Origin of the sequence: Roseococcus sp. SDR (assembly GCF_019083995.1) — a bacterium.
GTDB lineage: Bacteria > Pseudomonadota > Alphaproteobacteria > Acetobacterales > Acetobacteraceae > Roseococcus.
In genome coordinates this window covers 1-52,800 of the sequence record NZ_JAHRCU010000027.1, presented here as the reverse complement: position 1 = coordinate 52,800, position 52,800 = coordinate 1, and the positions used below count along the sequence as shown (strand labels likewise).

Here is a 52,800-nt window from a genome sequence, read left to right as displayed (position 1 = left end):
CACGGGCGGGGTTGCCTGTGGATTTCCGGAATTCCCTACATGTAGTACGATTATGCGATGAGTCAACAGAAAGTACGGCCGTGTACTCAGAGAAATTCTTGACGCCCGCAACCCTCCGCGCCGCCCGCGCCATCCTCGGCTGGAGCCAGCAGGAATTGGCCTATGCATCAGGCGTCGGGCGCGTCACCATTGCCGATTACGAGCGAGGCAAATCCCAGCTCCAGAGAGGCAACATCCACCTGCTGGTGCACCACCTGGACATGGCGGGCGTGACGATCCTCACCGAGGGCCAGGGCGGCGTGCTCCTGCGGTCGGACGCGCCTCAACGACGACCTTTCGATGATGATGGCGTCGGCGGGGGCGAGAGGTCGTAGCCAGGGGCGACATCCGTCACCTGAGCCGCCATCGCGGCCGCGACGATCGCGACATGGTCGCCCAGGTCGACGGGTGATGACCCTGTGGGGGATGTCGATGTCACCGCAGCAGCAGCGCGTCGCGTCTCGAAAGGTTGGCGACCCGCGCCACGCAGGGGCTCGGTCGCTGCTACACCCACGAGAGTGATGGCCCCGCTGCCGCGCGACTGACTCCTGGTGCCGTAGCCCGACCGGGTGCGGGCTGCCGCATGGCCAAGCGCCCGGGAGACGTCATCAGCGTTGTAGGTACCCCGGACGCCGAAACGGGCCGATCCTGCCGCACCGGATGTCGCCCGGCTGGTCCCGCCAGCCTCACCTGCCGCCTCCCCAGCCTTGCCGGATCCAGAGCGGCCTCCTGCCCGGGCCGAGGCGGCTGCTCCGGCCTTGGCATCGGCGGCCCAGGCGTGGCGGAAGCTGTAGGGTGTGATGACGTAGGTCAGCCCTGGAAAGACCCGGCGGCTGGTAGCCCGGAGAGCGTCTGACAGACGGCGGGCGTCCCCCACCCTCACGACGAGGATGTCTGTTCCCTCACGGGCCAGTGCCCGCTGCAGACGGGCCACCGCCTCCGCCGATCCTGGCCCGGGCCGCACTGCGAGGCGGCGCCGAGGTTGTCCGCGGGGGGCCTCTCCAGTTACCCTGCGCTGCTTGCCGCCCTCGACCTCAGCCAGCACCGTGCCGTCGGGCGCCAACTGGACACGGACACCCTGCACCAGCTCGCCCGGGCGCACGCCGAGCAGCCACAGGCAGGCCACGGCCAGGCCATAGGGGCCACGCTCCGGAGTGTGGGCCAGCATGCGGCTCCGCCAGTCAGCAGGCAGGGACGCCAACCCGCGCCGCTTGCCCGTCCGGCGTGGGCCTCCCTCCGGCGAAATCCAGCCGACGCCCCCATGGCTGACCGGGCGACAACGCTCCAGCGCGGCGACCACCCAGGCCAGGCCGTCCACCCAGGGCTGGGCCACCGGCTCCGACCACGGATCACCCACCTGCCGCTGGACGTCGCGCCCCAGCGCCACGGCGGTCCGAGCCAGCGCGGCCCGGGCGACATCATGCGCGGGGCGGGAGCGGGCGCCTGCCAGCACGGACTGCCATCCTACCTTCTCGGCCCGGAGCCTGACCTGCTGGTACCGAGCCTCCGTCACCCGGCCGATGGGCCGCGCCTCGATGGGCGACGCCAGTTCCTCGAAGCGAGCCAACAGGCTCCGCCAGGCCGAGGGGTACCCCCCTCCCGCCCAAGGTGTCCCACCACCCCCCTCGATCCCTACCGCCGATTTATCCGCGTCGCCCATGGCCACCTCCGTCGCCCCAACCCGGCGGCCCAAAGCAGGCCGCCTATTGTTCGGACTACGAAAAAGATACGCCACAGGCTTGCAAGAGACAGGAATCACAGAGGGTTGCGGGCTCTGGAGCGATCCCTCACGACCCGTGAAAGGGCGCCCCGACCGTGCAGCCGGATGGCGTTACGCATGGGAGGGTAACGCGTAGCGGGCATCGGGAATCGCTCCACCAGGGTCGTGAATCGCCATCGGCACCGCCGTGAATCGCAATCTCGGAAGCGGTGAATCGCCCAACCCGAGCCAGGTAACGCCCCTCGGCAGCAACCTGCACCGTGTGCGCACCGTAAAGCACCAGGAATTCGCCGTGCCCACACGGGCCGCCGTGCTTGGCTGCGAGGGCGCCGGTGAGGTCTTGGAGGGCGGCGGACGCTCGAACCTGCTGTTCCATGGCCACAGTCTCATCGCCTCGAAGGTCTCCGGGCATCGGACGTCTATGCCCGGGACGGGCTCACGAGATATTTTCGTTGCGTCACATAAATGCGAGGCTACGCCCATCAGGCGAAGGTCTGGGTCGCGAAGACCAAGTGCACGAGCTATATTGTGACGTCACAAAAATGGCAGATCCATGTCTCGACTCCCCTCGACCAAGCCGTCCAAGCATAAGGCCGCGGCTCCCTCCCAGCGCAGCTTGCCGAGACAGCCTGCAGGCGGTTCGATCTCATCCGCGTCAGGCGCGACCGGTCATCTCCCGGCGATCATAGATGAGACGCCGCCCCCCGTCCGGCGTCCCAGGGGGCGACCGCCCAATAACCCAGCCGCGGGTCCGATGTCAGCGGCCAAACGGGCTGCCGCGCTCCGCCAGCGAGAGAAGAACGAGATCAAAAGCCTCATCCTCTGCCTGGAGGAAGCTCTTATGGGTCTTGAGCTGGCAGGCCGCCACGGGCTGATTACGTTTATCTTCCGTGCCGTGCATAGAGACGCCTATGCCGCGTTGCGACGCCATTGGCCCGAAAAGGCAGCCGAGATCAAAGCGCAGACTGCACGATGCCTGCGGCTCGATCATGAGCTGTCTTCGCGAGCGCTTTCTCGCCTACTACAAGAAGGCCGGACCAAGCGGAGCATCCTGTACGACGGCAAGGAGTGGGCGCTGACAGCTGCGGGGGTCGTCACCTGCGATGGCGTTCCAACCGAGTACCGCGTGGCGCGGTTCCCCAGTGCGTCCGTCGTTCTCCACGCAAAGGGATGCTATTACTTGGCCTACCGCACGCATGATCGTGAAGACCACCTCAGGATGGCACTCTTTGACGTGGCCCTGCTGATGACAGAGCGTGGCGAGGGGCCCGGCCGCGTGAAGCTCGACGAACGCAGCACGCACCTGACTCCCATACCGGATGCAAAGTCCTTCAAGCCGCGCTCAACAAAACCGAGTGACCAGAAATGAAGCAGCCAACTGAAGGCCTTGTGCCATGGTCGCCGTCATCCAAACGCCGGAGCGCCGCCCGCACACACACCTTCGGCCGCATCTGTCGTGCTGGGCTGGCATGACCAGGAGATAGCGCTATCGTTCATGTAAACCTTGATCTAGCTTGGCACGCATGAAGCCGGAGGCAACCGCGTGACAGAAACGGAGGCTGACACTTGCCGCCGTTATGTCGTGCCCGCCTTGCAACTCGCGGGTTGGGATACCGATCCCCATTCCATCGCCGAACAGCGCGGCATCACCCATGGCCGCATCGTCCCGGTCGGTCGCGGCTTCCTCCGCAAGCCGCCCAAGCGCGTGGATTTCCTGCTGCGCTATCGCCGCGACTTCCCCCTCGCCGTGGTGGAGGCCAAGGCGCGATACAAGAGCGCCGCTGACGCGGTGCAGCAGGCGCGGCAATATGCCGAGATGCTCGGCCTCAAGTTCGCCTACGCGACGAACGGCCCCGAGATCATCGAGATCGACTACTTCACCGGCGCCGAGACACCCCGCACCTCCTACCCGACCCCAGCGGAGCTCTGGTCCCGCTATCGGGCAGGCGCTGGGCTCGCCGATGATGCTGCGGCCGATCGCCTGCTGGCCCCCTTCAACCATGGCGTCAACAAGGACGAGCGCTACTATCAGCAAAGCGCCATCAACCGGATCGTGGAGGCCATCCTCCAGGGCCAGCGCCGGATGCTGGTCACCCTGGCCACCGGCACAGGCAAGACAACGGTCGCCTTCCAGGTCTGCTGGAAGCTCTGGAACAGCCGCTGGAACCGCGATGGCGCGCATCGCCGACCAAAAATCCTCTACCTGGCCGACCGCAACGTCCTGGTTGACCAGCCAAAGGACGGCATCTTCGCCGCCTTCGGTGATGCCCGCTGCAAGATCGAATCCGGCGAGGTCGTCATGGGCCGCGAAATCTACTTCGCGATCTATCAGGCGCTGGCCGAGGACAGCTCCCGCGAAGGGCTGTTCCGTGCCTACCCGCCCGACTTCTTCGACCTGATCATCGTGGACGAATGCCACCGCGGCAGCGCCCGCGATGACAGCTCCTGGCGGACCATCCTGGAGCACTTCTCGCCCGCCATCCAGCTCGGCATGACCGCCACCCCGCTGCGCGAGGACAATCGCGACAGCTACCGCTACTTCGGCAACCCGATCTACCAGTACAGCCTGCGCCAGGGCATCGATGATGGCTTCCTCGCGCCCTATCGCGTCCATCGGGTCGTCACCGAGTGGGACGCGGCCGGCTGGCGCCCCAGCCAGGGCGACCTCGATCGCTACGGGCGCGAAATCCCGGATGGTGAGTATCGCACCCAGGACTTCGAACGCGTCATCGCCCTGCGCGCCCGCACCCAGGCCATCGCGAAGCATCTGGATGGCTTCCTCCGCAAGACGGATCGCTACGCCAAGACCATCATCTTCTGTGTGGACCAGGAGCATGCGTCCGAGATGCGCCAGGCGCTGGCCGTCCTGAACCGGGACATGGTGGCCCAGCACCCGGACTACATCTGCCGCGTCACCGCCGATGAGGGCGATATCGGCCGTGGCCATCTCAGCCGCTTCCAGGACGTCGAGACGCGCACGCCCACCATCCTCACCACCTCCCAGCTGCTGACGACGGGCGTAGACGCGCCCACCTGCAAGAATGTGGTCCTGGCGCGGATCGTGGGCTCCATGAGCGAGTTCAAGCAGATCATCGGGCGTGGCACGCGCGTGCGGGACGACTACGGCAAGCTCTGGTTCAACATCATCGACTACACCGGCTCCGCCACGCGCCTCTTCGCCGACCCGGCCTTCGATGGCGAACCCGCCCGCCTCACCGAGGAGGAACTGAACGAGGCGGGAGATACCGTCACCGAGACCGAAATCCTCGTGGAAGGCGCGGAGGAGGAGCCCGAACCGGGCGAGGGCGAGATCCTCGAACCACCCGGCGAGGAGCGCCGGAAATTCTACTTCGATGGCGGGCAGGTCGCGGTCGCCGCGCACCTCGTCTATGAGCTCGACCCGTCCGGCGCCCAGCTTCGCGTGGTCCGCTACACCGAATACGCCGCCGAGAGCGTGCGCTCCCTCTACCCGACCTCCCGGGCGCTGCGCGCCGCCTGGATGGACGCCGCGCAGCGTTCCGCCATCGTCCAGCGCCTGGCCGAACGCGGCATCAGCTTCGAGCAGCTGGCCGAGGCAGCCCAGCAACCCGAGGCCGACCCCTTCGACCTGCTTTGCCACCTGGCCTTCAACGCCCCGCTCCGCACGCGGCGCGAACGGGCGCAGCAGCTCCGCACCCGCCAGCCCGACATCTTCACGAGGTTCGGCCCCGAGGGCCGCGCCATCCTGGAGGAGCTGCTGGAGAAATACGCCGCCCATGGCGAGGCGGAATTCGTCCTGCCGGATGTGCTGAAGGTCCCGCCCATCTCGAACCATGGGCAGGTGGCCGATATCATCCGCCTCTTCGGCGGGGCGGATCAGCTGCGCGCCGCCGTCGCGGAACTTCAGGAACAGCTCTATGTCGCGTAAGCCCCGCTCCACCGCCGCCAAGCCCGCTCTGACCACGGCGCAGGCCCTGGGCGCCCTGCTGAAATCCGCGCGCGACATCATGCGCAAGGACAAGGGGCTGAATGGCGACCTCGACCGCCTGCCGCTCCTCACCTGGATCATGTTCCTCAAATTCCTCGATGACCTCGAGCAGCAGCGCGAGCAGGAGGCCGCCTTGGCGGGCGCGCGCTTCCGCCCCGCCATCGAGGCCCCCTATCGCTGGCGCGACTGGGCGGCGAAGCCGCAGGGCATCACGGGCGACGAGCTGCTGGCCTTCATCAACAATGACAAGGTCACCCGCCCCGACGAGACGGAGGGCCCCGGCCTCTTCGCCTATCTCCGGGCTCTGAGCGGCGCCGAGGGCGATGACCGGCGGGACGTGATCGCCACCGTCTTCCGGGGCGTGGATAACCGCATGCGCAGCGGCTACCTGCTGCGCGACGTGATCGACAAGGTGAACGGCCTGCACTTCACCTCCTCGGAGGAGCTGCACACCCTCGGCGCCCTCTATGAATCCATGTTGCGCGAGATGCGCGATGCGGCGGGCGATTCCGGGGAGTTCTATACGCCCCGCGCCGTGGTGCGGCTGATGGTGGAAGTGACCGACCCTCGCCTCGGCGAGACGGTTCTGGACCCCGCCGCGGGCACGGGCGGCTTCCTCGTGGAGGCCTTCTCCCACCTCGCTGGCCAGGTGAAGACGGTGGCCGATCGCCGCGTGCTGCAATCTGCCTCCGTCCTGGGCTGCGAGCCGAAATCGCTGCCCTATCTGCTCTGCCAGATGAACCTGCTGCTGCATGGGCTGGACGCGCCGCGCATTGAGCCGGGCAATGCGCTCCGCCACCGCCTGACCGAGATCGGCGAGCGGGAGCGGGTGGACGTGATCCTCACCAACCCGCCCTTCGGCGGCGAGGAGGAGCGCGGCATCCAAGGCAACTTCCCGGAAGACCGGCAGACGGCGGAAACGGCGCTGCTCTTCCTCCAGCTCATCATGCGGCGGCTGAAGCGGGCGCAGACCCCGGCCGGGCGTCCGGCGCGGGCGGCGGTGGTGGTGCCCAATGGCACGCTCTTCGGCGATGGCGTCTGCGCGCGCATCAAGGCGGACATGCTGGAGCGGTTCAACCTGCACACCATCCTGCGCCTGCCCGAAGGCGTCTTCGCGCCCTACACCGATATCCCCACCAATGTGATCTTCTTCGACACGGCGGGGCCGACGCGGGATGTTTGGTTCTACGAGCAGCCCATGCCCGAGGGGCGGCGGAAATACTCCAAGACGCGGCCGATCCAGTTCGAGGAATTTTCGGACTGCATGGCCTGGTGGGGCCAGCGCGAGGAAGGCCCGCAGGCCTGGAAGGTCAGCGGGCCGGAGCTGATCCGGCGCGATGAGGCGGGCCGCGTGGTGGCGGTGAACCTGGACCTGAAGAACCCGGCCGCGAAGGAGGCGGTGGACCATCGCGCGCCCGCGGAGATCGTCGCCAGCGTCATCGAGAAGGAACGCCAGGTGCTGGCGCTGCTAGAGGAGATCAAGGCCCTGGTCGCTGAGCCGGTGGCGTGACGATGCGTTGGCCGATGGTGCCGTTGAGGGAGGTTTTGAGCCCTGCTGGAGAGCCACATCGCGTCGTGGCGGCACGGAGCTATCCGAACCTCGGGCTGTATAGCTTTGCCCGTGGCTGCTTCGAGAAGCCTCCGATTGACGGCAATCTGACGAGTTCCTCAACTCTATATCGTGTTCGAGCCGGGCAGTTCATCTACAGCCGTTTGTTTGCGTTCGAGGGCGCATATGCGGTGGTGCCAGACGAGTTCGATGGTGCCTTCGTGTCGAATGAGTTTCCTTGCTTCGACGTTCAGCGCGACCGGGTCCTGCCAAACTATCTCCGTTGGATGTTCGCACTGCCGAAAACGTGGACCGACCTGGCTGCGGGCAGCAAGGGCATGGGTGATCGTCGGAAGCGAGTGCACCCTGATAAGCTGCTCGCGTACACGCTCGCTTTGCCCCCGCTCGAAGTGCAACACAGGATCGTGGAGCGGCTGAATGCGGTTGAGGAGCGCGTCGCCGATATCATTTCGTTGCGAGATGAAATTCGCTCCGACCTTTGCGAACTGGTGACTTCGGCTAATAGCCAGTTCGGCGGTGAGTTGATCCGGCTGGGCGACGCGCTGGTGTTGGAAGAGGATCGCGTCCCGATTGCGTCTGGTCGGGGCTATCCGCAGGTCGGTATTCGGGGTTTTGGGGGCGGCTTGTTTACGAAGCCGCCGGTCGGAGCTGGAGATACGACCTACCGTCACTTCAATCGCCTTCATGACGGGCACTTTGTCATGAGCCAGGTGAAGGGCTGGGAGGGCGCTGTGGCTGTCTGCGACGCCGCCTTCGCAGGGATGTACGCCTCCCCCGAGTATCGCACTTTCCGATGTGTGCCCGGGCGGCTGCGCCCGGTCTACTTCTCGCATCTTTGCGCAACGCCGTGGTTTCATCAACAGCTCGCGCAACTCACGCGCGGCCAGGGCGCGCGCCGTGAACGGCTGCGCCCGGAGATGCTTCTCGACCTGCACGTGCCGCTACCGGACGTTGAAACCCAGGCACGCCTGGAAGCCAGCTTCAGTCGAATCCTCCACATCGGGCGTGCACATGACGCGGGTGATCTCGATCGCCTCCTGCCAGCACTCCTGGCCGAAGCCTTCGGCAGCGCCTGAGGCAGGCTCACCCATGAGTTCACCCCGCAGGAAGGCCTTGGTCGAGAAGAGCATCGCCGCATGCTGCGCCGCCATCGAGATCTACAACAAGCCCGTGGTTCCCCATCGCGAGGAGACCTTTGCCATCCTCCTCGTCGCCGCCTGGGAGCTTCTGCTCAAGGCGCGCCTGATCCAGGAGGGCGGGAACCAGCTGAAGGCGATCTATGAGATGGAGGTCGTCCGGCGGAAGGACGGCAAGCCTGGCAAGCGCCAGGCCATCCGCCGCAACCGCGCGGGCAACCCCGTCACCATCGGCATCGCCATAGCCATGGAGCGCGCGCGGTCACTGCCCCTCAGGCCCCTGAACGCCGCCTACTAGGAGAACCTGGAACTCCTGATCGAGGTCCGCAACAACGCCGTGCATTTCGTGAACGAGGACCGCGATCTCGCCACCCGCGTCCATGAGGTGGGAGGACAAGCTCTCGCCAAACAGGTGGCAGCTTGTCGAGCGGATGGCGCACTCATTCCCGCTCAATGTTGAGCCAGCGTCACTGGGATTGCAACCACCAACACCATGGCTCGTCACAATGCCTATGCCACTCAGCCGCCAACTGCCAGCCCATGAGCTGGCAACGGGTGTAAGCTGCGCGGCCGAAGTCGCTAGGGCTCTGATTGGCACCTGACCACGCTCTGCTGCGGCATTGTGGCCTTATCGGACAGGCGGCAATCACCGGTTATCGCGAATCGGCCACCTGTATGGGCGGCAGGTAGATCTGCCCGCCATTGCTGCGGAAATCCTCGCTCTTCTGCGCCATGGCGGCGTCCCGCACCTCCTGGCTGATCTTCATCGAGCAGAATTTCGGGCCGCACATCGAGCAGAAATGCGCGAGCTTGGCACCCTCCGCCGGCAGCGTCTGGTCGTGGAACTTCTCCGCCGTCTCCGGATCGAGGCCCAGGTTGAACTGGTCCCGCCAGCGGAATTCGAACCGCGCGCGGGAGAGCGCGTCATCGCGCAACTGCGCCGCCGGATGCCCCTTGGCGAGGTCCGCCGCATGGGCCGCGATCTTGTAGGTGATCACACCCGTCTTCACGTCATCGCGATCCGGCAGGCCCAAATGCTCCTTGGGTGTGACGTAGCAGAGCATCGCGCAGCCGAACCAGCCGATCATGGCGGCCCCGATGCCACTCGTGATGTGGTCATAGCCCGGCGCGATATCGGTGGTGAGCGGGCCCAGCGTGTAGAAGGGCGCCTCGCCACAGGCTTCCAGCTGCTTCTCCATGTTCACCTTGATCTTGTGCATGGGCACATGGCCCGGGCCCTCGATCATCACCTGGACATCCTGCTGCCAGGCGATCTTGGTCAGCTCGCCCAGCGTCTCCAGCTCCGCGAATTGCGCGGCGTCATTGGCGTCCGCGATGGAGCCGGGGCGCAAGCCATCCCCCAGCGAGAAGCTGACGTCATAGGCCCGCATGATCTCGCAGATCTCGCCGAAATGCTCGTAGAGGAAGCTCTCCTTGTGATGCGCCAGGCACCACTTCGCCATGATCGAGCCGCCGCGCGAGACGATGCCCGTCACGCGCTCGGCCGTGAGGGGCACATAGGCCAGGCGCACGCCGGCATGGATGGTGAAGTAGTCCACGCCCTGCTCCGCCTGCTCGATCAGCGTGTCGCGGAAGATCTCCCAGGTGAGCTCCTCGGCGCGGCCGCCCACCTTTTCCAGCGCCTGGTAGATCGGCACGGTCCCGATCGGCACGGGCGAGTTGCGCAGGATCCATTCGCGCGTGGTGTGGATGTTGCGCCCCGTGCTGAGGTCCATGACATTATCCGCGCCCCAGCGGATCGCCCAGACCAGCTTGTCCACCTCCTCCGCGACACTCGATGACACCGCGGAATTGCCGATATTCGCGTTGATCTTCACGAGAAAATTGCGGCCGATGATCATCGGCTCGCTCTCGGGGTGGTTGATGTTGGCGGGGATGATGGCGCGGCCGCGCGCCACCTCGCTGCGGACGAATTCGGGCGTGACGTGATCGGGGATGCTGGCACCGAAGCTCTCGCCATCGCGCCTCGCATCGAGGGCCGCGGCGCGGCCCAGGTTTTCGCGGATCGCGATATATTCCATCTCGGGCGTGATGATGCCGGCCCGGGCATAGGCAAGCTGCGTCACCGCACGGCCCGCCTTGGCGCGCAACGGCATGCGGCCCGCGCGGTCGAAGAGCGGCACGCGGCGCTCTTCGCCCGGCTTCAGCCCGTCATCCTCGGGCTTCTGCGCGCGGCCCGGGATCGCCTCCACATCACCCCGCGCCATGATCCAGCCCTGGCGATGCGGGGCGAGGCCGCGGGCGATGTCGGTGCGGAGCGTAGCGTCGGTGTAGGGGCCCGAGGTGTCGTAGACGCGCAGCGGCAGCTCGCCCCCCGAGACCGCGATCTCTCGCATGGCCACGCGGATCTCCGGGTGAAGCTGGCCGGCCACATGGATCTTGCGGCTGGCTGGCAGGGGGCCGGTGGTGACGGCAGGGTGCTGGGGCGGCAATGTGTCAGGCATCGTGCACCTCCTTCGGAACGATTGAACGAAGGAAGGTCGCGCCGCGCGCCGAGTGCCCATCCCTTCGCCGGCATGACCCGGATCAGGTTCAAAGGGTCACCGCGTCGCTCGCGGAATCTCAGCCCTGCGGAAAGGGCTCCCCTTGGATGAGGATAGGCTGCGTCTCCGAGGCGAGCTTGTCAAATGCCGCTTTTCGTCAGATGCCCAAGGGCGGAGGAGCACCCGAGATTCGCGGAAGCGCATAAGGCGGAAGTCGTGCGCATCGTTGCGAAGGCCGGCCCTCGCGCTCGCGGCCGGCGGCTTGCTTGTAACATGCCTTCCACACTGCGTGGTGCCGCCATGCGCAGTGGCCGAGTACGGTAGCGCAGGCGATCGAAACAGCGCTGGATTTTTATGCCGCTGCGCGTGTAATTCATCTGTATGGTTGAAGAATGCCCTAACAAAGCCGGTCGCGCTGCCGTGGTAGCAGCAATTGACCAGGTGAAGGCGGCGTGTCGCTCCTTACTTGCCCAAGCGGTGCCTGGAAGCCGAGTCTTCTTGAGGTCAGCGGAACTGCTCGGCGCAGCAGAAGCGTTGAGCCGTGCGCTGGCTTGCGCTGGCGCCGATGAAAGCCAGACGCCTTCCCCTAGATCCACGCACTGCGCCTCGACCTAAGCGTAGCCGTTGCGAAACGCCATCCAGATGACGCCGTGTCACAGATTGACCCGCGATCAGGAAACTGGATCGCTTTTGGTTGGAGTTGTCTGCTGAGATTTCCCTGGCTCGGAGGAGCGGAGAACGGTGAAGGCCTTGAGGTTTACGGAGGCGCAGAAGGCATTCGTGCTGAAGCAGGACGCCGAGGGTCTTCCTGTGGCGGAGGTCTGCCGCAAGCCGTGGTTCAGCCAAGGGACCTATTTCCATTGGAAGAAGAAGTACGACGGGCTGCTGCCGACGGAGATGCGTCGGCTGAAGCAGCTTGAGGACGAGAATTCCAAGCTGAAGAAGATCGTCGCGGATCTGACGCTGGATCGGGAGATGCTGCAGGACGTCATCCGCCGAAAAATCTGAGGCCTGTTCGCAAGCGCAAGCTGGTCGATGGGATACGAGTGGACTGGGACGTATCGATCCGGCGGGCCTGCCGGGCACTGTCCTTCGATACGTCGATGTACCACTCCAAGTCGCGTCGACACGGGCAGGCCGGTTTGGAGGAGCGGATCAAGGCGATCTGCGAGACGCATGTCCGATACGGCTATCGGCGCGTGCATGTGTTGCTGCGACGAGAGGGCTGCATGATCAACCAGAAGCGAACCCGCAGGATCTACAATGAGTTGGGCCTGCAACTGCGGCACAAGGCGCCGAAGCGCAGGGTGAAGGCGAAGCTGCGCGAGGACCGTCGTGACGCTGTGGCGCCGAATGAAACCTGGGCGATGGACTTCGTGCACGATCAGCTGGCGACGGGAGCTCGGCTACGCGTACTGACGGTGGTCGATTTCTTCTCGCGTTATGCGCCTGTGATCGATCCTCGGTTCAGCTACCGCGGCGAGGATGTGGTGCAGACGCTGGAGCGTGTCTGCGCCGGGGCGGGCTATCCGAAAACGATCCGCGTGGATCAGGGATCGGAATTCGTGTCTCGTGATGTCGATCTATGGGCCTACGCGCACGAGGTCACGCTGGATTTCTCGCGGCCGGGCAAGCCGACGGACAATGCCTATATCGAGGCCTTCAACGACCGATTTCGGGCGGAGTGCCTGAACACCCACTGGTTCCTGACGCTTGCCGATGCCCGGGAGAAGATGGTGGCTTGGCGTAGATACTACAACGAGGAGAGACCGCACGGGGCGATCGGCGATAAGGTCCCCTGTGAGCTACAAAATCCCGATGGCGCAACCAGCCCGCCGTCGTGACCAAGCCGGAAAACTCCAACTTCCGGCGGTCCAAACATTGGTCGCGGATCAACGCCCACAAACAGGCCCAACTCGGCGCAAGAAACGCCGCGCACCAATATGCGTCGGCAAGGCTTTCTCACTCGCCGGCACTCAACATCTACATGCCATCATAGGGTGGCTCCATCGATGGTCGTGCAGGGTTGGGCCAGCTTCCGCAGCACGGCAGGGTCCCGGATCACCACGGATGGACCTTGCACAACTACCTCGTATGGCACGAGCGCGGCAAAGGAACGGGACAGCACTTCCGGGGCCATGCCAAGTCGGGCTGCCAAAACCTTTTTGTCGAAGGGCAAATCGAACCGCCCTTTCGAGCCGTTCGCCGCATCATGGGCGAGCAGCCAATTCGCGAGCCGCTCAAGACCAGACCGGAGCTTCTGGTTCTTCAATTCCATGATCAGCCCGCGATAGGCTAACGCAAGACTCTCCGCCACTGACCGTGCAAAGCCAGCATCAGCCGCGAAGGCTTGGCGCACGGCCTCCGCAGGGACCATCAGGATCCGCGCGGCGGTGAGCGCCCGCGCGGATTGCAGGTAGGGTCGGTCGAACAACACAGCGGCGAGGATGAAGCTGTCGCCTGGACCAGAGACGCCGAGCGTCGTCTCCCGATCTCGATGCCCGGAAAACATCTCCACCGTCCCGTCCACGATCACATGCAGGAAATCGGCGGGCTCGCCCGTCTGGATCAGCTCCACATGCGCCGGAAAGCGCTGCAGAAAGGCGCCCCGGAGCATCGCGTCAACCTGCTCAGGATCGTCCACGCCCCGGAAGAACCCGATACGGCGCATCTCTTCCTTGTCCTGACTTCTCACGATGCACCTCCTCTTACCAACCTATCCCAGCCGCGCGGCCTCCGACTTGATAATTATCAAGTCGCGCCCCGGCCCAATCTAGGCTCTTGCTTGACGGAAATCCGCAGAATTCTTGCCCCTTGTACGGTGTGGCTTTGAATCGTCGCGCCGCCTGGCGAGCTTGACCTGAATCAACCTCCGGCGGCCGCCGCAGGGATTTGCTCGCCCCGGATCTGGCGCTGTGCGTCGTAACGAAGGAGGCATGAATGGCCAGCACCGCAACACCTGCCGCCCCACCGGATGGCCCTGACCAGGGTCGTGCCTTGTGGCTCTCAACCATCGCCTTCACCGTCTGCTTCGCCGTCTGGACCATCTTCGCCATCATCGGCGTCCAGATCAAACGCGAGTTGGGGCTGAGTGAAACGCAGTTCGGCCTGCTCGTCGGCACGCCTATCCTGACCGGCTCGCTGATTCGACTGCTTCTCGGGATCTGGTCTGATCAATACGGCGGGCGAATGGTGTTCACCATCACTATGCTCTCCGCCGCCGTGATGACGGCGCTGCTCACCCAGGCCTATGACTATCCGACCTTCCTGCTGGCCGCACTCGGTGTCGGTCTGGCTGGCGGCTCCTTCTCGGTTGGCGTCGCCTATGTGGCGAAGTGGTTCCCGAAGGAGAAGCAGGGCACCGCGCTCGGCATCTTCGGCGCCGGGAATGTGGGCGCCGCCGTCACCAAATTCGCCGCCCCCGTCATCATGGTCGCCTATGGCTGGAAGACCGTCGCGCTGATCTGGGCGGCGGCGCTGCTGGTGATGGCGGTCGTCTTCTTCGTGATGACGAAGGATGACCCGGACCTGGCGCGCCGCCGCGCCATCGGAGCGAAGCCCGAGCCGCTCTCGGCCATGATGGAGCCGCTGAAGAACATCCAGGTCTGGCGCTTCTCGCTCTACTACTTCTTCGTCTTTGGCGCCTTCGTGGCGCTGGCGCTGTGGCTGCCGCGCTACCTCATCGGGGTCTATGGGCTGGATATCGTCACCGCCGGCATGGTGGGTGCGGCCTATTCCATCCCGGCTTCGATCTTCCGTGCCTATGGCGGGCACCTGTCCGACAAGTTCGGCGCGCGGCGGATCATGTACTGGACCTTCGGCGTCTCCGTCGTCTGCACCTTCATCCTTTCCTATCCGCCGACGCAATACGTGGTGCAGGGCATCCGCGGCCCGATGACCTTCAGCATGTCCATGGGCCTCATCGGCTTCATGATCACCACGTTCACGCTGGGCTTCTTCATGAGCCTGGGCAAGGCGGCCGTCTACAAGCACATCCCGGTCTACTACCCCGACCGCGTCGGCGCCGTGGGCGGCGTGGTGGGCCTGGTGGGCGGCCTGGGCGGCTTCGTCCTGCCCATCGCCTTCGGCGCCCTGAATGACCTGACCGGCGTGTGGCAGAGCTGCTTCTGGCTGCTTTTCCTCATCGTCGCGGTCGCGCTGGTCTGGATGCACGTCTCCATCCTGCGGATGGAGCGCGAGGCTGCCGAGCCGGCGGGGCTGCATCAGAACCTGCCCGAACTGCCGGAAATGCAGCCCATCCACACCCCCGCGCAGAAGGGCGCGCTCTCGGCCAAGGGCCCGATCCAGGATTGGCGTCCAGAGGACAAGGTCTTCTGGGAGGGTCCTGGCCGCGCCATCGCGCGCCGCAACCTCTGGATCTCGGTACCCTGCCTCCTGCTCTCCTTCGCGGTCTGGATGGTGTGGTCCGTCGTGGTCGCCAAGCTGCCGAGCGTGGGCTTCGCCTTCACGACGGAGCAGCTCTTCTGGCTGGCTTCTCTACCGGGCCTCTCGGGCGCCACACTGCGCATCGCCTATAGCTTCATGCCGGCGATGTTCGGCGGCCGGCTCTGGACGACGCTCGCCACCTGGTCGCTGCTGATCCCCGCACTCGGCATGGGCTTCGCGGTGCAGGATCCGGCGACCCCCTACTGGATCTTTCTGCTCCTCGCGCTGCTCTGTGGCTTCGGGGGGGGCAACTTCGCCTCCTCCATGGCGAACATCTCCTTCTTCTTCCCGAAGAGCGAGAAAGGCAACGCGCTGGCCATCAATGCGGGCCTCGGCAATCTCGGCGTGAGCGTGGTGCAGTTCGTGGTGCCGCTGGCCATCACGGCGGGCGTCTTCGGCTGGCTCGGCGGTGCGCCGCAGACGGCAACGGTGGCCGGCGTCACCTCGACGCTCTGGCTGCAGAATGCGGGCTTCGTCTTCGTGCCCTTCATCATCGCCTCGGCCTTCGCGGCCTGGTTCGGGATGAACGATATCGCGAGCATGAAGGCCTCCTTCGCAGACCAGGCGGTGATCTTCCGCCGGACCCACAACTGGATCATGTGCTGGCTCTACACCGGCACCTTTGGTTCCTTCATCGGCTTCTCGGCTGCCTTCCCGCTGCTCTCGCGGATCCTCTATCCCGAGGTCAACGCACTGCAATACGCCTTCCTGGGGCCCCTGGTCGGCGCGCTGTCCCGTGCCGTGGCTGGCAAGCCCTGTGACCGGATCGGCGGCGGGCGGATCACCTTCTGGGTCTTCATCGCCATGTCGTTGGGTGTGATGGGCATCCTCTACGCCATCGGCATGAAGGGCGACCCGACTTCCTTCCCGGTCTTCTTCGCGAGCTTCCTCTTCCTCTTTGCCGCGACCGGCGTGGGCAATGCCTCCACCTTCCAGATGATCCCCGCGATCATGCGCAAAGAGGTGGCGCGCCTCGAGCCCGGCCTGACGGGGGCGGAGCGCGTGAAGCAATCCGACAAGGAATCGGCCGCGATCATCGGCTTCACCTCGGCCATCGCCGCCTATGGCGCCTTCTTCATCCCCAAGAGCTTCGGCACCTCCATCGCCATGACCGGTGGCCCGGAGACGGCGCTCTATAGCTTCCTGGGGTTCTACGTGAGCTGCGTCCTCGCGACCTGGTGGTTCTACACGCGCCGCGGCGGCCTGCTGCACGACGTCGAGCGCGGCGGCCACACGGCCCCCGCCGTCTCTCCCGCCCAATGATCCCGACCGAAAACCGAGGCATCACGACATGAGCCATTTTCTTGACCGCCTGACCTTCTTCAAGAAGGTGCAGCAGCCCTTCTCCAACGGCCACGGCATCACCACCAACGAGGATCGCCGCTGGGAGGATGGCTACCGGAAGCGCTGGCAGCACGACAAGATCGTTCGCTCCACGCACGGCGCCAATTGCACCGGCTCCTGCTCCTGGAAGATCTATGTGAAGGGCGGCATCGTCACCTGGGAAACCCAGCAGACGGACTATCCGCGCACGCGCCCCGATCTTCCCAATCATGAGCCGCGCGGCTGCTCGCGCGGCGCCTCCTACAGCTGGTATCTCTACTCGGGCAACCGCGTGAAATACCCGCTGGTGCGCTCGCGGCTCATCAAGCTGTGGCGCGAGGCGCGGGCGATCATGACGCCCGTCGCCGCCTGGGCCTCCATCGTCGAGAATCCGGAGAAGCGGGCCGCCTACACCAGCAAGCGCGGCCATGGCGGCTTCGTCCGTGCCGGCTGGGACGAGGTGCAGGAGATCATCGCCGCCGCCAATGCCTATACGGCCAAGACGCACGGCCCAGACCGCATCTTTGGCTTCTCACCCATCCCGGCCATGTCCATGGTCTCATACGCCGCGGGCAGCCGCTATCTCTCGCTGATCGGCGGCGTCTGCATGTCCTTCTACGACTGGTATTGCGACCTGCCCCCAGCCTCGCCGCAGACCTGGGGCGAGCAGACTGACGTGCCGGAATCGGCCGACTGGTACAATGCGGGCTTCATCATTCTCTGGGGCTCCAACGTGCCGCAGACGCGCACGCCCGACGCGCATTTCTACACCGAGGCGCGCTATCGCGGCATGAAGAGCGCGGTGATCTGCCCCGACTATTCGGAGGCGGCGAAGTTCGGCGACATCTGGCTTTCCGTGAAGCAGGGCACGGATGCGGCGCTGGCGATGGCGATGGGGCATGTGATCCTGAAGGAATATCACGTGGCCCGGCAAGTGCCGTACTTCCGCGACTATCTGCGCCAGTACACCGACATGCCGATGCTGGTGAAGCTTGTGCAGCAAGGCGACCAGCTTGTGCCGGAGCGCTTCATTCGCGCCAGCGATTTCGATCAATCCCTCGGCGAGGCGAACAATCCCGAGTGGAAGACCGTCGCCTTCGACGAGACCACCGGAAACATCGTCGCGCCGCGCGGCACCATCGGCTTTCGCTGGGGCGAGGCAGGCAAGTGGAACCTGGAGGAGAGGGCCTCGGACGGTACGGCCACGAAGCTGCGCCTCTCGCTCGATGGCGTCCAGGACGAGATGGCCGACGTCGCCTTCCCCTACTTCGGCAATATCGAGCATGAGCACTTCACCTCGACGAACCACGCCTCCGTGCTGCATCGCCGCGTGCCGGTAAAGCGCCTAACGCTGGCCGATGGCGAGACGCTGGTGGCCTGTGTGCATGACCTGTTCCTGGCCAATTACGGCGTGGATCGCGGCTTCGGCGGCGACAACATCGCCGCCAGCTATGACGAAGTGGCGCCCTATACGCCGGCTTGGGCCGAGAAGATCACCGGGGTCAGCCGCGACAAGATCATCCAGGTGGCGCGCGAATTCGCGACCAATGCCGAGAAGACCAAAGGCCGCTCGATGATCATCATCGGCGCCGCGATGAACCATTGGTTCCACGCCGACATGAACTACCGCGGCGTGATCAATCTGCTGGTGCTCTGTGGCTGCGTCGGCCAATCCGGTGGCGGCTGGGCGCATTACGTGGGGCAGGAAAAGTTGCGTCCGCAGGCCGGTTGGGCGCCGCTTGCCTTCGCGCTGGATTGGGGCCGTCCGCCACGCCAGCAGAACTCCACCTCGGCCTTCTATGCGCATACCGACCAATGGCGCTACGAAACGATGAATGTGGGCGACATCATCTCCCCAACTGCGCCGAAGGGTCCGTGGGACGGATCGATCATTGACTACAACATCCGCGCTGAGCGGATGGGCTGGCTGCCTTCCGCGCCGCAGTTGCAGACCAACCCGTTGCAGGTCGGCCGTGACGCGGCGGCGGCTGGCATGTCGGCCAAGGACTATGTGGCGAAGGGGCTGAAGGAGGGCACGTTGAAGCTCTCCTGCGAGGACCCGGATAATCCGAAGAACTGGCCGCGCAACATGTTCGTCTGGCGGTCGAACCTGCTCGGGTCCTCCGGCAAGGGGCATGAGTATTTCCTCAAGCATCTGCTGGGCACGACGCATGGCGTGCTGGGCAAGGACCTCGGCGCGCAGGGCAGGGCCAAGGCCACCGAGGCGGTCTGGCATGAGGAGGCGCCGGAAGGAAAGCTGGACCTGCTGGTGACGCTGGACTTTCGTATGTCCACCACCTGCGTCTATTCCGACATCGTGCTGCCCACGGCCACCTGGTACGAGAAGAACGATCTCAATACCTCGGACATGCACCCCTTCATCCACCCGTTGACCGGCGCGGTGGACCCGGCCTGGGAAGCGCGCAGCGACTGGGAGATCTACAAGGGCATCGCGAAGGCCTTCTCGCGCGTGGCGCCCGAGGTTCTCGGCGTCGAGACCGATGTGGTGCTGAACCCCATCAAGCACGACAGCGCGAATGAGATCGCACAGCCCTTCGACCCGCGCGACTGGAAGCGCGGCGAGTGCGAACCGATCCCGGGCCAGACCATGCCCAATGTCTTCGAGGTGAAGCGCGACTATCCCGCCACCTACGAGCGCTTCACGGCACTCGGCCCCCTGATGGACAGCATTGGCAATGGCATCAAGGGCATGGCCTGGAAGACCGGGCATGAAGTCGAACATCTCAAGGCGCTGAACGGCGTCCATGCCGAGGGCGCCAATAAGGGCCTGGCGCGGATCGTCTCGGATATTGATGCGACCGAGGTGATCCTCATGCTCGCGCCCGAGACCAATGGCGAGGTCGCGGTGCACGCCTGGGAAGCGCTCGGCAAGGCGACGGGACTCGACCACACGCACTTGGCGCTGCCCAAGGAAGACGAGAAGATCCGCTTCCGCGACGTGGTGGCGCAGCCGCGCAAGATCATTTCCGCCCCCACCTGGTCCGGGCTGGAGAGCGAGAAGGTCTGCTACAACGCCGGCTACACCAATGTGCATGAGCTGATCCCGTGGCGCACGCTGACCGGGCGGCAGCAGCTCTACCAGGATCATCTCTGGATGCGCGCCTTCGGTGCCGCACTCTGCGTCTATCGGCCACCGGTGGATTTGCGCACGGTCGCCCCGGTGGCGGACATGAAACCCAACGGCCAGAAGCAGGTGGTGCTGAACTTCATCACGCCACACCAGAAATGGGGCATCCACTCCACCTACACCGACAACCTCCTGATGCTCACGCTCTCACGCGGCGGCCCCTGCATCTGGATCAGCGAGGCGGACGCACAGCGCGCCGGGATCGTGGACAATGACTGGGTGGAGGCCTTCAACAGCAATGGCGCGCTCGTCGCCCGCGCCGTCGTCTCCCAGCGCGTCAAGGACGGCATGGTGATGATGTACCACGCGCAGGAGAAGATCGTGAACGTACCGGGCTCGCAGATGACGGGCAACCGCGGCGGCATCCACAACTCGGTCACGCGCATCGTGCTGAACCCGACGCACATGATCGGCGGCTACGCCCAGCAATCCTATGACTTCAACTACTACGGCACTATCGGCACCAACCGCGATGAGTTCGTGGTGGTGCGGAAGATGACGGAGATCGACTGGCTGGAACGCCCCCACGCAGATTCAACGCTGGTCACGGGAGAAGTGGCATGAAAATCCGCGCGCAGATCGCGATGGTGCTGAACCTCGATAAGTGCATCGGCTGTCACACCTGCTCGGTCACCTGCAAGAACGTATGGACCAACCGCGAGGGGATGGAATACGCGTGGTTCAACAACGTCGAGACCAAGCCCGGTATCGGCTATCCCAAGGATTGGGAGGATCAGAAGAAGTGGAAGGGCGGCTGGAAGCGCAGACGCAACGGCAAGATCGTGCCGCGCATCGGCGGCAAGTGGCGCGTGCTGGCGAACATCTTCGCCAACCCGAACATGCCCGAGATCGACGACTACTATGAACCCTTCACTTTCGATTACGAGCACCTGCAGAAGGCGCCGGAGCTGGAGGCCTTTCCCACCGCTCGGCCGCGCAGCCTGATCACCGGCGAGCGGATGGAGAAGATCGAGTGGGGGCCGAACTGGGAGGAGATCCTCGGCGGTGAGTTCGCCAAGCGCTCGAAGGATGTGAATTTCGAGGGCGTGCAGAAGGAAATGTACGGCCAGTTCGAGAACACCTTCATGATGTATCTGCCGCGGCTCTGCGAGCACTGCCTCAACCCTGCCTGCGCCGCGGCCTGCCCGTCGGGCGCCATCTACAAGCGCGAGGAGGATGGCATTGTCCTGATTGACCAGGACAAGTGCCGCGGTTGGCGCATGTGCGTATCGGGCTGCCCCTACAAGAAGATCTATTACAACTGGTCCTCCGGCAAATCCGAGAAGTGCATCTTCTGCTACCCGCGCATCGAGGCGGGGCAGCCCACCGTATGCTCCGAGACCTGCGTGGGGCGCATCCGCTACCTGGGCGTGATGCTCTACGACGCCGACCGCATCGAGGAAGCGGCGAGCGTGGCGGATGAGAAGAACCTCTACGAATCGCAGATGGACATCTTCTGCAATCCGAAGGACCCCAAGGTGATCGCGCAGGCGCGGGCGGATGGCATCAGTGAATCCTGGCTGGAAGCGGCGCGCCACTCGCCGGTCTGGAAGATGGCGATGGAGTGGAAGGTCGCCTTCCCGCTGCATCCCGAATACCGCACGCTGCCGATGGTCTGGTACGTGCCGCCGCTCTCGCCGATCACCGCCGCGGCGGAAGCCGGTCAGATGGGCACGGATGGCAGCATGCCGGATGTACGCTCGCTCCGCATCCCGCTGAAATATCTCGCGAACCTGCTGACGGCGGGTGACGAGGTGCCGGTCGCCAATGGCCTCGAACGTATGTTGGCCATGCGCGCCTATATGCGCGCGAAAACGGTGGATGGCGTGATTGACGAGGTGGTGGCCCGCAAGGCCGGCCTCACCCCCGCGCAGATCGAGGAGATGTACCACGTGATGGCCATCGCTAATTACGAGGACCGATTCGTGATCCCGACGGCGCACCGCGAAGTCACCGAGGACGCTTACGAGATGCGCGGCCATTGCGGGTTCTCCTTCGGCGATGGCTGCGCGCCGAGCGAGCAGGCGGGCAATCTGTTCGGCGGCATCAAGCTCAAGAACGACAAGCCGAAGATGGGGGTTCTGTGATGCGCACGCTCAAGGTTCTCTCGGCGTTGCTCACATATCCCACTGCCGAGCTGATGACGGCCGGCCCCGAGCTCCGCGCCGTGCTGGAGCGCGAGGCCGTGCTGCCCAAGCGCGAACGCTCGGCGGTGGAGGCGCTGATCGCCGATCTCGCCGCGCATGATCTCTACGACGCGCAGGAGCGCTACATCCTGCTGTTCGACCGCACGCGCTCTCTCTCGCTGCACCTGTTCGAGCATGTGCATGGCGAAAGCCGGGATCGTGGCCAGGCCATGGTGGATCTCATCAAGGTCTATGAGGATGGCGGCTTCACGCCCACGACCAAGGAATTGCCGGACTTCCTGCCGCTCTTCCTGGAATATGCGGCCACCCGCGCGCCGGCCGAGGCGCTCGAACTGATCGGCCAGCCAGGCCATGTCTTCGTGGCCCTGCGCGAGCGCCTGGCCCGGCGTTCGTCACCGTATGAGGGGATCTTTGCGGCGCTCACCGCGCTGTCCCGCACGAGGCTGAATGCGGCTGCGCTGGCGGCGTTGCGCGCGGAGGCCGATCCCGAGCCCGACGACCTGGAGGCGCTGGATGCTGCCTGGGAGGAGGAGGAAGTAACCTTCGGTCCGGGCTCGGCCGCCGCTGCCTGCGGCACGGATGTGCTGGCCGCCAGGCTGCGCCAGGCCAACCGACCTGCCCCGGGCATGGAGCCGCCGCCGGGTCAGCGCCCGCGCACCACCATCACCCATCGCAACGCCGGTTGAGGAGTACGCATCATGCGCGACGCCATCTTCCACATCCTCTTCGTCTGGTATCCCTATGTGGCGCTGACGGCCTTTCTGCTCGGCAGCCTGATCCGCTTCGATCGTGAGCAGTATTCCTGGCGCGCAAGCTCCAGCCAGATTCTCCGCAAGCGGCAGCTCGCCTGGGGGTCCAACCTGTTCCACGCCGGCGTGCTGTTCCTGTTCCTCGGCCATGCGGCGGGGCTGCTGACGCCGAAATTCATCTACACGCTGTTCATCACGGTCGAGCAGAAGCAGCTGATCGCCGTCATTGCCGGCGGCATCGCGGGCCTCATCTGCTTCATCGGGCTGACGCTGCTGCTGCATCGCCGGCTCTATGATCCGCGCATCCGCGTTACCTCCACATACATGGATCTCGCAGTGCTGATGATCCTCTGGGTGCAGCTTTCGCTCGGGTTGCTGACGCTGCCCTTCTCGCTCGCGCATTCGGATGGTTCGGCCATGCTGGTGCTGGCGCATTGGGCGCAGGGCATCCTCACCTTGCAGCCGGTTGATGCGAAGACGCTGCAGGGATTGAGCTTCCCCTACCTCGCCCACCTGGTGCTGGGGATGACGATCTTCCTGATCTTCCCCTTCTCGCGCCTCGTGCATGTGTGGTCGGCGCCGGTCTGGTATCTCGGACGGCGCGGCTACCAGGTGGTGCGCAGCCGCCGCCCCATCACCGTGAAGCAGGCGGCGGAGTGAATGCCATGAGCACGACAACCGCCTGCGGCGCCAAGCCGGCGCCCCCCGCCAGCCGCAAGACGATCCGCGTGAATGGTGTGGTCATCCCACGTGCCGCCATCGCGCAGGAGACGCAGCATCACCCGGCCACCAGGCCATTGGATGCCATGAAGGCCGCCTCGGTGGCCCTGGTGGTACGGGAGCTGCTGCTGCAGGAGGCTCGCCGCCTCGGTATCCCGGCAGATCCCGCCAGCGATGGCGAGGGCCGCCGTGAGACGGAGGAGGAGGCACTGATCCGCGGCTTGGTCGAGCGTGAGGTCCAGACGCCCGCAGCCGATGAGGCGGCCTGCCGGCGGTTCTATGAGCAGAACAGGCGCCAGTTCCGGTCGCCGGATCTCCATGAGGTCCGGCATATCCTCCTGCCCGCCAATTTGCCTGACAGGGCGGAGGTCGCGGCCGCCATCCTGGCCCGCCTGGCCGTGGCGCCTGGTGAGTTCGGCGAGTTGGCCCTGGCGCACTCGGCCTGCCCGTCCGGTCGGACGGACGGCAGTCTCGGCCAGATCGGCCCGGGGCAGACGGTCCCGGAATTCGAGGAAGCCCTGGCGCGCATGAGCGTCGGAGCCATCCATTCTGAGCCGGTCGAGACGCGCTACGGCCTGCACATCGTCGCGCTGGATCGCCGGATCGAGGGGCGGGACCTGCCCTTTGACATCGTGCGCGGCAAGATTGCCGCCTGGCTCGAGGAGAAGGTGCGCCGGACCGCGATCCGCCAATACATCCAGATCCTGGCGGGGCGCGCGGAGATCGACGGCGTCGACCTGGCGGCTGCCGGCTCGCCGCTCGTGCAGTGAGGGGGATGCCATGCTGCTTGGTACGATCCTGAAGCGCCTGGGCCAGGCGGCGGATGCCGCCGAGGCGCTGGCCGCGATGGGCGACATGGTCCTGCTCACCGAGGTGCAGGCCATGGGCGAACTCCATGACGAGACGCCGGCCGAGTATGTCTGCGGCGCGACGCGGCGCTTCGCGGCCGATGCCTCAAGTGAGGAGTGGCTCGCGCTGATGACCGCCGTCGAGCGCGGCGACGATCCGGCGCGCGCGACGCTGGAGCGGATGCTGCGCTGGGCCCTCGCGCGGGACGCGGCGGAGGTTCGGGCCGGGGAGGCGTGTGGGCATGGCTGCGGTTGCGGCCATGGTGGTGCGGGCCATGCCGCATGACGCGCTCGACCCACCGCCCGTTGCGCTCCTCGACGATCCGCTCGCGTATTTCCTGGCCGCTCATCATCTGCAGCGGGTTGTCTGCCAGCGGCTGCACGGCTTCGCCGCGGCGCTTCGCGTCTCGCGCAAGGAGGCCGGCCGCGTGAGCGCCTATCTCACCGAGGATCTCGCCCTGCACCATGAGGACGAAGACCTGGATCTCTACCCGGCGCTCCGTCGCCGCGCCGTGCCGGCTGACGGGCTGGGCCCGACACTGGCGCGACTGGGTCGGGAGCATCACCAGGGCCTCGCCACCGCCGCGCAGATCGCCGGGGCGCTCGCCGTCTCCCCGGCGGAGGCCGAGGTCGTGCTTGATGCCGGTGCGGCAGCGGCCATGCAGGATTACGCGGCGAGCGAGCTGCGTCATCTCGCCATCGAGAACGCCGTGGTGCTCGCCCTGGCGCGCATCCGTCTCAAGCGGCCAGACCTGTTGGCCATCAGCCGCAACATGAAGGCACGGCGTGGGATCAAGGCGCCGTGAGCAGCCTCGAGCACCTGTTCGACCGCAACATCGCCTGGGCGGACCGCAAGACCGAGCAGGACCCCGGCTTCTTCCGGCGCCTCTCCGAGCAGCAGGCGCCGCGATATCTCTGGATCGGCTGCTCGGACAGCCGCATCACTGCGAATGACGTGCTGGGCCTCGATCCAGGCGAGGTCTTCGTGCACCGGAACATCGCCAATATCGTCCACACGAGCGACATGAATATCCTCGCCGTGCTGGAATACGCGATCGAGGTTTTGGGCGTCCGGCACATCATCGTCTCCGGTCATTATGGCTGCGGGGGCGTGCTGCGCGCCATGGCGGAGGAGCGCGGCGCGCTCGTGGATCACTGGCTGCAGCCGCTCTCAATGTTCTTCCGCAAGCATCGCGCCGCCTTCGCCGCCATGGGTGATGCGACCTTCCAGGCCAACCGCCTTTGTGAGCTCAACGTGCAGATGCAGCTCCGCCGCGTCGCCGCGACACCGATCGTGGAGGGCGCCTGGGCGCGCCAGCGCGAACTTCACCTGCATGGCTGGATCTATGGCATGCATGACGGGTTGCTGCGTGACCTCGGCACCGAGGTCGCCTCCCTCGCCGAGCGCGAGGCGCTGCCCTCCATAGATCAATGCGTGGCGGTGGGGACGGAGCCTCTCAGCCCGCGCCGCCGACACGCACTCGAAGCCTTCTCGGGCCTCCGGCTGGATGACATGGCCTCGGCCCCTTGCTGCATGCCCTCCCTGGAGAAGCCGTCCGGATGACCCTGCAACCCTGCCTGCTCACCGCCCTGGTCCATGCCGATTCCGCCCGCGCCGCACAGGTGATGCGCGCCGTGGCACAACGCGTCGAGGCGGCTGGCCGCAGCCTGGCCGGGGTGCTGGAACATGCGCTGCCCCGCCCAGGCCGTACGCGCTGCGACATGATCCTGGAGGAATTGTCCCAGGGTGCGCGCATCGCGATTTCCCAGGATCGCGGGCCGCTCGCGCGCGGTTGCCGCCTCGATGCGCATGAAATGGCACGCGCCATCGCGCTGGTCTCCGACACGCTACGCGAGAGACCGCAGCTCCTGATGCTCAACAAGTTCGGCAAGGCCGAGGCCGAGGGCGGCGGCTTCCGCCCCCTCATCGCCGCCGCGCTGGAGCAGGGCGTGCCTGTGCTGATCGCCGTGCCGCTGCGCAACCTCGACGCATGGCGCAATTTCGCGGGCGGGCTGGGGCAGGAGATCGGCCTCGATGACGCGGATGCCTGGCTCGACGGCCTCTGCCCCCGGATGCCCGCCGCGGAAGGCCCGCACCCATGACGGGCGAGGAGGCCGGGCGGCTGATTGACCACATCCTCACGCGCTACCACGCGGTCCATCGGGCCGAGATGCCGGACCTGATCCAGCTGGCCACCGCGGTCGAGGCGGCGCATCCGAGCCACCCGCAGCTGCCGCGCGGCCTCACTGACCTCCTGCGCCGCATGGCGTGGGAAATGGAGGCACATATGAGAAAGGAGGAGGACGGGCTCTTCCCTGAACTCCGTGCCGGCGAGGACCGCATGGCGATGGCCATGACCCTGATGCGCGACGAGCATGATGACCACGCGGCGCGGCTGGAGCAGCTGGCGGCATTGACGCACCAGCACCGGGCACCGCCCGGTGCCTGCGCCACTTGGCAGGCGCTTTGCGCCGGCACCGGGAAATTCGCGGAAGATCTGCGCGAGCACATCCGGCTTGAGAATGAGGTGCTCTTCCCCGGTTTCGGGGCATGAGCGAGCCCATCGGCATCGGCGTGGTGACCATCTCCGACCGCGCCTTCCAGGGTCGCTATGCCGACCAGGGCGGCCCCGGCATCGAGGCGGCGCTGGGCCGCCTCCTGGCCACCCCCTGGCGCCCGCTGCGCCGCCTGGTGCCGGACGAGATGCCGGCCATCGAGGCCGCCCTGCGAGACCTTGCCGACGCCGAAGCCTGCCCGCTGATCGTCACCACCGGCGGCACGGGCCCCGCCCCGCGCGATGTGACGCCCGAGGCGACCATGGCGGTCTGCGAGCGGCTGCTGCCCGGCTTCGGCGAGATGATGCGCGCCGTCAGCCTCCGCGCCGTCCCGACGGCGATCCTCTCGCGGCAGGTGGCGGGCACGCGCGGGCGCAGCCTCATCGTGAACCTGCCGGGCAAGCCCTCGGCCATCGCCGAGTGCCTCGATGCGGTATTTCCCGCCATTCCCTATTGCGTGGACCTGATTGGCGGCCCGCGGATCGAGACAGACCCGGAGGCCTGTGTCGCCTTCCGGCCGAAGGGCGCATGATGGCGCTCTTCGCGCATGGCTTCCGGCCTTTCTTCCTGATGGCCGGCCTCGTGGCGCCGCTCGGCGTGGGACTGTGGGTGATGACGCTCACGGGCCTGCCGCTCCCCGAGGGGCCGCTGCCGATGATCCGCTGGCACGCGCATGAGTTGCTCGAGGGCTTCGTCGGGGCGGCGATGATCGGCTTCCTCCTGACGGCGATTCCGAACTGGACGGGGCGGCGCGGCTATTCGGGTGTGCCGCTGGTGGCGCTAGTGGTGTTGTTTCTGGCCGCGCGCCTCGTGATGCTGCCGGGTTCGCCAGTGCCGATTGGGATCGCGGTGGTGATCGACCTCGCAGCACTGCCGGCGACCTTGCTACTGGTGCTGCCGGCGTTGGTGAAGGCCGGGTCCGCGCGACTGTTCGGTCCTCCTGTGCTGGTTCTTATCTTCTGGGCCGGGCAGGTCATGATGGCGGCCGAGGCTGCGGGCTGGTGGACCTCGCCGGGGTGGGCAGCCGGGCAGATGCTGATGGCCGACACGGCGCTGCTGCTGGTCGTGCTGATCGGTGGGCGGATCGTGCCCTCCTTCACCCTGAACGCGCTGCGCAAGACGGAACGGGCGGCCGAGGCGCAGCCTCTGCCGGGGGTTGATCGCGCGGCGATCCTCGCGGTGGCCCTGGTGACCGTGGTGGACCTGATCGACCCCGGGGGCAAGGTCGCCGGCGCGTTCGCGGCCGTGGCGGCGGCGCTGGTGGCGCTGCGCCTTTCGCGCTGGCATGGGTTGCGCACGCTGCGCTGGCCCATCCTCTGGGTGCTGCACCTGGCCTACGCGCTGATCCCGCTCGCGCTGGCCGTAAAGGCGGCCTTCCTGCTTGCGGCTTCGCCCTGGGGCGCGGCCTGGCTGCATCTGCAGATGGCGGGGCCGGTGTCGCTGATGATCCTCGCCGTCATGACCCGCGCGACGCTTGGCCATACGGGCCACGCGCTGGTGGCGGCACCGTCGGTGGTGCTGGCCTATGGACTGGTGCTGACGGCGGCGCTGCTGCGCGGCTTCATGGGCCTCGCCGAGGCGGATGCGCTGGTCGTCGTAGGGGCGGCGGCGCTGTGCTGGATGACGGCCTTCGTGCTGTTTCTCCGGGTTTATGCGCCGATTCTCTGGATGCCACGCGCGGACGGCAAGCCGGGGTGATGGGCGGCTGGGGAGAATACCTCGCGGCTTGGGCCGTCTTCTTGCTGAGTCACATGCTGCCGGCACGGCCACGTCTGCGCCCAGCCCTGGTCAGCCTCCTCGGACAGCGTGGCTACGTCACACTTTACAGTTGCGCCTCCGTGGCGGTCTTGGCTTGGTTGATCGCGGCGAGCGGGCGCGCGCCCTATCTGCCCCTCTGGGATTGGGCGGCCTGGCAGGCTTGGGTGCCGAACGTCGCCATGCCATTCGCCTGCGTGCTGCTGGCCCTGGGCATCGGCATTCCAAATCCCTTCTCGATCGGCGGTGCGCGGCCCGAGCGCTTCGACGCCGCAAGGCCCGGTATCCTGGGCGTGACGCGCCACCCGGTGCTGGTCGGCATCACGCTCTGGGCAGCGTCCCATATCCCGCCGAATGGAGATCTTGCCTCGGTGACACTGTTCGGCGCCTTCGCGCTGATGGGCCTGGTCGGGATGGGCGCGCTGGACCGGCGGCGCAGGCGGGCCTGGGGCCGGGAGGCTTGGCTTAGGATGTCGCGCCGCACCGCCTTGGTTTGGCCTGGCGTTGGAGAACTCGGGAAGGCTTCCGCCATGAAGCGCATCGCGTTTGGCTTGGCGGTCTGGCTGCTTCTTCTGTGGCTTCATCGCCCTTTGATTGGTGCTGTCCCGTTGCCGGCCTTGCGGTGAGCCGATCCCGACCGAGCTAGCTTCGCCCGCTCGAGCAGCGAGCCGAGGTCGCGCTCCCCTGCACTTTCAGGCCCGCTCCAGTTCGGCCCTGGCGACCGCCATCGCCCAGGGCCTATCCAAGCATCGCCATGACCGGAGTCTGGCGGACCGCGATGTGGACTACGTCAGAGCCACCCCGCAGCGAGACGGTATCACGCTGAGGCCGACCGAGGATCGCTGCGTGCAACTCTCCAGTGTTGCTGGGATCATCACCCCTGAGGCGGAATGCATCGTGTTTCGTGACATTTGCAGATGAGCGTCGATGCTTGGCCGAGCCACCATTGCTCCCATGAGAGCCAAACGCCCGAAGCCGGAGTGCGGTGTTACGGCCGGTGCGTTATCCTCGCGCTGCCGCAGCGTGCGTTAGCCTTGTTCTCCATAAGCCGAACCCTGTCCCCGCATCCATCTTGATCTGCACACACAACGCCTCAGCCACACAGCTGAGGCGTTTTGCATTTCCAGGGCCCGAAACAGAACGGGCGCCCTCCGCCAAAGCCAAAATCGCACCCAAGGCACCACGGACTTCGGTCCGAAGATCACTGCCCTCAGGCACCAGGCGGATCACCTCCACCAAGCCGCGCACCAACTCCCGAGCCTCAGCGGCGTCGCCGTTGTCCAGCACGCGCGCCAGCGCGTGGAGCGCATCGGGCGGCACGAGGGGCTGAAGGTGCCGCGGCGGCAGCCGAAGCGCGGCCGACTGTGGTTGAACGACGGCGCCTGCGTCCGACGGCTACAACGAGAGCTTCAACGGCAAGCTGCGGGACGAGCTGCTGGACCGCGAGATCTTCCATTCGCTGCACGAAGCCGAGGTGCTGATCGAGCGTTGGCGGCGGCACTACAACACCATCAGGCCGCACAGCGCGCTGGGCTATCGGCCGCCGGCGCCTTAAGCGGTGTTGTCCTGGCCGGCTGGCCCCGCCTGCGCTTCGCTCCGGCAGGGCCAACCGGCCAGGCCAGAACATGGGCCAAATCTCTCATAGCCCGTGGATCCCCGATCGGGGGCAGGTCAACATCGAGCAGGCGTGGCCCGACGGCGCCTGACAGCCCCGCGGCACCACCCACGATGACGAGCTCCTGTTCTGCATCGTGTAGGGCCGGGACGTGGCAAGCGACGGCGGATACGGCGGTGACCGAACGTGCGAGCGCAACGCCTGTCATCCAGGCAGTCCCGCGTTGTCAGGGCAGTGGGAGCGCCGATACGCTCAGACGCGAAGGCCGGATCAGTTTGATTCGAAGAATTCGGACGAGGGCATTTCCATGCAGATTGGCACCCGCCACACGGGCGACACACTCACCTTGGTGTTGGCTGGCCGCCTTGACGCCACCACCGCGTCCCTGCTGGGGCAAGCACTCGTGCCGGGACTTCAGGGTGTCCGGCACCTCGTGGTCGATCTCGACGCCTGCCCCTATGTCTCGAGCGCAGGCCTGCGAGAATTACTGCGGGCTCAGAGGCACATCGCTGCCGGCGGCGGCTCCATGCTGCTCGACAACGTGTCGGGGGAGGTGCAGCACGTCCTGAATCTGACCGGCTTCTCGGGGCTGATCCCCAGCAGGCGCAAGGTCCGGCAGATCGCCATTGACGGCCTCGAGTTCATGTCTGCCGGCGTCTGCGGGGAATGCTACCGGCTGGACCGCGAGACCATCGTCAAGCTGTACAACGAGGGCATCGGCGCCGATGTCGCCGAGAAGGAAAAGACCTTCGCCAAAGCCGCTTTCATGGCGGGCATTCCCACCGCCATCTCCTATGATGTCGTCGCCTGCGGCAATCGGACAGGCGTTGTGTACGAGATGCTGGATGCCTCGTTGTTCAGCGCCGTCATCCGTAACGACCCCGGCAACGTCGCCGAACATGCCCGCACCCTCGCGCGCATCGCCCGGACCGTGCACGCAACCCCGGCCGATCCGGCAGTCTTTCCTGATATCAAGGAGAGCTTGCGGGGCTACATCGACCAGCTCGGCTTCTTCCTCTCGCCGCACGAGATCGCGCTGCTGCACAGCAAGCTGGCGGCAATCCCGGACGCTGAAACCTTCGTCCATTTCGATCTGCACAGCAGCAACATCATGATCCGCGACGGCGAGCCGGTCATCATCGACATGGGCGACCTGTCCCGCGGCCATGCTCTGTTCGACATCGGACTGCTGGCCATGATCTATGGCTTGCCCGAGCTCGGACTTTGCGAACTGGCGACCAAAATCCCCGAGGCAGTGGGCCTGGCTCTTTGGGAGAACTTCTTGTCCTGCTACTTCGCTGACCGGCCGCCTGAAGAGCGTGCACTCTTCGAGGCCAACAAGCATTTCCTTGCCTCGATGCGGCTCATCTACACCATCACCTTTCTGCCAGCGCTGCGGGATAGGTGTGCCTCCCTGATCAAGGACGTGCTCATGCCTCGCATCGCTGCATAGCCGACGCTTGAGGAGGCACTTTTTCTCCGCATCTATTGCAGATGATGGAGAGGCGCTCTGGTCGCGTGAGCGGGGGCTGACTCCATGCCATTGTGCCTCCTTGGGTGTCCGCTTACGCGCAGGCTCTTGCCATCCGACTTTCTGCGCAGGAGAACTCGCTCGACGCTGAGGTGAGGCTGGCATGACCGACGACGATGATCAGTATGTCTACGATGAGGCTACCGGCGAGTGGCGTCCGGCCAAGGACTTCGCCGTCGTCAGTGATGCTCCACGAACCGATGTGCGCGATGCCGCTGGGAATGTTCTCGCCGATGGTGATTCGGTCACCCTCATCAAGGATTTGAAGGTGAAGGGTGCGAACCAGACGCTGAAGCAGGGGACGGTCATCAAGTCGATCCGGCTGACGGACAATGATGAGGAGATCGATTGTCGCCACGACACGATCAAGGGCCTCGTTCTGCGGACTGAGTTCGTGCGCAAACGTTGAGGCCCTTGGCGTGTCTCGCGGACCGCACCAGCGCGACGCCTGCATGCGCCGTTCGCGATACACGCCACCCCACAAGCCGCCGTGCCACCGGCGCGCGATAGCTCGACGGGGCGATCGGCAGGAGCTTGCAGATCGGCTCGACCCCAAAGGCCCCACGATGACCATCCATGAAGCCCATCATGGCTTGAACCGGCGGTCGAGCTTCGCCTGAGTCACAGGCGCGTTCAGCGTCTGGCCCGTGCAACCGATCCTGGCTGCGATCGATAGGAGCGGCGCCCAGCGTCATGGATGCTGCGCGGCATGCTCCCGCACCATCCGCATCGCCCGCTTGCGAACCTCAGGCGAAAGCCTGTTCGTCGCATTGCTGGTCATCGCTCCAGCCTCTCAGGAGTTGGAGCCTCCGAGAAGCCCGGGGCGCTTCAAGACGGTCGAAGGCGCGGTGCCGCTGCCGGTCAGCGCGCTGTTCCGGCGCGGTCAGGATTGGGCGGTCTTCGTGGTGCGGGATCGCGCGCCGCGCCGCGCAGAGCGTTATGGTGAGCCAGGGCCTGGAGCCGGGCGAGCTCGTCATCCTCTTCCCGCCCGGCGCGCGGATTCGCGCCGCGGAGGCAGTCAGATCCGCGCCTGCACGCTGCCATCGCTCCGGACGAAGATGGTGCCGAGGCCATGCCGCTCGGCGAGGGGGGCGGCCGCCGCCGCGCCCAGCACCATGAAGGCCGTGGCCCAGGCATCGGCCGCCATGCAACTGGGGGCGAGGACGGAGACCGAGGCCAGGTCATTCTCCAGCGGCGCGCGCCGGGCGGGGTCCATGGTGTGCGAGACGATCCGCCCCTCCACCTCCGCCCAGTGCCGGTAACTGCCGGAGGTGGCAACGGCCATGTCGCTCAGTTCGATCACGCCCATCGCCTCGCGGCTGTGCCGGTCGGGGCGCTCATGCGCCACGGCCCAGGGCGTGCCATCGGGCTTCGTCCCGCGCGCGCGCATCTCGCCATCGATGCCGACCAGCCATGCGGGGATGCCGAAGCCGTCCATCACCCGCGCCATCTCATCCACGCCGAAGCCCTTGGCGATGCCCGAGAGATCGAGGCAAAGCGCCTCCGTCTTCCGCGCGCGGGAGCTGGCCGGATCGAGCTGCAGGGCCTGCATCGTGGAGGGGCGCGTGGCGGCGGAGGCAGCCGCGATGCGCCCCGGCTCGGCCTTCCCTGCGCCAGGCCCGAAGCCCCATGCCGCGACCAGGCCGCCCACGCCCATGTCGAAGGCGCCGCCCGAGGCGCGACCGATCCTGAGCCCCTCGGCCAGCACGGTCATGAGTTCCGGCGGCAGCGTCACCCACGCGCCCACCGGCGCCGCGTTCAGGCGGTTGAGGTCGGAGTCCGGCTTCCAGCTCGACATCTGCTGGTCCACGCGATCCACCGCATCGGACAGCGCCTGCGCCAGTGCCGCCGTGGCGAGGTGCTCCGGCGCGTGGAAGATGGCCGCGTAGCGCGTCCCCATGGTCGGCCCGTTCAGGGCGTGGCGGACCAGGGGCGAGTCAGTAGACGTCTTCAAGGTAGCGGCCCTCCGATTTCAGGGTGGCGAGATCGAGGCCGAGCGGCTGCAGGATCGCCTCGAAGGCGGTGGCCACGCCGCCCGCCATGTCGCGCCCGCCGCAGACCAGCACCTGCCCGCCGCGTTGCAGCAGTTCGCGCAGCGCCGCCGCATCCGCCGCCAGCCGCTGCTGGACGTAGCCGCCGCCCGGCACGCGGGAGAAGGTGGTGTTCAGCCGCGCGAGGCGCCCATCCGCCACGCAGGCGCGCAGCTCCGGCCCATAGAGGAAATCCGGGCCGGGGTGCCGGCCGCCCCAGTAGAGGTGCATCGGCCGGTGCCCCGCATTGTGCCGGATGAAGCCGGCCAGCGGGCCGATGCCGGTGCCGGCGCCCACCAGGATCACCGGCGCCCTGCCGCGCCCTGGCCGGAAGGCGGGATTGGGCCGGATGAAGACCTCGATCCGTCCGCCTTCGGGCAGCTCATGCAGGAAGCCCGAGCAGAGGCCGCCCGCCTGCTTGCGCACGCAGATCTCCAGCGCGCCATCGGCCGAGGCGGAGGCGAGCGAATAGAAGCGCGGCACCTCGGTGCCTGGAGCGAGGATGCCGACGAGGTCACCCGCCTCGAAGCGCGGCAGGCGGCGGCGCCAGAGGCCGGCACCGGGCGGAGCCACGAAGCGCAGGATCGCCGTCGGTGTCTGCGATTCCGCGCCGTATTCCACACGCTGGGCGAGCACGAGCGGCCTGGTCCGGGGGCGCTGGGCAAGATGCGCCAGGGCCAGCGGCACGCCCAGCGCGGCACCGAGCGCCTCGCCCCAGGCGGCGAAGCCCTGCGCCGATTGCCGGTCGATCCGCCCGGTCTCGAGCAGCATGGGCCAGCCCTTGTTCTGCAACGCGGCGGCGACCGTCTCGGCGAAGCCACAGAAGCGCGGGAAGGCGCGATCCCCGAAGCCGAGCACGGCGAAGGGCAGGGGGTGCGTCGCACGCTCCAGCCGCTGCAGGAACTGGCCGGCCGAGGCGGGGGCCGAGCCATCGCCATAGGTGGCCGTCAGGATCAGCAGGCGCTGCGCCTTTGCGTAGCGCGGCGCGAGCGCGTTCATCGGCGCGGCATGCACGCGGTGCCCGGCCCGGGTCAGCGCCGCGTGCAGCGTCGCGGCGAAGCCCCAGCTGCTGTTGCCCTCGCTGCCGACCAGAAGGATGGTGTCCGCCGATTGCGCCGCCGCGTTGTGCCGGATCCTCGGCCGCGCGGCGCGCCGGTGCCACCAGATCACCGCCCCGGCCCCGGCGAGGAGGGGCGCCGTCAGCACGGCGAGGCCGAGCAGCAGCGCCAGTGGCCAGACGCCGCGGCCGGTGTGCAGCATCACGATGGTCTCGTGCACCCGCCGCGCCAGGCCGTTCGGTACGAAGTCCAACGCCTGCCCCGTTGCGGCGTCGATATGCGCGATGCCCTGCGCGCTGGTCAGCGTGTAGCTGTCGGTCAGGTCGTCGCCATAGGGGAAGGTGAGCTCGCGCAGCGCCGACAGGTCCACGGCCTGCAGCGCCGCCAGCTGGCCGGGACGAAGCCGTGGCGCGCCGCTCGGCTCCACGGGCGCCGCGATCTCCGTCGCGGTGCCATCCGGCAGGACGCCGAAGGTCGCCAGCGACATCCAGCAGCCGGTCAGCGCCGAGAGGAGAAGCCCGGCCATCGCGGCGCGGCCGAGCTCGCAATGCAGGCGCTGCGCGAAGCTGCCGCGGCTGGGCCGCAGGATCGCCGCCCAGCCCCCCAGCCGCGCCGCCAGCACGATCGCGCCCGAGAGGCACAGCACCAGCATGGCCGCCGCCCCCAGCCCCGCGGCCACGCGCCCCGCATCGTCCATCAGGAAGGAGCGGTGCAGGTTGGTGATGCTGCGTGTCAGGTTGGACGGCTCATGCGGGCCGATCGCCGCGCCCGTGTTGGGATCAACCAGCTCGGCGCCCGGCAGGTCATTCTCGAAGTAGTAGGCGATGATCGAACCGGAGGGCGTCCTGACGATCCGCTCCACCTCGGCGTGCCGCTGCTGCACGGCGTCGGCGAGTGCGGCGACCGTCACCTCTCCGGGCGCCGGAATGCTCGCGCGGCTGCGCTCCAGGACCGAGTCGAAGGCGAGGAAGGCGCCGGTCAACGCCAGCGCCGTGATGAGCAGCGCGGCGAGGAGCCCTGGCAGGGAATGGAGGCGGCGAAACATGTCGGTGATCCGCTGGCGTCGTCACATGTCGAACTTGAAGGAGGCGATGTAGCCACGGCCGGAGACGGGCCGGTGATTGGCGGCGCTGGTCAGCGGCACGGTGACTTCGCCGGGATTGTCCCGCCCATCCTCCACGGCGGTGTCCACGCGGATCTGGTAGCCCGCGTCAATCAGCGCGTCGGCGATGTCCACGGTGACACTGAGCGTCCGGCCGCTGCCGACGCTGGCGCCGGTGATGCCGTCGATGCGCGCGGCCTCTGCGGCGCGGCCACGGGCCCAGGCGCTCAGATGCGTGTGGTACTTGGTCTTGGTGCCGGCCACGCGCAGCGTGGAGTGGAAGCGCCCCTGCGGATCCACGAGGTAGATGGCGAGATAGGCGCCGTTGCCGCCATAGGGGCGGAGCTGCGTGGTCAGGGTGACGCTGCGCGCCTCGGCCGCCGGCGCGAAGGCCATGGCGGGCAGCGCGAGGGTGGCGGCGAGGCCGAGGGTGGCGACCATCTTGTTCATCGAAATCTCTCCAGCAGGAAGGGCGATGCGGGAGAGATGGACGCTCAATCTGACGCGGGCCTGAACGCCATGGATGATCGCGGCGCGAATTCCGGCAGTCGCACGCGCGCCTCGAAGCCGGAGGCGCGCCCCGGCACGGGCGAGAACAATTCCAGCCCGGTCCCGGCGCCCACGGCGATGGCCTCGGCGATGGCGAGGCCGAGGCCCGAGCCATGGGCGCGGCTCTCCCCGCGTTCGAAGGGGCGCTTGAGCCGCGCCATCGTCTCCGGCGCCACCACGGGCCCTGCGTTCGATACGCGCAGGAGGCCGTCCTCATCCAGCAGGACGGAGACCGGTTGATCGGCGGCGCCGTGCTTCAGCGCGTTCTCGATGAGGTTGCGCGCCAGGATGGCAAAGGCGTCGGCGTCCATGCCGGAGAGCCAGGCGCCGCCCTCCGGCATCGCCACGGTGACGGGGCGGGCGAGATCCGCATCGCCCCGGAACTCATCCAGCACGAAGGCCAGCACCTGCGCGAGATCCTGCGGCGTTTCGGCCAGCAGGCCGGCGCCTTCCGCCTTGGCGAGCTGGAGCAGCTTCTCCGACAGCCGCGCCAATTGCCGCAGCGCGGCCTCCACGCTCCGCGCGCGTTCGCGGGGTGCGCCCTCCGGCAGCTCCGCGACCAGGCGCTGGGTCTGCGCCAGGGCGGCCGCGACGGGTGTGCGCAATTCATGCGCGCTGCTGGCGGTGAAGCCGCGCTCCGCCTCCAGCGCGCGCTGCAGCCGCGCGATCAGCCGGTTCACCGCGGCGGCGATGGGGGTGAGCTCGCGGGGGAGGGCCGTCGCGGCGACGGGCGAGAGATCACCCTGGCCGCGCTGCTCGATCTCTCCCTGGAGGGCGGAAACCGGCCGCAGCGCGAAGCGCACCAGGGCCCAGACGCCGAGCTGCGTGAGCGGCAGGAGCAGCGCCAAGGGCCAGAGCAGCATGCCGACCGCTTCCAGCACCGCCTGGCGCCTGTGGCGGAGCGGCTCCGCCGCGGTGACGAAGAACGTGCCCTGCACCGCAACCTCGGTGTAGAGGCGCAGGCCGCCGGCATCCTGGAAGCCCGCCATGGGCCGGGCAGGGAAGGCCGCCGCGTCGGCATCGTGCGATTGCAGCAGGATGCGCCCATCGCCGTCCCGCACGATATAGGTGATCCGCTCCTGGTGCGGCATCACCGAAGGCAGGCGCTGGCCGGCATCCTCGGCCTCGCCGTTCAGGATCTCGCTATAGGCCAGGGGCAGGATGCGCTGCGTGACCTCCTGCAGCGCGCCGTCGAACACCTCGTCGACCTCGGCGCGCAGGATCAGGCCGGCCATGAGGCTGCCCGCCAGCCAGAGCAGGACCGTCCCGAGGGCGAGCCCCAGCCCGAGCCGGCGTTGCAGGCTGTGTGGCCGTGCGTTCATCAGGGCGCCGGCTTCCTCGGCTGGCCCAGCCGATAGCCCAGGCCGCGGATCGTCTCGATGATGTCGTGTCCCAGCTTCTTGCGGATGCGGCCGATATAGACCTCGATCGTGTTGCTCTCGACCTCGGCATCGAAGGAGTAGAGCCGTTCCTCCATCTGCGCCTTGGACAGCAGGGCGCGGGGGCGTTGCAGGAAGGCCTCGAAGATCACCCATTCGCGCGCCGTCAGGGTGATGGGCTCACCCGCGCGCCGGATGCTCCGCTCCGCGAGGTCGATGGTCAGGTCGCCGATCTCGACCAGCGGATTCGGATTGCCGGCATAGCGCCGGGCCACGGCGCCGATGCGGGCCGAGAGCTCGGACAGGTCAAAGGGCTTCACGAGGTAGTCGTCCGCGCCGGCGTTCAGCCCGGCGATGCGATCGGTGATCTGGTCGCGCGCCGTCAGGATGATGACGGGCGTGGCGTCCCGCGCGGCGCGGCGCGCCTTGAGGAAATCGATCCCCTTGCCGTCCGGCAGCATGAGATCGAGCAGGATGAGTTCATAGGTCACCGTGCCGGCGCAGTCGCGCGCGGTGTCGAGCCGGGGCGCCCAGTCCACCGTGTGCCCATCGGCGGCGATCTGGTCGCGCACGGCGGCGCCCAGGATCGGATCATCCTCGATCAGCAGAACACGCATTTCCTGGTCCTTCGCGTCACCGGGCCTGGCCGCTCATAGGGCCGGCGGCTGACGGCAAGCTGAATGGCGCGGCGACCCTGTTCAGTCTCGCGTCAGCTTGCTGTGGCTTTGTCACGGCTCGCTGCAACTGACAGGATGCGATGCCATGATCCGACCGCCCCCCAAGATCGCGCTGGCATTCTGCGCCCTGGCATTCTGCGTCCTCGGCGCGGGTCCGGCCATGGCGGACCAGCGCTGCAACGTCCCGCTGGCCGATTGGCAGCCGCGCGCGGCACTTCAGCAGCGGGTCGAGGCCGAAGGCTGGCGGGTCATCCGCATCCGCACCAAGGATGGCTGCTACCGCGTGCGGGCGACGAATGACCGCGGCCAGCGTTACGAAGGAACATTCGATCCCGGCACCTTGCGGATCCTGAAGGTGGAGATCGAATACGACTGACCGGGACGGGCTGCGCCAGGCGGCTCGACGCGCGGAACCTGTCCTGCCGGAGAGGGGCGTCTGCGCGGCCGCGGGCAATGCCGTGACCGCCACGGCATCCTGCTGCGGCTGACGCCATGATGGCGCCACGTCCGAGCCGGGCCGCGTGGATGGCGGGGGAGGGGAACTCAACCGCCATCCGTTGAGAGGCGTCGGAGCGCATCCAAGCCGACCGGTGCTTCGGCCTGCCAGGGCAGGAGGAAGAGCCGCTGCGCCAGGCCCTTCTCGATCCTGCGGATCTGCGCCTGCTCAGCGGCCATCCGCTGCATCAGCAGGCGATCCCTGGTGCCGCTGCCGGAGAGCGTCCGGTTCACCACCCAGGCATGGGGCTCGATGCGCGCGCGCCGCAGATCCTCCTGCAGCGCGGCCGCCTCGGAAACGGGCGTGGTCTCCGGCAGGGTGACGATCAGCACCTGCGTGTGCTCCGGATCCTGCAGGCGCATCAGCGGGGTGATGACGCGCCCCGCCGCATGCGCGGAATCCAGGCTGCGGGTCATCTGGCGGTGATAGGCGCCGGTCGCGTCCATCAGCAGCAGCGTGTGGCCGGTGGGCGCGGTGTCGAGCACGACGAAGCCGCCCCGTGCCTCCGCGACGACGCGGGAGAAGGCGTGGAACACCGCCACCTCCTCCGTGCAGGGGGAGCGCAGATCCTCCCGCAGCAGCGCGCGGCCGGCGTCATCCAGGGCGCGGCCGCGGGTCTCCATGATCCTGCCGACGTAGCGTTTGGTCTCGGCCCTGGGGTCGATGCGGTCCACGCGCAGGCCCGGCATCTCGCCGCCCAGCGTCATGGAGAGATGGGCGGCCGGATCGGTCGTGCTGAGATGCACGGCGTGGCCGCGCGCGACGAGGCCGATGGCCACGGCCGCGGCAATGGTCGTCTTGCCGACGCCCCCCTTGCCCATGACCATGACGAGGCCATGCCCGCGGGCCGCGAGCCCTTCCACCAGCGCTTCCAGACCGGGCACCTCGGGGCGTATGGCCGCCACCAGCGCGGATGATGTGGGTGGCGTCGCGGCGGCGGGCCGCAGCAGCGTGCGGAGCGCCTCGAAACCCACCATGTCGAAGCCGCGCAGCGGTACTTCGTCACGCGGCAGGCGCCGCAGCGTCTCCGGCATGCCATCCAGCGCGGCGCGCGCACCGCGTTCGATCGCCTGGCCCACGCGATCATCCGTCCCTGCCGCGTGGAACACCCCATTCACCACCAGGCGCTGGTTGGCGAGCCCGAGGGCGGCCAGTTCCGTGGCGCTGCGGCCGGCCTCCGCCAGCGAGGCGCGGTCCGGCCGGGCGACCAGGATGATCGCCGTCCTGCTCGCATCGGCGAGCGCGTCCATCGCCGCGCGGAAGCGGCGCTCCTGCATCTTCAGGCCGGAATGCGGCCCAAGGCAGGAGGCGCCGGCCTCATTCGCCGCGAGGAATCCGCTCCAGGCCGCGGGCAGGCTGAGCAGGCGCAGGGTATGACCCGTCGGCGCCGTGTCGAAGAGGATGTGATCGAAGCCCGCCATGTCTCCGGCGAGGATGGCCGCGAATTCGTCGAAAGCGGCGACTTCGATGGTGCAGGCGCCGGAGAGCTGTTCCCGCACCGTCGCCCGCTCCGTCTCGGGCGCCCCTCCCATCTGGTCGAGGACGCGAAGCCGGTACGCTTCCGCGGCCGCTTCGGGGTCGATGTTGAGCGCAGAAAGGCCCGCCATGCCGGGCACCGGGCGTGGCGCGTCCGAGAGCGCGACGCCGAGCATCTCGTCCAGGTTCGAGGCGGGATCGGTGCTGACCAGCAACACGCGCCGCCCGGCTTCCGCCAGCGCGATCGCCGCCGCACAGGCGACCGAGGTCTTCCCGACGCCACCCTTGCCGGTGAAGAACAGATGGCGCGGCGGGGCCTGAAGGAAGCCAGGGAGGGTCATGCGAGGCTCGTTCGGCAGGGAATGCCGGGATGGGGGGAGGCGGGACGGCTGCGTGGAGCCTGCCCGATCGGTGCGGTGCAGGCCTTGCGACGCATCAATCGCGCGCCTGGCCGGCTGTGCCTTCTCGCCCTGTCAGGCAGGATCGGGTCAGCAACAGGGATCTTCCGCCCGTGGCCCGCGTGCTTTGGAGCGCGTGTCGCCTGGGCCCATCCCATCAGACATCAACACAAAAACTCTCCCTCTGAGGGGATCCATTCAGCGAAGCACGTCAGGGCTGACCTTCCGCCAATGCGCGCAGCCAGATCGAGACGGCGATTGCGCCGCCATCAGGCGTGCCCTGGGCACGCGCGCCCATATAGCTGGCGCGTCCGAGCCGCGGCGTCATCGTGGCCGTCGCGGCCGCGCCAGCTTCTGCGGCGTCAGCCGCCGACCGCACCGCGGCTGCGAGTGTGGCGCCCCTCCTCGCTGCGTGGGCCATGGCCTCTGCGGCGGGGCTCAGCGCGTCGACCATGGTGCGGTCTCCGGGCCTGGCACCGCCCAATTCGGTGATGGCCTCCACGCCCTGCCGAAATGCCTCAACCCAGTCAGAGGGGGTGGGTGAGGCAGGCAACGCGCGGGCGGCGCGCAGCAGGGCGGTGGCGTAGAAGGGGCCGGAACTGCCGGCGATGGCCCGCCGCAGCGCGCCGGCCATGGCCGTCAGCGCCACCGATGGCTCCGCCCAGGCTCCCTCTGGCAGTTCGCGCAGGGCGCGCGCGCCGCGCCTCAAGCTGATGCCGAGATCGCCATCGCCGGCCTGGCTGTCGAGGTCGGTCAATCGGGGCTCCGCAGCTTCCAGTGCGGCGGCGACCGTCAGCGCCGCGCGGCGCAAGGCAGGTGCCAGCGGCCCGGGTGGAAGCTCCGCCGCCCTGCCGCTCGATGCCGTAACCGGCACGATCCGGCGCCCGGTCCCGATGATTCCGCCGCCAGGCCAGGCGGGGGCCTCAGCGGGTTGGTCCAGCAAGGCGAGGCGGGCCGCATCCAGGCGCAACAGCGAGAGCGAGACGCCCGGCATTTCCAGCGCGGTGAGGAACTCCCCGGCCCAGGCGCGCTCCACGACCAATCCGCGTTCGCGCAGCAAGGCCAGGGCACGGCGTGCCACGATGGCCAGTTCCATGGGCGGCGTGCCGCCCAGCCCATTGACCAGCAGCGCGACCTTTTCGCCCGGCTTGAGGCCAAGATCACCCAGGATGGTGCCCAGGATGCGCTCGACCAGTTCATCGGCGGGCAGAAGCGCCGTTCGTTCCACCCCCTGCTCGCCATGGATGCCAAGACCCAACTCGATCTCCGCCGGCCCGATCTCGAAGCCCGGACGCCCCGCTGCCGGCACGGTGCAGGAGCCAAGCGCCACGCCCATGCTGCCGAGATCGGCCGCCGCCGCGCGGGCCAGGGCCGCGACCTCGGCCAGGCCATGGCCGGCGGCTGCCGCTGCGCCCGCCACCTTGTGCACCAGCACCGTGCCGGCGATGCCGCGGCGCCTGTCGCGCGGAACGGTCCCATGCAGCGCCACGTCATCGGCCACGACGACGACTTCGACCGGAATGCCCTCGCCTCGGGCCAACTCGGCCGCCAGCCCGAAATTGAGCCGGTCACCCGTGTAGTTCTTGACCACGAGCACGGCACCGGCCGGCCCGGCAGTGGCCCGGATGCCTGCGAGGACGGCATCGACGCTGGGCGAGGTGAAGACTTCCCCCGAAATCGCACCCGTCAACAGGCCGGGCCCGACATAGCCCGCATGGGCTGGCTCATGTCCCGCACCACCACCTGACAGGATCGCCACGGGGCGTGCAGCCATGGGTGGCATGTCGGCCCGGATCACGACATTCTCATTGGCCATCAGCGCCAGTCCGGGATGCAGGTCGCAAAGGCCTTCCAGCATCTCGCGCACCACGCGGTTCGGATCATTGAGCAATTTCTTCATGGCGACGTTTCCCGAGGTTCTTGCCGCAGTCTGGCGCAAAGGCCCCCAGCCGATTCCCGACTGGGGCGCCTCTCTCGCAGGCTCAGGAGAGCATTTGCATGTCAGCGTCGATGGCGATGGCCTGGCCGCTGATGGTGCGCCCGCGCGGGCTGGCCAGCAGCAGGATCTGGTCGGCCAATTGCCGTGGCGTGACGTATTCCTTGATGCTGGCATAGGCCATGGCCTGGGCCTCGATTTCGGCGAAGCTGACGCCACGCGCCTGCGCCTTGGCTTCCAGCACGCGGCGCTGCCGGTCTCCCGCGACCAGGCCGGGCAGGATCGCGTTCACGCGGATGCCGGCACCGCCCAATTCGATCGCGAGCGACTTGGTCAGGCCGATCACGCCCCATTTCGCGGCCGCATAGGGCGCACGCAGCCCAAACCCGAAGCGCCCTGCGGCGCTCGACAGATTGGTGATGGAGGGATTGGCGCTCCGGCGCAGCAGCGGAATGGCCAGCCGCGCGACATTGAACTGGCCAGTGAGGCAGACCTCCAGGCAGCGGTCCCAATCCTCCGGGTTGATCTCCTCCACCAGGCCGGTCGGACCGGCGATGCCGGCATTGTTGACCAGCACATCCAGGTCCGGGAGGCCAGCGAACAGGGCCGCGACGGCCGATCTGTCGGACACGTCGCAGCGCGTGCCCGTGATGCCCGCCGGCAGGCTGCCGAGCGCCGCCTCATCCACGTCGCAGACATGGACGTTGGCGCCTTCCTCGACAAAGGCTTCGGCGATGACGCGGCCGATGCCGCCAGCCCCCGCGGTGACCAGGACGCGCGCGCCCTTCAAACCCAGATCCATCTTCACTTCTCCTTCAGGACGCGCCGCGCCAGGATGAAGGCGGCGGCTTCTGCGATATCGCCGGCGATGGCCGCCCGCGCGGCCGCGCCATCCCGCGCGCGCAGCGCCGCGAGGGCGGCGGCGTGGAAGCGTCGCGCGGGCGTATTGGCGAGGCGCCTGGGGTCGGCGCGCATGTCGAGATTGAGGACCGGTCCGGCCAGGAGCCAGAGCCGCTCGATCGCGCCTTCCAGCAGCGGCATCCGCGCCGCGGCATAGATGGCGAAATGCAGGTCCCGATTGAGGGCCACCGCCCGGGCTGCATCGGGACTGGCTCCCGTGGCGACACTTGCGAACTCGGCCTCGATGCGGGTGATGACGGCGATGTCGTCGGCCGTTGCGGCCTTTGCCGCGCGTTCGGCCGCAAGCCCTTCCATCTCCTGTCGCAAATCGGCCAGTTCGGCGAACCGCGCGGCCGACATGACCGGCACCCGCACCGCGCGATTGGGTGAAACCTCGAGCGCGCCATACTCCGCCAGCCGGCCCACGGCGGCGCGGATGGGCATGGTGGAGGTTCCCAGCCGCTCGGCGAGGTCGCGCAAGGACAAGCGCTCACCCGGCGCGACATGGCCGGAGGTGAGGAGGCCCGCGATCTGCACGTAGGCCGCTTGTCCCATCGTGGGGAGGGGAGGTTTGAGGGTGCTGGACAAGGATGCGCTTCCCGGGCGACTATGAACTGTGATCACAGTCGGCGGCAACAGCCGATCAGGAGGAAGCCAACATGAGCATCTCTCGTCGTGGCCTTATGGCCGCATCCGCCTTTGGACTTGCGGCGCCATCCATCTCCTACGGCCAGTCGGAGGTGATCCGCATCGGCCATCTGACGCCGCGCACCGGCTTCCTCGGCCCCCTGGGTGAATACGCCGTGCAGGCGGCGACCCTGGCCGCCGAGGAGATCAACGCGGCCGGCGGCATCCTGGGCCGCCGGCTTGAGCTCCTGATGGAGGACAGCGTCAATCCGCAGACGGGCAGCGCCAAGGCCGAGCGCTTCGTTCAGCGGGACCGCGTGGCCGCCATCGTCGGCGAGATCAACTCGGCGACGGCGCTGGCCATCGCCCAGGTGGTGAATCGCGAGCACGTGCTCTTCCTCAACACCGGCGCCAATTCCGATGCGCTGCGCGGCTCCGACTGCCAGCGCTTCATGTTCCACGTCGAGGGCCAGAACTCGATGTATGTGAAGACCGTCGGCCGCGCGCTGATGGCGGGCGGCCTGATCCGCGGCAAGCGCTCCTATGCGCTCACGGCCGACTATGCCTTCGGTCATGATCTTCTGCGGGTGGCCAAGCGCTTCCTGGCCGAGAACGCCGGCACCGTGGCCGGCGAGGACCTGATCCCGACCGACCTCTCCGACTTCTCGCCCTTCCTGCTGAAGATCCGCCAGGCGAGGCCGGACATCGTGCTTCTCAACCTGGCCGGTGCGCAGATCACCAATTTCCTGAAGCAGTATTCCGAATTCGGGCTGCGCTTCCCCGTGGCCGGCTTCGGCTTCGACACGGCCCTGGCCTGGGGTGCCGGGCAGGGCAACTTCCTCGGCACCTGGCCGGTGATGTGGCACCACCAGATCCAGGCGCCGAGCGCGCAGGCCTTCGTTCGCGCCTTCACCGCCAAGTACAACCGCCCGCCGGAGAACCAGGCCTGGGGCGACTACACGGCGGTGAAACTGATGGCACGCGCCATGACCGAAACCCGCGGCACCGATGGCATGAAAATCGTCGAGTATTTCGAGGGCGAGGGCCGGATGGATATCGCCAAGACGCGCGAGGGCTATTTCCGCAAGCGTGACCACCAGCTGATGCAGGAGGCCTATGCCATCACGGCCCTGCCGGCGAACGAAGTGCGCAACCGGTGGGACATCTTCCGCGCCGGCGCGGCGGTGCCCGGCCCCAACGAGCCGCTGGATGCCATCGCCGCCACCGCCGAAGAGAATGCCTGCACTTTTCGCTGAACGTGCAACGGGGGTCGCGCAGGCGACCCCCTGACCCGGGATCACTCCCTTGGAAATCGTCTTCATCCTGGAGCAGGTCCTCAACGGTCTGCTCGTCGGCGCGCTGTACCTGCTGATCGCGCTTGGCCTCTCGCTCATCTTCTCGCTCGGCGGGATCGTCAACCTGGCGCACGGCGCGTTCTATGCGCTGGGCGCCTATCTGACGGTTCTGCTCGCGCCTGAGATCGGCTTCGGTGGCGCCTTCGTGGTGGGGCCTGTCCTGGTCGGCCTGCTGGGATTGCTGATCGAACGCTTCCTGCTGCGCCGCTTCTATCGCGGCGATCCCATCCTCGGGCTGCTGCTCACCTTCGGCCTCGCCATGGTCGCCGAGCAGACCTTGCGCATGTTGTTCGGCGCGGCCCCCGTGCCCTTCTCCATCCCGCCGGCGTTGCGCGGGCAGGTCTTCATCGGCGAGTTCATCTACTCGCGCTACCGCCTGCTGATCCTCGCCGTCGCGGTGGTGGCGGTGTTCGGTCTCTGGCTGTTGCTGACGCGCACCGCCTTCGGGCGGGTCGTGCGCGCGGGCGTCCAGGATCCCGACATGGTGGCGGCGCTGGGCATCTCGCTGAAACCCTACATGAGCGCCGTGGTCGCCATCGCCGTCGGCCTCGCCGCGCTGGCGGGCGTCATGACCGCGCCGATCACCGGCGTGCATCCCGCGATGGGGGCCGAGATCCTGACCTTCGCCTTCGTCGTGGTGGTCATCGGCGGGCTCGGATCGTTCTGGGGCGTGGTGGCGGCGGCGTTCATCGTCGGCGTGGTGCGCGGGCTGGCCGCCTATTTCTATCCCTCGGCCACCGAGGCCTCGGTATATCTCCTCATGGTGCTTGTCCTGCTGCTGCGTCCGAGAGGCCTGTTCGGCGAGCGCATCCGGAAGTTCGAGTAGGCGACGATGCGCGACACACGCTCCCTTCTCATCGCCGCGGCCTCCCTGCTGCTGCTGCCCTTCGCGCTCGAGGCCCTGGGGCTCACGCTCAAGACGGCGACGGATGTCGTCATCTTCGCCATCGCCGCCATGGGGCTGAACATCCTGGTCGGAACCACCGGCCTTGTCTCCTTCGGGCATGGCGTCTGGTTCGGGCTTGGCGCCTTCGCGGCCGCCATTCTGCAACGGCAGCATTTCCCGGACAGCATCATCGCGCCGGTCATCGGCGCCCTGCTGATCGCCGCCGTCGCCGCGGCGGTCGCCGGCCTCGTCATCCTGCGGCGACGGGGCGTGTACTTCTCGCTGCTGACGCTCGCCCTGACCGCGATGTGCTTTGCCATCGCCTTCCGTTGGACCGAGCTGACGGGCGGCGAGAATGGCCTCGGCGGCATCGTGCGCCCGGGCCTGCTGGATGACCCGCGCTGGTATTACACCTTCGTGGCCGGCACAGCCCTCGCCGTCTGTGTCGCCCTGTGGCGCTTCAACGCTTCACCCGTCGGCACGGTGCTGGTGGCCATCCGTGAGAATGAGCAGCGCGCCGGCTTCATCGGCTACAACACCAATCGCTACAAGCTGCTGGCCTTCACCGTCTCCGCCAGCCTCACGGCATTGGCCGGGGTGCTCAGCGTGTTCAACCACCGCTTCGCCAGTGCCGACCCCATGAACATCGCCTTCTCCGGCGAATTGCTGGCGATGGTCGTGATCGGCGGCATGCGCTCCTTCCTGGGGCCGGCGCTGGGCGCGCTGTTCTACATCATCTTCCGTGAATTCCTCTCGATCTACACGGCGAACTGGCTGCTGATCTTCGGGCTGCTGTTTGTCGGCTTCATCATCTTCAGCCCGACCGGGCTGGTCGGCGTCGCGGCCCGCCTGTTGGCCCCCTTCCGGCCCAAGGCGCCGGATCTGGATGCCGCCATGGCAGCGCGCAGGGTCGAGCAGCCGACACCGGTTCCCGCAGTCTTCGTCCGGCCCGGCACAGCCGAGGGCGCGGTGCTGAAGGCCGAAGGGCTGGGGAAGTCCTTCGGTGGCGTGCGCGCCGTGCGCGATGTCTCCTTCGCGGTCACGGATCGCAGCCTGCACGCGCTGATCGGCCCGAATGGTGCGGGCAAGACGACCGCCTTCAATCTGCTTTCGGGCATGTTCCCGCCCGATCGTGGAACGGTGACGCTGGATGGGAGGCAGGTTGGCGGGCTGGAGCCCTATGCCATCACGCAGGCCGGGTTCGGCCGTTCCTTCCAGATCACCAACCTGTTCCCCGGCCTGTCCATCGAGGAGAATATCCGCCTCGCCATCCAGGCCCGGCACCCCTCGCGCTTCGCGCCGCTGCGCAGCGCCCATGCCATCACGGAGATCAACGAGGAAACGGCGCTGCTGGTGCGCTGGATGGGCCTCGCCGGCATCGAGCATGCGGAGGCCGGCGCACTCTCCTATGGCGGACAGCGCCTGGTGGATATGGCCCTGGCCCTCGCCACCCGCCCGCGCATCCTGCTGCTCGACGAGCCGCTGGCGGGCCTCGCGGCGGCGGAGCGACAGCGCGTGGGAGACCTGATCAAGCGGCTCTCCACGGACATTCCCGTCCTGCTGGTGGAGCACGACATCGACCGCGTCTTCCAGATCGCCGACCGCGTCACCGTGATGAATGACGGTGAAGTCCTGGTGGATGGCGGCGTGGAGGATGCGCGCAACGACGAGCGCGTGCAGGCGGTCTATCTTGGCAGCGGCGCGCATGCCGTCGCCTCCAAGCCACGCGCCAGCGCCGTGCAGCCGGACGTCCTCCTGACGCTCGAGAACGTGAACACGTTCTACGGCAAGAGCCATATCCTTCGCGATGTCTCGCTGACGCTGCGCAAGGGCGAGGTGATGGCGCTGCTCGGGCGCAATGGCGCGGGCAAGTCCACGCTGCTCAAGACCATCATGGGCACGGCCCCTCCGGCAAGTGGCCGGGTGACGCTGGCCGGCGAGGAATTGGCCGGGCTCTCGGCCGATCGTGCCGCGCGACGCGGCGTGGGCTTCGTGCCGCAAGGGCGCGGCCTTTTCGCGGGGATGACCGTCCAGGAGAATCTCGGCCTCGGCCGCCTGAAGCGCATCACCGGCGCGGGAAGCCACTGGGAGGAAGACCGCGTGCTGACGTTCTTCCCGCGCCTCAAGACGCGCTGGAAGGTCGCGGCGGATCATCTCTCGGGCGGTGAGCAGCAGATGGTCGCCGTGGCGCGTGCCTTGATGGGCGACACCCGCGTGCTTCTGCTGGACGAGCCCTTCGAAGGGCTCTCCCCGGCCATTTCCGAGGAGCTGTTCGAGGCCTTCGACAAGCTGCGCCACGAGGTGTCGATCATCCTGGTGGACCATCACCTCGACCTGGCACTCGCGCTCTCGGATACGACGATCGCGCTGGAGCGTGGCAGCGTGACCTGGAGCGGCGAGAGCCGGGCGCTGCGCGATGATCTGGCCTTGCGGAGAAAGGTGTTGTGGCTGTGAAATCTGTTGCGATTGTCGGAAGCGGCCTGATCGGCCGTGCCTGGGCGATGATCTTCGCCCGTGGTGGCTATGCCGTGCGGCTGTATGACGCCGTGCCGGGCGTCGCCGCCGCCGCCGTGGGCCTTTGTGCCCAGGGCCTGCGCGATCTGGCCGAAGCCGGCCTCTGCGCTGACCCTGCTGCGGCGGCGCAGCGCATCACCAGCGCCGCGACGCTGGCCGAGGCCGTGGCCGGCGTGACGCTCGTGCAGGAAAACGGGCCGGAGCAGGTGGAGATCAAGCGCGCGATCTTCGCCGAGCTGGACCGGCTGAGCCCGCCCGATGCCATCCTCGCCTCGTCCAGCAGCGCCATCCGGATCAGCCTCTTCGCGAGCGATCTCGCGGGGCGCGCGCGCTGCCTGATCGCGCATCCGGTCAACCCCCCGCATCTCATCCCGCTGGTGGAATTGAGCGGCGCGGATTTTACCGCAGCCGAGGTGATCGACGCCGCGCGTGCGATCTATGACGAGATCGGGCAGGTGCCGATCACCGTGCTGAAGGAGGTGGAGGGCTTCATCCTCAACCGCCTGCAAGGCGCATTGCTGGCCGAGGCCTTCCGCCTGGTGGATGAGGGCTACGTCACGCCGCAGGATCTCGACAAGACGGTGAAGGATGGGCTTGGCCTGCGCTGGGCCTTCATGGGGCCCTTCGAGACGATCGAGCTCAACGCGCCCGGCGGCATTCCCGATTACTGCGCGCGCTACACCGGCTTCTACAAACGCCTCGCGGCCGAGCCTCCGGCACCCGCCGTCTACGACACGCCGCGCGTCGCCGAGCAGTGGGACGCGGTGAGTGACATCCCCGAGAAGATGCGCTGGCGCGATCGTAAGCTCGCCGCCCTGCGCGCGCACAAGCAGAAGGACTGAACGCCATGGCCAAGCCGCGCCGCGTCATCATCACCTGCGCCGTCACCGGCGCCATCCACACGCCCAGCATGTCGCCGCATCTGCCCATCACCGCGGCCGAGATCGCCGAGGCCGCGATCGGCGCGGCCGAGGCGGGCGCCGCCATCGTCCATCTGCACGCCCGCAACCCCGAGGATGGCCGGCCCGACCAGTCGCCCGAGGCCTTCGCGCCCTTCCTCGGCATCATCAAGCAGTCCAGCAACTGCGTGGTGAACATCACCACCGGCGGCGCGCCCACCATGACCATCGAGGAGCGCGTGCGCCCCGCCGCCCTGCACAAGCCGGAAGTGGCCTCGCTGAACCTGGGCTCGATGAATTTCGGCCTCTTCGGCATGCTGAACCGCTTCAAGAGCTTCAAACATGACTGGGAGCCAGCCTATCTGGCGAACAAGGACATCATCTTCCGCAATTCCTTCCAGGACATCGAGTACATCCTGACCACCTGCGCCGGGAACAACACGCGCTTCGAGTTCGAGTGCTACGACACCTCGCACCTCTACAACCTGAAGTACTTCTTCGATCAGGGGCTGGTGAAGGCGCCGCTCTTCATCCAGACGGTCTTCGGCCTGCAGGGCGGTATCGGCGCGCATCCGGACGACGTGATGCACATGAAGCGCACGGCCGATCGCCTCTTCGGCGACAACTACCAGTGGTCCGTGCTGGGTGCAGGCGCCAACCAGCTCAAGATCGCCGCCATGGCGGCGGCGATGGGCGGCAATGTGCGCGTGGGGCTGGAGGACAGCCTCTGGGCCGGCCCCGGGCGGCTGGCCACCAGCAATGCCGAGCAGGTGCGCCTGGTCCGCCAGATCATCGAGGGCCTGGGCCTGGAGATCGCGAGCCCGGACGAGGCCCGCGAGATGCTTCAGCTCAAGGGCGGCGACCAGGTCGCCTTCTGACCGGGAGTATTCATGAGGCCGGCTGTGCCGTGCGAACGGCCAGCGGCTGGCGGGCCTCACGACCAACGGGGGGAGATGTTCGGATTGAACCTTGGCCGGCCGGCGTCAAAAGGGAGCCGCGTTCGGTCGAAGCCGAACCCTGTCCCCGCATCCCGAAAACACAATAAAAACAATAATTTATGTGAATTTTATTGCCCAGTAACCCTCATGCGAAGAATGGCGTGAGCACCCCCGCGTGCAGCGGCCTGTCTGAAGGAACGCGAGCGCCGGCGACCACCGCAGGGCCTGCTTCGCGGCCATTTCCCTCCCCCTCCCCTCGCGCCTCAGAATGTCCAGAACAACTGCGCTTGGAGCGTGGTCCAATTCGTGGCTCCACCGCCCGCGGCGCGTATCGCCTCGCCGGGCTGTGCCAGCCCTGCAACGCCGAGGAAGTACAGCTTTTCGTTCAACGGCATCCGCAGCACCGCCTGCCATTCCTGCCCGAGATCGCGTGAGCTGAGCTGCGCGAGGCGCGGATTGGCGCCGAGGTTGTTCAGCTCCATCGCACGGTTCAGATACCAGTCGAGCGTGAGGTTCGTGCCCTCGCGCGGGCTGACGTTCAGCCGCACGCGATGCACCGCGCGGTTCGACTGCGTCAGCAGCTTGCCCATGGTGATGCCCTGCAGCCATTCGTCGAGGCCGCCGGAATAGAGCGTGTCGAAGCGCTCGTAGCGTGAGGTGGCGGGGTTGTCGCCGCTGAAGGCCGCGTAGCGGTAGGAGAGGCTGGGCTGCCAGGGCACATCCCGTGCCAGGAGCCCCACCTGCCCGTAGCCGCCCCAGGCCGACATCGCGAAATTCGTGTTCGACTGATGCGCCAGCGCGCCCTCGACCCAAAGGCCCGGCAGCACCACTGGGTCCGCCCAGCGGGCGCGCGCGGCGATCGTGACCAGCCCTTCGCGCCCGCCGGGGGAGGGGCCGTTCGGCACCGCATAGCCGGTGTTGGATTGCGGCACGTAGATCACATTCGCCGCGGCATGGCTGTGCCCGTCGAAGTTCCAGCGCAGGCTGCCGCCCAGCAGCTGCGTCCGGGAGAGGATGTCCTCCGTCCGGTTCGGCTCCAGCCAGAAGCCGTTGAACACCCAGTTGCCGGCGCGGGCCGTGACCAGCCCTGCGAGATCGGCCGCGGTGCGCGGCGAGAGATAGACGCCCGGCAGCCAGCCCGCATTCAGCCGCTGCGTGAATCGCGCGATGAGGAAGCCGTCCTCCAGCGTGAAGGGCTGCTTGCCGAAGGAGGCGTTCACGCGCAGGTCGCTCTCCATGGGCGCGTAGATCACGCCGGCATAGGCGCGGTTGAGTTCGTTGGTGGAGCGCGTGTCGTCGCGGAAGATGTCGCGCCCGGCGGTGATGGCGCCAAGGCCCGTGACCGCGCCGTAGAGGTAGAAGGGGCTGTCGCGCAGCTGCGCCGCGCCGCCGATGCCGTATTCCGCATAAGCCTCGCCCCAGCCCGTCCGCGTGCCCGTGCCCGCGCCGAGCGGCGGGTTCAGCACGAGCGGGCTGCCGCGTGTGAAGACCGCCGGCCGGCCGAACCAGGGGCTGCCATCGCTGAAGGCGCCGAGGCCGCCATTGGCGATGAAGGTGACGAGGCTGCGCTCATCCCGCCAGATGGTCGGGAAGGCGCGGATGCCTTGCGCGGCGAGGATGCCGGGGGGGCCGGCCGCACCGGGGGCGAGGCGCAGCAGGATGGTCAGGCTGCGCCCGCCGCCCTCCACGCGATAGGTGGCGCCGCCCTGGCCGGGCAGGGCGCGCACGCGGCTCATCGCGGCCTCGGCCAGGATCGCCTCGAAGCCGGCGCCGGGTGCCAGGCCGAAGGCGCGGCGCGCGGCGGCC

Annotated in this window: 42 protein-coding genes, 1 pseudogene, 1 riboswitch and 1 other annotated feature; of the genes and pseudogenes, 30 read left to right on the top strand and 13 right to left on the bottom strand. The window is 67.4% G+C overall.

Annotated features, from left to right (window positions below; all coding sequences use genetic code 11):
• Positions 1-98 precede the first annotated feature (98 nt).
• Complete coding sequence (locus tag KTR66_RS22100; RefSeq protein ID WP_213616542.1) at positions 99-374, top strand: helix-turn-helix transcriptional regulator; 276 nt, start codon at positions 99-101, stop codon at positions 372-374.
• Positions 375-2,516: 2,142 nt separating this feature from the next.
• Here the strand turns inward: KTR66_RS22100 and KTR66_RS22095 are convergent.
• On the bottom strand, positions 2,517-2,750 hold the full coding sequence (locus KTR66_RS22095; RefSeq protein WP_213616540.1) for a hypothetical protein: 234 nt from the start codon (positions 2,748-2,750) through the stop codon (positions 2,517-2,519).
• A gap of 189 nt (positions 2,751-2,939) precedes the next feature.
• Here KTR66_RS22095 and KTR66_RS22090 point away from each other — a divergent pair, with 189 nt between their 5' ends.
• The 5 genes from KTR66_RS22090 to KTR66_RS22070 all read left to right on the top strand — a co-directional run bounded on the left by KTR66_RS22090 (position 2,940) and on the right by KTR66_RS22070 (position 8,730).
• Entirely contained in the window at positions 2,940-3,128 is a 189-nt protein-coding gene (locus KTR66_RS22090; RefSeq protein WP_213616538.1) for a hypothetical protein, read from the top strand.
• Between the two features lie 174 nt (positions 3,129-3,302).
• Positions 3,303-5,666 carry an EcoAI/FtnUII family type I restriction enzme subunit R gene (gene hsdR / locus KTR66_RS22085; RefSeq protein ID WP_213616536.1) on the top strand — a complete coding sequence of 788 codons (2,364 nt, stop codon included), beginning with the start codon at positions 3,303-3,305 and terminating at the stop codon, positions 5,664-5,666.
• Positions 5,656-7,236, top strand: a complete 1,581-nt coding sequence (locus KTR66_RS22080) for a class I SAM-dependent DNA methyltransferase (RefSeq protein WP_213616534.1) — start codon at positions 5,656-5,658, stop codon at positions 7,234-7,236. The genes hsdR and KTR66_RS22080 overlap by 11 nt, the downstream gene beginning before the upstream one ends.
• A complete protein-coding gene (locus KTR66_RS22075) occupies positions 7,233-8,372 on the top strand; it encodes a restriction endonuclease subunit S (protein WP_213616532.1) in 1,140 nt (379 codons plus the stop codon). The genes KTR66_RS22080 and KTR66_RS22075 overlap by 4 nt, the downstream gene beginning before the upstream one ends.
• Positions 8,373-8,385: 13 nt before the next feature.
• On the top strand, positions 8,386-8,730 hold the full coding sequence (locus tag KTR66_RS22070) for a DUF3644 domain-containing protein (protein WP_213616530.1): 345 nt from the start codon (positions 8,386-8,388) through the stop codon (positions 8,728-8,730).
• Between the two features lie 355 nt (positions 8,731-9,085).
• Here the strand turns inward: KTR66_RS22070 and thiC are convergent, their stop codons facing one another.
• Complete coding sequence (thiC, locus tag KTR66_RS22065; protein ID WP_213616528.1) at positions 9,086-10,897, bottom strand: phosphomethylpyrimidine synthase ThiC; 1,812 nt, start codon at positions 10,895-10,897, stop codon at positions 9,086-9,088.
• Positions 10,898-10,939: 42 nt separating this feature from the next.
• Positions 10,940-11,050: riboswitch (TPP riboswitch) on the bottom strand.
• 627 nt (positions 11,051-11,677) lie between these two features.
• Here thiC and KTR66_RS22060 point away from each other — a divergent pair.
• A protein-coding gene (locus KTR66_RS22060; RefSeq protein WP_213616526.1) for an IS3 family transposase occupies positions 11,678-12,780 on the top strand; the annotation gives its coding sequence in 2 pieces (ribosomal slippage) (positions 11,678-11,939 and positions 11,939-12,780; 1,104 coding nt in all).
• Between the two features lie 149 nt (positions 12,781-12,929).
• Here KTR66_RS22060 and KTR66_RS22055 read toward each other — a convergent pair.
• Positions 12,930-13,631, bottom strand: a complete 702-nt coding sequence (locus tag KTR66_RS22055) for a cyclic nucleotide-binding domain-containing protein (RefSeq protein WP_213616524.1) — start codon at positions 13,629-13,631, stop codon at positions 12,930-12,932.
• Positions 13,632-13,876: 245 nt separating this feature from the next.
• Here KTR66_RS22055 and KTR66_RS22050 point away from each other — a divergent pair, with 245 nt between their 5' ends.
• The 17 genes and pseudogenes from KTR66_RS22050 to KTR66_RS21970 all read left to right on the top strand — a co-directional run bounded on the left by KTR66_RS22050 (position 13,877) and on the right by KTR66_RS21970 (position 32,183).
• Positions 13,877-16,645: an MFS transporter gene (locus tag KTR66_RS22050; protein ID WP_213616522.1), complete on the top strand. Its 2,769-nt coding sequence runs from the start codon at positions 13,877-13,879 to the stop codon at positions 16,643-16,645.
• Between the two features lie 28 nt (positions 16,646-16,673).
• A complete protein-coding gene (locus KTR66_RS22045; protein WP_213616520.1) occupies positions 16,674-20,417 on the top strand; it encodes a nitrate reductase subunit alpha in 3,744 nt (1,247 codons plus the stop codon).
• Complete coding sequence (narH, locus tag KTR66_RS22040; protein ID WP_213616518.1) at positions 20,414-21,940, top strand: nitrate reductase subunit beta; 1,527 nt, start codon at positions 20,414-20,416, stop codon at positions 21,938-21,940. The genes KTR66_RS22045 and narH overlap by 4 nt, the downstream gene beginning before the upstream one ends.
• Positions 21,940-22,686 carry a nitrate reductase molybdenum cofactor assembly chaperone gene (gene narJ, locus KTR66_RS22035; protein WP_249732349.1) on the top strand — a complete coding sequence of 249 codons (747 nt, stop codon included), beginning with the start codon at positions 21,940-21,942 and terminating at the stop codon, positions 22,684-22,686. Before narH ends, narJ begins: the two co-directional genes overlap by 1 nt.
• Positions 22,687-22,698: 12 nt before the next feature.
• On the top strand, positions 22,699-23,409 hold the full coding sequence (gene narI / locus KTR66_RS22030; protein ID WP_213616514.1) for a respiratory nitrate reductase subunit gamma: 711 nt from the start codon (positions 22,699-22,701) through the stop codon (positions 23,407-23,409).
• 5 nt (positions 23,410-23,414) lie between these two features.
• Positions 23,415-24,239: a peptidylprolyl isomerase gene (locus KTR66_RS22025; RefSeq protein ID WP_213616512.1), complete on the top strand. Its 825-nt coding sequence runs from the start codon at positions 23,415-23,417 to the stop codon at positions 24,237-24,239.
• A gap of 10 nt (positions 24,240-24,249) precedes the next feature.
• A complete protein-coding gene (locus KTR66_RS22020; RefSeq protein WP_213616510.1) occupies positions 24,250-24,603 on the top strand; it encodes a hypothetical protein in 354 nt (117 codons plus the stop codon).
• Positions 24,593-25,123 carry a hemerythrin domain-containing protein gene (locus tag KTR66_RS22015; RefSeq protein ID WP_213616508.1) on the top strand — a complete coding sequence of 177 codons (531 nt, stop codon included), beginning with the start codon at positions 24,593-24,595 and terminating at the stop codon, positions 25,121-25,123. Before KTR66_RS22020 ends, KTR66_RS22015 begins: the two co-directional genes overlap by 11 nt.
• Complete coding sequence (locus KTR66_RS22010) at positions 25,120-25,881, top strand: carbonic anhydrase (RefSeq protein ID WP_213616506.1); 762 nt, start codon at positions 25,120-25,122, stop codon at positions 25,879-25,881. Before KTR66_RS22015 ends, KTR66_RS22010 begins: the two co-directional genes overlap by 4 nt.
• A complete protein-coding gene (locus KTR66_RS22005) occupies positions 25,878-26,420 on the top strand; it encodes a DUF2478 domain-containing protein (protein WP_213616504.1) in 543 nt (180 codons plus the stop codon). The genes KTR66_RS22010 and KTR66_RS22005 overlap by 4 nt, the downstream gene beginning before the upstream one ends.
• On the top strand, positions 26,417-26,872 hold the full coding sequence (locus tag KTR66_RS22000) for a hemerythrin domain-containing protein (RefSeq protein WP_213616502.1): 456 nt from the start codon (positions 26,417-26,419) through the stop codon (positions 26,870-26,872). The genes KTR66_RS22005 and KTR66_RS22000 overlap by 4 nt, the downstream gene beginning before the upstream one ends.
• Entirely contained in the window at positions 26,869-27,405 is a 537-nt protein-coding gene (mog, locus tag KTR66_RS21995; protein ID WP_213616500.1) for a molybdopterin adenylyltransferase, read from the top strand. The genes KTR66_RS22000 and mog overlap by 4 nt, the downstream gene beginning before the upstream one ends.
• Positions 27,402-28,571 (top strand): NnrS family protein, encoded by a 1,170-nt coding sequence (locus KTR66_RS21990; protein ID WP_213616498.1) that lies wholly within the window; start codon positions 27,402-27,404, stop codon positions 28,569-28,571. The genes mog and KTR66_RS21990 overlap by 4 nt, the downstream gene beginning before the upstream one ends.
• Positions 28,571-29,254, top strand: coding sequence for an NnrU family protein (locus tag KTR66_RS21985; RefSeq protein ID WP_213616496.1), 684 nt, complete (start codon positions 28,571-28,573; stop codon positions 29,252-29,254). The genes KTR66_RS21990 and KTR66_RS21985 overlap by 1 nt, the downstream gene beginning before the upstream one ends.
• 667 nt (positions 29,255-29,921) lie before the next feature.
• Positions 29,922-30,273, top strand: a pseudogene (locus KTR66_RS21980) (transposase); the annotation flags it as partial.
• A gap of 277 nt (positions 30,274-30,550) precedes the next feature.
• The gene (locus tag KTR66_RS21975) at positions 30,551-31,696 is read left to right on the top strand and encodes an anti-sigma factor antagonist (RefSeq protein WP_213616494.1); all 1,146 of its coding nucleotides are present in this window, start codon (positions 30,551-30,553) and stop codon (positions 31,694-31,696) included.
• 181 nt (positions 31,697-31,877) lie between these two features.
• On the top strand, positions 31,878-32,183 hold the full coding sequence (locus KTR66_RS21970; protein ID WP_213616492.1) for a zinc ribbon domain-containing protein YjdM: 306 nt from the start codon (positions 31,878-31,880) through the stop codon (positions 32,181-32,183).
• A gap of 106 nt (positions 32,184-32,289) precedes the next feature.
• Positions 32,290-32,406: a sequence feature (AL1L pseudoknot), on the bottom strand.
• Positions 32,407-32,792: 386 nt separating this feature from the next.
• Here the strand turns inward: KTR66_RS21970 and KTR66_RS21965 are convergent.
• The 5 genes from KTR66_RS21965 to KTR66_RS21945 are packed head-to-tail and all read right to left on the bottom strand — an operon-like array spanning position 32,793 to position 38,509.
• A complete protein-coding gene (locus tag KTR66_RS21965; protein WP_213616490.1) occupies positions 32,793-33,728 on the bottom strand; it encodes an FAD:protein FMN transferase in 936 nt (311 codons plus the stop codon).
• Entirely contained in the window at positions 33,712-35,907 is a 2,196-nt protein-coding gene (locus KTR66_RS21960; RefSeq protein ID WP_213616488.1) for a PepSY domain-containing protein, read from the bottom strand. The genes KTR66_RS21965 and KTR66_RS21960 overlap by 17 nt, the downstream gene beginning before the upstream one ends.
• 21 nt (positions 35,908-35,928) lie before the next feature.
• Positions 35,929-36,414 carry a DUF2271 domain-containing protein gene (locus KTR66_RS21955; RefSeq protein ID WP_213616486.1) on the bottom strand — a complete coding sequence of 162 codons (486 nt, stop codon included), beginning with the start codon at positions 36,412-36,414 and terminating at the stop codon, positions 35,929-35,931.
• A gap of 44 nt (positions 36,415-36,458) precedes the next feature.
• Positions 36,459-37,835, bottom strand: coding sequence for a HAMP domain-containing sensor histidine kinase (locus KTR66_RS21950; protein ID WP_213616484.1), 1,377 nt, complete (start codon positions 37,833-37,835; stop codon positions 36,459-36,461).
• Positions 37,835-38,509 carry a response regulator transcription factor gene (locus KTR66_RS21945; protein ID WP_213616482.1) on the bottom strand — a complete coding sequence of 225 codons (675 nt, stop codon included), beginning with the start codon at positions 38,507-38,509 and terminating at the stop codon, positions 37,835-37,837. The genes KTR66_RS21950 and KTR66_RS21945 overlap by 1 nt, the downstream gene beginning before the upstream one ends.
• Before the next feature lie 145 nt (positions 38,510-38,654).
• Here KTR66_RS21945 and KTR66_RS21940 point away from each other — a divergent pair, with 145 nt between their 5' ends.
• Positions 38,655-38,945, top strand: coding sequence for a PepSY domain-containing protein (locus KTR66_RS21940; RefSeq protein ID WP_213616480.1), 291 nt, complete (start codon positions 38,655-38,657; stop codon positions 38,943-38,945).
• 167 nt (positions 38,946-39,112) lie between these two features.
• Here the strand turns inward: KTR66_RS21940 and arsA are convergent, their stop codons facing one another.
• The 4 genes from arsA to KTR66_RS21920 all read right to left on the bottom strand — a co-directional run bounded on the left by arsA (position 39,113) and on the right by KTR66_RS21920 (position 44,363).
• Positions 39,113-40,882, bottom strand: coding sequence for an arsenical pump-driving ATPase (gene arsA / locus KTR66_RS21935; protein ID WP_213616478.1), 1,770 nt, complete (start codon positions 40,880-40,882; stop codon positions 39,113-39,115).
• Between the two features lie 268 nt (positions 40,883-41,150).
• Positions 41,151-42,839, bottom strand: coding sequence for a dihydroxyacetone kinase family protein (locus tag KTR66_RS21930; protein ID WP_213616476.1), 1,689 nt, complete (start codon positions 42,837-42,839; stop codon positions 41,151-41,153).
• Positions 42,840-42,921: 82 nt separating this feature from the next.
• Entirely contained in the window at positions 42,922-43,677 is a 756-nt protein-coding gene (locus tag KTR66_RS21925) for an SDR family oxidoreductase (protein ID WP_213616474.1), read from the bottom strand.
• Between the two features lie 2 nt (positions 43,678-43,679).
• Entirely contained in the window at positions 43,680-44,363 is a 684-nt protein-coding gene (locus KTR66_RS21920) for a GntR family transcriptional regulator (protein ID WP_249732348.1), read from the bottom strand.
• Between the two features lie 71 nt (positions 44,364-44,434).
• On the opposite strand from KTR66_RS21920, the gene KTR66_RS21915 reads away from it, so the two are divergent.
• From KTR66_RS21915 to KTR66_RS21895, 5 genes are read left to right on the top strand one after another with little or no spacing between them, the layout of a single operon-like run.
• Complete coding sequence (locus tag KTR66_RS21915) at positions 44,435-45,658, top strand: ABC transporter substrate-binding protein (RefSeq protein ID WP_213616472.1); 1,224 nt, start codon at positions 44,435-44,437, stop codon at positions 45,656-45,658.
• Positions 45,659-45,707: 49 nt separating this feature from the next.
• A complete protein-coding gene (locus KTR66_RS21910; protein WP_213616470.1) occupies positions 45,708-46,583 on the top strand; it encodes a branched-chain amino acid ABC transporter permease in 876 nt (291 codons plus the stop codon).
• Between the two features lie 6 nt (positions 46,584-46,589).
• Positions 46,590-49,097, top strand: coding sequence for a branched-chain amino acid ABC transporter ATP-binding protein/permease (locus tag KTR66_RS21905; RefSeq protein WP_213616469.1), 2,508 nt, complete (start codon positions 46,590-46,592; stop codon positions 49,095-49,097).
• A complete protein-coding gene (locus tag KTR66_RS21900) occupies positions 49,094-49,999 on the top strand; it encodes a 3-hydroxyacyl-CoA dehydrogenase (protein WP_371819195.1) in 906 nt (301 codons plus the stop codon). The genes KTR66_RS21905 and KTR66_RS21900 overlap by 4 nt, the downstream gene beginning before the upstream one ends.
• 5 nt (positions 50,000-50,004) lie before the next feature.
• Positions 50,005-50,934: a 3-keto-5-aminohexanoate cleavage protein gene (locus KTR66_RS21895; protein ID WP_213616465.1), complete on the top strand. Its 930-nt coding sequence runs from the start codon at positions 50,005-50,007 to the stop codon at positions 50,932-50,934.
• Positions 50,935-51,257: 323 nt separating this feature from the next.
• On the opposite strand, the gene KTR66_RS21890 is transcribed toward KTR66_RS21895, so the two are convergent.
• Positions 51,258-52,800: alginate export family protein (locus KTR66_RS21890; protein ID WP_213616463.1), on the bottom strand; the 1,543-nt coding region annotated here is incomplete at its 5' end.

Excerpts from the sequence above, each read along its gene's own strand:
- KTR66_RS22095 (WP_213616540.1), bottom strand. The coding sequence starts at position 2,750 with ATGATCGAGCCGCAGGCATCGTGCAGTCTGCGCTTTGATCTCGGCTGC.
- KTR66_RS22080 (WP_213616534.1), top strand. The coding sequence starts at position 5,656 with ATGTCGCGTAAGCCCCGCTCCACCGCCGCCAAGCCCGCTCTGACCACG.
- KTR66_RS22070 (WP_213616530.1), top strand. The coding sequence starts at position 8,386 with ATGAGTTCACCCCGCAGGAAGGCCTTGGTCGAGAAGAGCATCGCCGCA.
- thiC (WP_213616528.1), bottom strand. The coding sequence starts at position 10,897 with ATGCCTGACACATTGCCGCCCCAGCACCCTGCCGTCACCACCGGCCCC.
- KTR66_RS22050 (WP_213616522.1), top strand. The coding sequence starts at position 13,877 with ATGGCCAGCACCGCAACACCTGCCGCCCCACCGGATGGCCCTGACCAG.
- KTR66_RS22045 (WP_213616520.1), top strand. The coding sequence starts at position 16,674 with ATGAGCCATTTTCTTGACCGCCTGACCTTCTTCAAGAAGGTGCAGCAG.
- narH (WP_213616518.1), top strand. The coding sequence starts at position 20,414 with ATGAAAATCCGCGCGCAGATCGCGATGGTGCTGAACCTCGATAAGTGC.
- narJ (WP_249732349.1), top strand. The coding sequence starts at position 21,940 with ATGCGCACGCTCAAGGTTCTCTCGGCGTTGCTCACATATCCCACTGCC.
- narI (WP_213616514.1), top strand. The coding sequence starts at position 22,699 with ATGCGCGACGCCATCTTCCACATCCTCTTCGTCTGGTATCCCTATGTG.
- KTR66_RS22025 (WP_213616512.1), top strand. The coding sequence starts at position 23,415 with ATGAGCACGACAACCGCCTGCGGCGCCAAGCCGGCGCCCCCCGCCAGC.
- KTR66_RS22020 (WP_213616510.1), top strand. The coding sequence starts at position 24,250 with ATGCTGCTTGGTACGATCCTGAAGCGCCTGGGCCAGGCGGCGGATGCC.
- KTR66_RS22015 (WP_213616508.1), top strand. The coding sequence starts at position 24,593 with ATGCCGCATGACGCGCTCGACCCACCGCCCGTTGCGCTCCTCGACGAT.
- KTR66_RS22005 (WP_213616504.1), top strand. The coding sequence starts at position 25,878 with ATGACCCTGCAACCCTGCCTGCTCACCGCCCTGGTCCATGCCGATTCC.
- KTR66_RS22000 (WP_213616502.1), top strand. The coding sequence starts at position 26,417 with ATGACGGGCGAGGAGGCCGGGCGGCTGATTGACCACATCCTCACGCGC.
- mog (WP_213616500.1), top strand. The coding sequence starts at position 26,869 with ATGAGCGAGCCCATCGGCATCGGCGTGGTGACCATCTCCGACCGCGCC.
- KTR66_RS21990 (WP_213616498.1), top strand. The coding sequence starts at position 27,402 with ATGATGGCGCTCTTCGCGCATGGCTTCCGGCCTTTCTTCCTGATGGCC.
- KTR66_RS21985 (WP_213616496.1), top strand. The coding sequence starts at position 28,571 with ATGGGCGGCTGGGGAGAATACCTCGCGGCTTGGGCCGTCTTCTTGCTG.
- KTR66_RS21975 (WP_213616494.1), top strand. The coding sequence starts at position 30,551 with ATGCAGATTGGCACCCGCCACACGGGCGACACACTCACCTTGGTGTTG.
- KTR66_RS21970 (WP_213616492.1), top strand. The coding sequence starts at position 31,878 with ATGACCGACGACGATGATCAGTATGTCTACGATGAGGCTACCGGCGAG.
- KTR66_RS21960 (WP_213616488.1), bottom strand. The coding sequence starts at position 35,907 with ATGTTTCGCCGCCTCCATTCCCTGCCAGGGCTCCTCGCCGCGCTGCTC.
- KTR66_RS21955 (WP_213616486.1), bottom strand. The coding sequence starts at position 36,414 with ATGAACAAGATGGTCGCCACCCTCGGCCTCGCCGCCACCCTCGCGCTG.
- KTR66_RS21950 (WP_213616484.1), bottom strand. The coding sequence starts at position 37,835 with ATGAACGCACGGCCACACAGCCTGCAACGCCGGCTCGGGCTGGGGCTC.
- KTR66_RS21945 (WP_213616482.1), bottom strand. The coding sequence starts at position 38,509 with ATGCGTGTTCTGCTGATCGAGGATGATCCGATCCTGGGCGCCGCCGTG.
- KTR66_RS21940 (WP_213616480.1), top strand. The coding sequence starts at position 38,655 with ATGATCCGACCGCCCCCCAAGATCGCGCTGGCATTCTGCGCCCTGGCA.
- arsA (WP_213616478.1), bottom strand. The coding sequence starts at position 40,882 with ATGACCCTCCCTGGCTTCCTTCAGGCCCCGCCGCGCCATCTGTTCTTC.
- KTR66_RS21930 (WP_213616476.1), bottom strand. The coding sequence starts at position 42,839 with ATGAAGAAATTGCTCAATGATCCGAACCGCGTGGTGCGCGAGATGCTG.
- KTR66_RS21925 (WP_213616474.1), bottom strand. The coding sequence starts at position 43,677 with ATGGATCTGGGTTTGAAGGGCGCGCGCGTCCTGGTCACCGCGGGGGCT.
- KTR66_RS21915 (WP_213616472.1), top strand. The coding sequence starts at position 44,435 with ATGAGCATCTCTCGTCGTGGCCTTATGGCCGCATCCGCCTTTGGACTT.
- KTR66_RS21905 (WP_213616469.1), top strand. The coding sequence starts at position 46,590 with ATGCGCGACACACGCTCCCTTCTCATCGCCGCGGCCTCCCTGCTGCTG.
- KTR66_RS21895 (WP_213616465.1), top strand. The coding sequence starts at position 50,005 with ATGGCCAAGCCGCGCCGCGTCATCATCACCTGCGCCGTCACCGGCGCC.